We start from the raw sequence: 56881 nt of genomic DNA, 5'->3' as shown, positions 1-56881 counted from the left end.
CCGCGCCGACACCGAGCCCGCCGATGACGCGCCAGAAGATCAGATCGATGACACCGAAGGCGAAGCCGGATCCCAGTGAGGACAACAGAAACAGCACAGCGGCGACGACCATGATCGGGATGCGTCCGAAGCGGTTCGCGAGCGGACCGGCGAACCACGCGCCGACGGCACAGCCGATCAGCGCCGACGAGACGGCGAAGCCCTTGAGTCCCACGCCGAGGTCGAAGCCGGACTGAGTACCGGCCAGAGCGTCGACCGCACCGTTGATCACGGCGGTGTCGAAGCCGAACAGGAAGCCGCCGAGGGCGGCGGCGATACTGACCGCGATGACGCGGCCTCGAACTGCTGATCCGGGTTGTGTGCGCGACATTGTGCCCCTCCTCGACATCGTTGACGCGAGTCTAAGCCTGTCGGCGTGCGGTGGGGCGGATCACCCGCGGCCGTAGCCCTGTTCACCGATTTCCTCGAGAATGCGGTTGAGATCCTGGATTGATGCGAAATCGATCGTGACCTGGCCTTTGCGCGCTCCCAGAGCGATCTTGACGCGCGTGTTCAGGCGGTCACCGAGCTTGCCCGCGACCTCGTCGAGGTATGCGCGGCGCGCCCCCGGCGTCGGCTTGGGCGACTTTCCTGCGCCGGCAGTCTGCGACTTCGCGGCTTCCTCGGTCGCGCGGACCGACAGGTCCTCGTTCACGACCTTGTCGGCAAGGCGCTGCATCGCCTCGGGGGACTCGAGGCTCAGAATCGCGCGGGCGTGACCCGCGGTGAGAACGCCGGCCGCGACCCGCTGCTGCACGGGAACCGGAAGCTTGAGAAGGCGGATGGTGTTGCTGATCTGCGGTCGCGAACGGCCGATCCTCGTCGCGAGTTCCTCCTGCGTGATGCCGAAGTCCTCGAGGAGCTGCTGGTAGGCGGATGCCTCTTCCAGCGGGTTGAGTTCGGAACGGTGGAGGTTCTCCAGCAGCGCGTCGCGGAGGAGGTCCTCGTCCGCGGTCTCGCGGACGATCACCGGGATCGTCTCGAGACCGGCCTCGCGTGCGGCACGCGTGCGCCGCTCTCCCATGATGAGCTCGTACTCGCCGTCGGAGTTCTTCCGCACCACGACCGGCTGCAGGACTCCGAACTCTCGCACGCTGTGAACGAGCTCGGCGAGGTCTTCGGGGTTGAAGTGGGTACGCGGCTGTCGAGGGTTCGGCACGATCAGGTTCGGGTCGACCTGCACCAGATGGATGCCGGGAACGGTGGCGAGCTCCTCCTTCTCCCGCTCGACCGTGCTGAGCTGCGCCTCACTCGGACGCAGGTTCGCGCCGGGGAAGAACACGTCGACGGGACGTTCCGCCTGGTCCCCCGTAGGGATCAGGGCACCGATGCCCCGACCCAATCCAGTGCGCTTCGCCATCATTTCTCCTTGCTCTGCGTCGTCTTGCGCGACGCGATCTCGACAGCGGCCTCGCGGTAGGCGATCGCGCCGGCGGACTGTCCATCGTAAGCGATCACGGTCTGGCCGAAACTCGGTGCCTCGGACACGCGCACCGAGCGGGGAATCACCGTCTCGAGCACTTGGTCCGGGAAATGCGTGCGCACCTCGTCCGCCACTTGCTGAGCCAGACGGGTGCGTCCGTCGAACATCGTGAGCAGGATCGTGGAGAGATGCAGTTCGGGATTCAGGTGCTTCTGGATCATCTGGATGCTGCCGAGCAACTGACTCAGTCCTTCCAGCGCGTAGTACTCGCACTGGATGGGGATGAAGACCTCGGATGCCGCTGTGAAGGCGTTGATAGTCAGCAGACCGAGCGACGGCGGGCAGTCGATGATGACGAAGTCCATCGGAGTGGCCTCGAGATAGACCTCGAGCGCGCGGCGCAGCCGGTGCTCTCGCGCGACCTGCGCGACGAGCTCGATCTCGGCACCCGCGAGGTGAATGGTGCTCGGTGCGCAGAAGAGGTGAGGATTCTCGGGGCTCTGCTGGACGATGTCCGCGAGGGGGAAGTCCTCGATGAGCACGTCGTACACGCTCGGGATCTCGGCGCTGTGCGGCACGCCGAGCGCCGTGGAGGCGTTCCCCTGCGGGTCGAGGTCGATGACCAGCACCTGGGCGCCGAGGGCGGCGAGGGCAGATGCGATGTTCACAGCGGACGTCGTCTTTCCGACTCCACCCTTTTGATTCGACACTGTGAGGACGCGGGTCTCCCCCGAGAACTCGACCTTCGCGCCCTCGAGCGCGCGGCGCCGGACGGAGAGGTCAGCGAGCTCCCGCGCGAGCGGTGTATCCATCCCGAACGACTCGTTCGACGATGCCTTCTCGGATTGTTTCACGTGAAACATCCACTCCTTTCGGGGCCGCGTTCCACTCTAATCGCAGGTAGTGACGTTGGGATGCCGCAGGTCCGGGCTGCGGGGGCCATCCGAGGTTGTGAGGAGGTAGCTACGAGGGTCACGGGCCGGTGGGGGTGGTGTGCTCCGCGGCACTTCGTGACTGAAGGCTGGGGCCGCGATCGCTTCCGTGAGGATCTCGTTTGCAGTGGTTCAGGTCTGGTGGGCGGTTGAATCAGGATCGGCGATGCTGGTGGGGTCGGCAGGGCGTGCCACCACGGACCCCGGGGGCCCGGCCGTTCGATCCACATGAGGCCAGGTGCTTCGAGTTGACGCGTACGGTCGCCGAATCGAGGACTGGCATGTACCTGGCGGGGCACTGAGCGCTATGACACGGTCCAAGCCACACCGAGCCGGTCGCACCTCAGCGTCGGGTGGTGCCCCCCTGCAGGCGGCAAGCGGCGCTCGGAGACGTCAATGTTTCACGTGGAACATCATCTCCGGTTGAGATCAGGCGCAAGCGCGGCACGTCCTGAGTTTCCTGCGACGCGCAGGCGCCGGGTGTATCGCTCCCCATCGCCGCTTCGGCCGAAATGGCTGGATGCGCACAAACGGGTTGCAGTGTTTCACGTGGAACATCACGTTGAGCGCCGGCAGCTCCAGTCGTCACCGAACGTCACTGCATTGCGTCGGTCATCCGCATCTGTCTGCGCGGATCGTTTGCAGCCGCCCTCGGCTACCTGGGGCCCCGGCCGGATTCCCACATTCAACGCCGGGGAGCGGCATCCGTGACCAGGCATGAACATCGGAACACCCTCGGCGCCGGTGCTCATCGCGCGGATCGGCACGCGCCCCCGGCATCTGGATGTGCCGCGCCTCACTCGAGGGCCACCCGACCTCGCCGAAAGAGCTCGCACCACGATGCAATCACGGGCATGTGCCGCCCCACTTCGTCAGCGCAGCCCCAGCAGGGAGGCGCTCTACACAAACCCCGGGGAAAGCCGCCGCCGGGGCGAATCCGCCAAGGGCGCCGTCGGCGACGGCTGAACTCCTGGCTACGACCTCCCTCGCTCCCCTCTCTTGCGACCGATTGGGCATGTTTCACGTGAAACATGCCCGCCTTCCTGACGAGGCGACTAGGACAGGACCCATACTTCCGGGACATCTGATCGCCCGACCCGTCTGTCCCCGACCGCCACGAACCGGAGGAGACAGAGCAGCACCCTCTACAGCCCCTCCCAATGGGGTGCAACCGGCAGTGCTGATTGGCCCCGGCGTGATCGACCGCGGGTTCTCTCCTTCGACGCGTACGCCAACAAGGTGACCCATTCGGCGAGCACGACCGCCAAACACCTTGGAACCGAGATGTTTCACGTGAAACAGTCGCCGGAATGCGGCACCTTCAGTAGGGATTCGCCTGCCCAGCTTCCTACCGGCCTGACGCCCAGCACGCGACAACGCCTCAGTGTCTATTCGTCGGAGCGCATCGGCCCGGGACATCTGTCTTCATCACCGAGCCGCCCCCTCCCCGCCCCCGCCGCCTCAAGGATGTCGACGACAAACGACGCGGCGTCCGCCTACTTGTCGCTGGCGGCCGCCGCTCATCTGTTGATGCACTGCACCCTCGGGAACGCATCGTCGACGTTGGCCAGCCAGCACCAAATACCCCGACATGTCGCGATGGGCCACTACTCCCACCTGAATGTGACACTGGGTTCGAGACGAGCCAACCGACAGAACCGTCTTCAGAGGTTCTTGCCCGCACCCATATCGTCTCCACTGCGCTTGAAGGAGAGTGTCTAAAAGGCGCCTCGAAACCTGGCGGGGCGGGATCACTCCCGGCGTGAGCATCGGGAGCGGCCCCGCTTGCGGGGAGGGTGCCCGCTCTGTGAACGAAAGGAGTGATCCCACCCCGCCCCAGGGAGACACCGAGCAGAAACAACAGATGTTTCACGTGAAACATCGAGCCTCGCGTCCTACCGAACAACCGCTCTCACGACTCGCGTGGTCTCCGGGAGTATTCCCTCACCGAGAACCTCGACCCGCACAGCGGAGAGACGGAACTTCTTCACCTGCTTCTGCGCGGCCTCGATCTCGTTGGCCGCATTCGTGCCCTTGAGCAGCGCAAGCTCTCCCCCGTCGCGCACCAGCGGCGCGGTCAGAGGAATAAGAGTGCGCAGCGCACTGACCGCCCGAGCCGTGACGACGTCGAATCCCTGAGCCGGACGCACATCTTCTGCGCGGGACCGTACGACCTCGACGTTGGCGAGTTCCAGAGCCGCCACCTGCTCACTGAGCCAGGTGACCCGGCGCTCCATGGGCTCGACCAGGGTCCACTGCACGTCGGGACGAGCGATCGCCAGCACCAGACCGGGAAGCCCTGCACCAGAACCGATGTCGGCGACTCGACCGTGGAAGAGCGGCGCGGCGATGACGCTGTTCAGAATGTGCCGCGTCCACAGGCGCGGAAGCTCGAGCGGTCCGATGAGACCGCGCTCTTCGCCCTGCTCTGCGAGAGTGCTCGTAAACGAACGGGCGACATCGATCTGGTCGCCGAACAACGCAGCGGCAGCCTCCGGCTCGACCTCGAGACCGGCGCGCTTCGCACTCGTCGTCATGCGGCTACCGGTCGATGTTTCACGTGAAACATCAACGGCGGCGGAGAACCGTGTGTCGGTCCGTGCCCTCACCGTACGACTCGGATACGAGCCCACGGTCGGCCGCGATGTCATGCACGAGCTTGCGCTCGTAGCTCGACATCGACGGGAGCGACGCCTGCGATGATCCCTCGTCGAGCTTGACCGCGGCCGCCTCCACCAGCGTCTCGAGCTGGCGACGGCGAGTGTCTCGCGACCCGCCGATGTCGAGGATCAGGCGCGAGAATGAACCGGTGCGGTTCTGCACGGCGAGGCGGGTGAGCTCCTGCAGCGCCTGAACGGTGTCTGGCGCGGACAACAGCGCGAGGCCATCCCCCTCAGCCTCGACGGACACGTAAGCACGTCCCTGCCGCACATCGAGATTCAGGTCTCCGTCGATGTCCGCGATGTCGAGCAGCTCCTCGAGGTAGTCCGCCGCGACATCTCCCTCGTTCTCGAGCTCAGCCACCGTGGGTTCGGTGGTCTCGGTCACGACTTCACTCATGAACCGCTCCCCTTCTTCTTCGCACGCTTCTTGCCGACAGGCTGCTGGCGCTTCGGAGCCTCGGCCTTGGCCTTCTCCGCCTCTTCGAGCAGACGCTGCTGCTGCGCCTCATAAACCGACATCGGGATGACCTTGCCCGACGAATCGATCGCCTTGCCCTTCTTCGCGAGTCGCTCTTCGCGCGCCTTGGCTGCTTCCGAACCGGGGGTCGGCATCTCACGGATGACGAGAAACTGCTGGCCCATGGTCCACATGTTCGAGACGAACCAGTAGACGACCACGCCGAGGGGGAAGAAGATGCCCGAGAAGATGAAACCGAGCGGCAGCACGTAGAGCATGATCTTCTGCATCTGGTACGCCTGGCCGGTCTTGGCCTCGGGAGACAGGTTCTTCGAGATGATCTGGAGCTGCGTGAAGAACTGCGAGCCGATCATGAGGACGACCAGCGTGACGAGGATGATGATCGCCGTCGTGTTGCTGGCATCTACCGCGTCGCCGAGCGTCTCGTGAAGCGAGGCGACGCCGAAGAGCTTCGCGTCATAGAACTCCTTCGTCAGCTCAGCGTTCAGCAGGCCCACACCACCGATACCGTCGATGGCGTTCTTCTTCACATCGCTGAGCACGCTGAAGAGCGAGAAGAAGATCGGCATCTGCACCAGCAGCGGAAGACAGCTCGACATCGGTGTGGTGCCGTGCTTCTTATACAGGGCCATGGTCTCGCGGCTCATCGCCTCGCGAGACAGCTGATCCTTCTTGCCGCGGTACTTCTCCTGAACTTTCCGCAGTTCAGGAGCGATTTCCATCATCTTTCGCTGACTCTTGATCTGCTTCACGAACAGCGGGATGAGAGCAGCACGGACGACGATGACGAGCCCGACGATGGAGAGCACCCAGGTGAGACCGGATGCCGCGGGCATGCCGACCGCGGTGAGCAGCCAGTGCCAGGCGACGAGGATCATCTCGACGACCCACTTGAGCGGCCACAGGATCGTGCCGATCAGGTCGAACCCGCCCGATGCCGGAGCATCGCTGGGGGTGTTGCTGGCGAGCAGAAGGTCAAGACCCACCGTTCAGTCCTTTCGGGCAGGGACGACGAAACCGTGAGCAGTCAGGTCGTAGCGGAAGTGTTGGTGCGGACGGACGTCGTCGACGCCTCCGCGAGTCCAGGGATTGCAGCGGAGGATGCGCCACGCGGAGAACAGGGTCCCCCGCACGGCGCCGTGCTGCTGCACCGCACCTACAGCGTAAGCGGAACAGCTGGGGTAATACGCACAGACATCTCCATACAGAGGAGAGATCGTCTTGCGGTACGCCGTGAGGAATCCGAGCACCATGTTGCGGGGGATCAGATGGATGCTGCGAAGGACGTCGCCCGACTGCATCCGCGCCGAACCTATGGACGATGCCGGCAGCGCCGTCACGACGCACCCGCCGTCGAAACCGGTATCAGTCGCAGCAGGCAGCGGTTCACATCTGCGCTGAGTTCGGCGAACGATGCCGTCGCAGACGCAGGAAGGGCACGGATGACGACATCCGTGCCCTCGGGAACGCGGGGAAGCGCCTCCGCACAGACGGCTTTGAGACGCCGACGCACGGTGTTGCGCACCACTGCGGTGCCCACCTGCTTGCTGATGATGAATCCGAACCGTGCAGCTCTGCTCTCGCCCGTCGACATCAACGACGTGATGACGCGCGACCCGCCACAACGTGATCCGCGGCGAACGACCAGTCGATAGTCGCTCCCGCGGGTCAGCCGACACGGGCGGGCGAGCACAGCAGACTACGCGGAGAGCTCGGTGCGGCCCTTCGCACGGCGAGCAGCGAGGATGCCGCGGCCGGCGCGCGTGCGCATGCGAGCACGGAAGCCGTGCTTCTTGGCGCGACGACGGTTGTTGGGCTGGAAAGTGCGCTTAGTCATGGAATCACTCCGGGAATACTGCCACCGGGTTCACTGCGACCGGAGACATGGGGAACTGCCAAAAAATGGCATAAGTCAACCAAGTAAGGGTACGTCTTGCCGGCGCGCAGAGCAAATCTGCACGCTGAGGCCGCGGACACCCGGCACGAACCGCACAGCCATTATCCACACCCACGTCACCCGCGGGCGGCATGACACGCGCGCGGGTTCTCAGGGGCAGGTTGCCGTTCCCAGGCTTGGTGACTACCGTGGCAACCGAAGTTATCCACAGGGGCACGGCACGTCGGAGCCCTCATCGATCCCCCTCCGGAGCGTCATGTCCTCACCAGCTCAGCCCGACGTTCCGATCTGGACCACGGTGCAGGAACTCCTGGCGGACGACGATCGGGTGACTCCCCAGCTGCAGGGGTTCCTCAGCCTCGCCGTTCCGGCCGGGGTGATGTCGGCGACGCTCTATCTCGAAGTTCCCAACGACCTCACCGCCGCTCAGATCAACAAACGGCTGCGGCTCCCCATCATGGAGGCCCTGTCGCACATCGGCGAAGAGGTCACCTCGTACCGCGTGGTCGTCAACCACGAGCTGGCTGAGCAGCCGACTGCACCCATCGCCGTCGGCGACTTCGGTCGCCACGAGCAGATCCGGGTCGAATCTCCCATGGAACAGCCGACCCAACTGCGCCACGAGTCGCGCCTGAACCCCAAGTACACCTTCGACAACTTCGTCATCGGGCAGTCCAACCGCTTCGCCCATGCCGCAGCAGTCGCTGTCGCCGAGGCACCTGCCAAGGCATACAACCCGCTCTTCATCTACGGCGACTCCGGGCTCGGCAAGACGCACCTCCTGCACGCGATCGGCGACTACGCGCAGTCGCTCTACCCCGGCGTCAAGGTCAGGTACGTCTCGAGCGAGGAGTTCACGAACGACTTCATCAACTCGATCGCGAACAACCGCGGCGCCGCGTTCCAGGCGCGGTATCGCGACGTCGACATCCTTCTCATCGATGACATCCAGTTCCTGCAGGGTCGCGCAGAGACTCAGGAGGCCTTCTTCCACACCTTCAACACCCTGCATGACCACAACAAGCAGGTCGTGATCACCAGTGATGTCGCTCCGAAGCACTTGACCGGGTTCGAAGATCGGATGCGCAGCCGCTTCGAGTGGGGTCTCATCACCGATGTGCAGGCCCCCGACCTGGAGACGCGCATCGCGATCCTCCGGAAGAAGGCGCAGAGCGAGGCCCTCCATATCCCGGACGAGGTCCTCGAGTACATCGCCACCGTCGTGTCATCGAACATCCGCGAGCTCGAGGGCGCCCTCATCCGGGTCTCCGCCTTCGCGAGCCTGAACCGCTCGTCGCTCGACATCTCCCTCGCCCAGACTGTGCTGCGCGACATCATCGACACGGCCGAGGACAACATCATCTCGCCGACCGACATCATCACGGCGACGGCCGGCTATTTCAAGCTCACAGTGGACGACCTGTACGGCTCCAGCCGTTCGCAGCAGATCGCCACTGCCCGGCAGATCGCGATGTATCTCTGCCGCGAGCGGACGAGCCTGTCGCTGCCCAAGATCGGACAGCTGTTCGGCAACCGCGATCACACGACGGTCATGTACGCATACAAGAAGATCAGTGAGCTCATGAAAGAGCGCCGCTCGATCTACAACCAGGTCACCGAGATCACCACGCAGCTCGGTCGTCGCTGAGGCGACGCACTCCGGCAGAGGGGGACACGGCGCCGATCCGGGCGCCGTGTCCCCCTTTCCGTCGTCGTGGCGGCGTCAACGGCATCCGATAGATGCCTCTATGCACATGTGGATAACTTGTGGATGGATGTGAAATCCATCGGGAGGAATCGGCCTGCAACCGTGACACATGTGGATAACTACGGAAGGCCGGTAAGGGGGCTGGATGCCGATAACCCGCGGTTTCCTCAGGGATTCCACAAGTGACAGCGGTGTAGTTCCCTACTCGCGTCTGCTTTCCACCGAGTTATCCACAGAATCCACAGCGGTTAACACCGTTAAGGAGTTAACACTTCTAGAGGGCGATCCGATCACCAGACGATGGGGAGAACCCGGGGCGGATGACAAACCCTCCGTCGTAGGGATACGCCGGACTGTGGGGCTAGCATGGGAAGCCCTGCACCGGCAGGACCGACGACGACATGTCACAGATCGATGACAAGGGAGCACCCGTGAGGTTTCAGGTCAACCGCGATGTCTTCAGCGAGGCTGTGTCGTTCGTCGTCAAGCTTCTCCCGCAGCGCAACCCGCAGCCGATCCTCGCCGGAGTCCTGATCGAGGCCGACGGTTCCGGACTCACACTCTCCGCGTTCGACTACGAAGCCTCCGCTCGCACGACCATCGAAGCCACGGTCGAGACCCCGGGCACGATCCTCGTCCACGGTCGTCTGCTCTCCGACATCGCCAGCCGCCTGCCCAATGCACCGATCGAGATCGCCGTCGAGGACGACGGTGGGATCACGGTCACCTGCGGCTCGGCCCGCTTCACTCTCGCCGCCATGCCCGTCGAGGAATATCCGTCGATCCCCGAGGTGTCCGGCTCTTCGGGCGTGGTTCCGGCCGATGACTTCGGCACCGCCATCGCGCAGGTCGGTTTCGCGGCATCCCGCGATGACGTCACGCCGGTTCTCACGGGTGTGCAGCTCGCCGTGTCGGGTCAGACCCTCAGCCTCGTCGCCACCGACCGCTATCGCGTCTCGATCAGGGACGTGCCGTGGGACGGTGAAGCCGTCGAGGCAACCGCACTCGTGCCCGCTCGCACCCTGGTGGAGGTCGGAAAGACCTTCGGGCACGCCGGCAACATCCAGATCGCCTTCTCCGGAGCGGGTGAGCGCGAGATCATCGCCTTCACCGCCGGCAACAAGACCGTGACGTCGTTGCTCATCAAGGGCAACTTCCCGCCGGTCCGTCGCCTTTTCCCCGAGCAGACGGATCACTATGCGGTCGTCAACACCGCAGATCTCGTCGAAGCCGTGCGACGCGTGTCGCTTGTGCTGGATCGCGCTGCTCCCCTGCGGTTCACGTTCTCGAAGGACAGCGTGACCATGGATGCGTCCGGTGGCGACCACGCCCGTGCGTCCGAGTCGGTCGACGCGATCCTGTCGGGCGGCGAGGAAGTTACTCTGGGGCTCAACCCGCAGTACCTGATCGAGGCGCTCGGCGCGGTGAAGAGCGAGTTCGTGCGCGTGACGTTCACGTCGAGTGACAACGCGAACAAGCTCAGCCCGGTGCTCATCACCAGCCAGACGTCTGTCGACAAGGCCGGTCTCGACTCGTTCAAGTACCTTCTGCAGCCCAACCTCCTCCTTCGCTGACCCGGAGCCGTCCTCGCTCGGCCCTTCGACAGGCTCAGGGACCCAGGTCTTCGCGTCGATCGACGTTTCGTCTCGCTCCGCTCGCTCAACGACCGGGGTTGCATCGATCTCTCAGGCAGTCGGCGAGCGAAGCGAGCCGCTGCCACCCCGTACCCCGAACGTTCCCGGTACCTCAGCCGGCCGCAACGATGCGTGGAGACGCGAGGGAGGCGGGGTGTTCCCGGCGTGAGCATCGGGAGGGGCCCGCGAAGCGGGAAGGAGCCCGCTCTGCGAACGAAGGGAACACCCCGCCTCCCGACCCACAGAAACCAAGACCCAGACACTGTCCGACCCCGAAGGTAGGCTGGCCCCCGTGATCGTGGAACATCTGAGCTTGGTGGACTTCCGCAATTACGCGACCGCCGAACTCACCCTTCACAGCGGTCCGAATGTGCTCGTGGGCCGCAACGGTCAGGGCAAGACCAATCTCGCCGAGGCTGTGGTTTTCCTTGCGACGCTCGGGTCGCACCGCGTCTCGTCGGACGCCCCGATGGTGCGTGACGGCCAGGAGTACGCGATCATCCGCGCCCGGCTCTCGCATGGGGAGCGCAAGGTCCTCGTCGAGGTGCAGCTGAATCGGCAGGGCTCCAACAAAGCGCGCATCAACGGGTCGCCGTCGAAGGCGAACGAGCTCCCCCGGTATGCGCATGTCGTCCTGTTCGCGCCGGAAGATCTGCAGATCGTCCGGGGTGATCCTTCTGCGCGTCGGCGGTTCGCCGACCAGCTTCTCATCCAGCGCACACCACGCATGGCTGCGGTTCTGGCGGACTACGACCGGGTGCTCAAGCAACGCAACGCCCTGCTGAAGTCGGCCCGGGCGCGCGGCATCCGCGGCGAAGGTCTCAGCACGCTGGATGTATGGGACGACAAGCTCGTGTCGCTGGGCTCCGAGATCATCACCGCCCGTCAGCGTCTGGCCGCCGATCTCCAGCAGCCCGTCGCCGACGCCTACGCGGCCATCGCCGGTGAGGATCACCGTCCGCAGCTCGAGTGGGCGCTGTCGGTGGGGGGTGCCGATCCGGAGGAAGACGGCCCGGAACCGACGGATGCCGACACCCCCGCCGCGTACGACAAGCTCGCAGAGACCCGCCTCATCGCCGACATGTTCCGTGCCTCCCTGGCGGCGAAGCGCGCGAACGAGATCGATCGCGGTCTCACCCTCACCGGTCCGCATCGCGATGATCTGATCCTCCGGGTGCGCGATCTGCCGGTGAAGGGCTACGCCTCGCACGGCGAGTCGTGGTCGGTGGCCCTCTCGCTGCGCCTCGCCTCCGCCGAGCTGCTGCGGAGCGAGTCTCCGGCGGGCGATCCGGTGCTCATCCTCGACGACGTCTTCGCCGAGCTCGATGCCGATCGCCGTCAGCGCCTGGCATCCCTCACGTCGGAGTACGAGCAGGTGGTGGTCACCGCCGCCGTGGAGGAGGATATCCCCGCCGTGCTGCACGCCCATGTGGTACGGATCAACGCCGGCACGATCAGTGACGAGCGGACCTCTGGACAGGCCCAGGCACCCAGCGGAGAGGGGGAGACCGATGACTGACGTCGCCCCGACCCCCGCGGCATCCGAAGTTCCCGAGACGGTCTCGACCTATCTGCGCCTGCGCGGTCTCAAGCCGAGCTCGGCGTCATGGAAGCGCAAGCGCAGGATCGTCGACGACGACGAGAACGCGCCCTTCACCCCCGGGCGCGACCCTGGATCGCTGGGCGCCGTGCTCGACCGGCTGAGCCGCGACTCCGGCTGGCAGACGACTCTGGCTCGCGAGGATCTCGTGCGGCAATGGGCGGATCTCGCCGGCGCCGACACCGCGAAGCACTCCGAGCCGGTCTCGCTCGAGCGCGGACTGCTCACCGTCAAGTGCGATTCGACGGCGTGGGCGAAGAACCTGCAGTTCATGCGCGCGACGATCCTCACCGAGATCGGCCGACGATATCCGGATGCCGGTGTGGAGAACCTGCGCTTCATCGGACCGGACGTTCCCTCCTGGAAATGGGGTCCCAGAACGGTTCCAGGGCGGGGCCCGCGCGATACCTACGGGTAGGGCACCGTGCGAGGGGTCTGAAACGCTCAGAGGGCCACACGCGGCCGCTGAGCCGCATATTGCGACGAAAACCCGATAGAATGGGAGTTCGTGATATCGATGTGGAGAATGCCCTCTGATGACGCCTGAATCCCCCGCAGACGAGACGGAATCGACCAACGGAGGAACCCCCGAGAACGGCTCCAGCAATGGGCACTCGCCGATCTCCCCCACCTCGAAGCAGCCCGGCGAGTACGGCGCAGACGAGATCCAGATCCTCGAAGGACTCGAGGCCGTCCGCAAGCGCCCCGGTATGTACATCGGCTCGACGGGTCCGCGCGGTCTGCACCACCTCGTGTACGAGATCGTCGACAACTCGGTCGATGAGGCCCTCGCCGGCTACTGCGACGCGATCATCGTCTCGCTTCTCGAAGACGGCGGCGTCCGTGTCATCGACAACGGTCGAGGCATCCCGGTCGACCCGCACTCCTCCGACCCCAACAAGTCGACCGTCGAGGTCGTGCTGACGATTCTCCACGCCGGTGGAAAGTTCGGCGGCGGCGGATACGCGGTGTCCGGCGGTCTGCATGGCGTCGGCTCCTCGGTCGTGAACGCGCTCTCCACCCGGTTCGAGATCGACATCAAGCGTCAGGGATACACCTGGCACCACAGCTTCGCCGACGGCGGGCACCCGCAGCAGGCGCTGAAGCGCGGCGCGGAAACCGACGAGACCGGCACCGACATCACGTTCTGGCCGGATCCTGCGATCTTCACCGAGGGCGTCGAGTTCGACTACGAGACCCTGCGCACCCGCTTCCAACAGATGGCGTTCCTCAACAAGGGGCTGCGCATCGAGCTGCACGACGAGCGCGCCGGCCACACCGAGGTCATCGAAGACGAGGGCACCAGCATCGAGCGGCAGCGCGGCGATGTCTTCCTCTACGAGCGCGGTTTGGTCGACTACGTCGAGTACCTGAACAAGGTGCGTCACGCCGAGGTCGTCAACGACGAGATCATCGCCTTCGAGTCCGAGGACTCGGAGCGCAAGATCTCGCTCGAGGTCGCGATGCAGTGGACGACGTCGTACACCGAGAACGTCTTCACGTACGCGAACACGATCAACACGCACGAGGGCGGCACCCACGAAGAGGGCTTCCGCGCGGCACTCACCACTCTGGTCAACAAGTACGCCCGCGCGAACAACCTCCTCAAGGAGAAAGACGACAACCTCTCCGGCGACGACGTGCGCGAGGGACTGACCGCGGTCATCTCCATCAAGCTCGGGGAGCCGCAGTTCGAGGGTCAGACCAAAACCAAACTCGGCAACACCGAGGCGAAGGCGTTCGTGCAGAAGGTCGTCGGCGATCAGCTCGGCGACTGGCTCGACCGCAACCCGACGCAGGCGAAGAACGTGATCCGCAAGGCGATCGACGCCGCGACCGCTCGTCTCGCCGCCCGCAAGGCGCGCGAGACCGCTCGACGCAAGAGCGTGTTCGAGTCGGCCGCGATGCCCGACAAGCTCAAGGACTGCACGAGCAAGGACCCATCGATCAGCGAGATCTTCCTCGTCGAGGGTGACTCGGCCGGCGGCTCGGCGGTGCAGGGTCGCGACCCGCACACGCAGGCCATCCTGGCGCTGCGAGGAAAGATCCTCAACGTCGAGCGCGCGCGTCTTGACAAGGCCCTCGGCAACCGCGAGGTCCAGGCGATGATCCAGGCCTTCGGCACGGGGATCGGCGAGGACTTCGACATCGAGAAGGCCCGGTATCACAAGATCGTGCTGATGGCGGATGCCGACGTCGACGGTCAGCACATCACGACGCTGCTGCTCACGCTCCTGTTCCGCTACATGCGCGGGCTCATCGAGGCCGGCTTCGTCTACCTGGCGATGCCGCCGCTGTACCGCCTGAAGTGGTCGAACTCCGCACATGAGTACGTGTTCAGCGACGCCGAGCGTGACGCTCTGCTGAAGTTCGGTCTCGACAACGGCAAGCGCATCCCGAAGGACGCCGGCATCCAGCGGTACAAGGGTCTCGGCGAGATGAACGCCAAGGAGCTGTGGGAGACGACGATGGATCACTCGACCCGGACGCTCCGGCAGGTGACCATCGAGGATGCCGCGGCCGCCGATGAGATCTTCAGCGTGCTGATGGGTGAAGACGTCGAATCCCGGCGCAGCTTCATCCAGCGCAATGCCAAGGACGTCCGCTTCCTCGACATTTAAACCGGCGAGCGAAGCGAGCTGCCCCGGTCGTTGAGCGAGCGCAGCGAGTCGAAACGCCGTATGACGATCTCGAAACGCAACCGAAGAATCGAAGAAACCACATGACTGACGAAGAACGCCCCGTTCCCGAACACGATCACGGCAAGATCGACCAGGTCGACCTGCAGTCCGAGATGCAGCGCAGCTATCTCGACTACGCGATGGCCGTGATCGTCGGTCGTGCGCTGCCGGATGTGCGCGACGGCCTCAAGCCCGTGCACCGCCGCGTGATCTACGGCATGTACGACGGCGGGTTCCGCCCGGACAAGTCGTTCTCGAAGTGCGCCCGCGTGGTCGGCGAGGTCATGGGGCAGTACCACCCGCACGGTGACACCGCCATCTACGACGCGCTCGTGCGTCTGGTGCAGCCGTGGGCGCTGCGCTATCCGCTGGCTCTCGGCCAGGGCAACTTCGGTTCCCCGGGAAACATGGGTGCGGCCGCCCCTCGGTACACCGAGACGAAGATGGCTCCGCTCGCACTCGAGATGGTGCGCGACATCGAAGAAGACACCGTCGACTTCCAGGACAACTACGACGGGCAGACGCAGGAGCCGACGGTGCTCCCGGCGCGCTTCCCGAACCTGCTGGTCAACGGCTCGGTCGGCATCGCTGTCGGAATGGCGACCAACATCCCGCCGCACAACCTGCGCGAGGTGTCGGATGCCGCGCTCTGGGCCCTCGACAACCCCGGCATCAGCCGCGAGGAGTTGCTCGACGGACTGATCCAGCGCATCCCGGGACCGGACTTCCCGACCGGCGCGCAGATCCTCGGCACCAAGGGCATCCACGAGGCGTACCGCACCGGACGCGGCTCGATCACGATGCGCGCGGTCGTCAACGTCGAGGAGATCCAGGGTCGCAACTGCCTCGTGATCACCGAGCTGCCGTACCAGGTCAACCCCGACAACGTCGCGGTGAAGATCGGCGACCTGGCGCGTGACGGCAAGATCACCGGCATCGCCGACATCCGCGACGAGTCGTCCGACCGCACCGGTCAGCGTCTCGTCGTCGTGCTCAAGCGCGACGCGGTCGCGAAGGTCGTGCTGAACAACCTGTACAAGCACACGCAGCTGCAGGAGAACTTCGGCGCGAACATGCTCGCGATCGTCGACGGCGTGCCGCGCACGCTCGCGATCGACGGCTTCGTCTCGTACTGGATCACGCATCAGATCGAGGTGATCGTCCGCCGCACGCAGTACCGGCTCACCGAGGCCGAGAAGCGGATGCACATCCTGCGCGCGTACCTGAAGGCGCTCGACGCGCTCGATGAGGTCATCGCGCTGATCCGCCGGTCGCAGACGACGCAGGAGGCGAACGAGGGATTGCAGAAGCTCCTCGACATCGACGACATCCAGGCCGACGCGATCCTGCAGATGCAGCTGCGTCGTCTCGCCGCCCTCGAGCGTCAGAAGATCATCGAGCAGGCGGAGGAGCTCGAAGCACTCATCACGGACTACAAGGCGATCCTCGCCGACGAGGGTCGTCAGCGCACGATCATCCGCGAAGAGCTCACGGCGATCGTCGATCGCTTCGGCGACGAGCGTCGCACGCACATCCTGCACGGGTTCGACGGCGACGTCTCGATGGAAGACCTCATCGCCGAGGAGGAGATGGTCGTCACCGTCACGCGTGAGGGCTACATCAAGCGCACGCGCAGCGACAACTACCGTTCGCAGCACCGCGGTGGCAAGGGCATCAAGGGTGCGCAGCTGCGGGCCGACGACATCGTCGAGCATTTCTTCGTGACCACGACGCATCACTGGCTGCTGTTCTTCACAGACAAGGGCCGCGTCTACCGCGCGAAGACGTACGAGGTGCCCGAGGCCGGCCGCGACGCGAAGGGCACGCACGTCGCGAACCTCCTCGCGCTGCAGCCGGATGAGAGCATCGCGCAGGTGCTCGACATCCGCGACTACACCGTCGCCGAGTACCTGGTGCTGGCGACCCGCGAGGGTCTGGTGAAGAAGACGCGTCTCGACGCCTACGACACCAACCGTCAGGGTGGCGTCATCGCGATCCGTCTGAACGATGAGGACGAACTGGTCAGCGCGCTGCTGGTCGATGCCTCGGACGACATCCTCCTCATCAGCCGTCGCGGCATGTCCGTGCGGTTCGAGGCGACCGATGAGGCGCTTCGTCCGATGGGCCGCGCGACTGCGGGTGTGCGGGGAATGAAGTTCAAGCTCGACGGCGACAGCCTGCTGTCGGCATCCTTCGCCGCCCCCGGCGAATTCGTGTTCGTGGTCACCGACGGCGGCTACGCGAAGCGCACTGCCGTCGAGGAATATCGCGTGCAGGGACGCGGCGGAACCGGCATCAAGGTCGCCAAGCTGAACGACGATCGCGGCACCCTTGCGGGCGGTCTGATCGTCTCGGAGGACGACGAGGTCTTGGTGGTTCTGTCCAGCGGCAAGGTGGTACGCTCTGCCGTGGCCGAGGTGCCCGCCAAGGGCAGGGACACCATGGGAGTCGTATTCGCACGGACGACGGATGCTGATCGCATCCTCGCCATCGCCCGCAACGGTGAGCGAGGCCTCGCAGATGACGAAGCGGAGGCGGACTCCGACACCGCGGCCCCCGAGACACAGACACCTGAGGAAAGCACGGACGAATGAGTACGGTAGCCGACAAGCTGGCGAAGAAATCCACACGCAAGACCGGCGGCAAGCAGGTCCGGCTGCGGCTGGTGTACGTCGACTTCTGGTCGGCCGTGAAGCTGTCGTTCCTCGGAGCGGTCGCCCTCGCGGTCGTCACGATGGTGTCGTTCTTCCTCATCTTCCTGGTGCTGCAGGCGACCGGCATCATGGCCACGGCCGATGAGTTCGTGCGCAGCTTCACTGACGGGGCGATCCCGCTGTCCGAGGTCGTGGGTCTGCCGCAGGTGATGGCCTTCGCCGCGGTCGTGGCGATCCTGAACCTCATCGTCTTCACCGTGCTCGGCGCCGTGATCGCCGGTATCTACAACCTCGCCGTGAAGGTGACCGGCGGACTGCTCGTCGGCTTCATGTCGAACTGACCTGAGTTCTCGAGAGGCGGATGCTTCGGCATCCGCCTCTTCTGCGTTCTGGACCCCTCCGCTCCGCTTTCGAATCGCGCAACTGGTCGATCCGCGGCCCTCAAATCGACCAGTTGCGCGATTCGAAAACCACTCCGGTCTACGGAAAACCCGAACGCAGGAGTCCGGATGCCTCGGTGTCGGCGCGAACGACGCGCGCCTACCTTGGAACCATGACGACACACACTGCGCCTCCGCCGCAGGCGACGGCTGTGAAGCCGCCGCGGCGCATCTTCCTCACGATCCTCCACCTGGCGGCCGTCGGGGTCATCGGCGGCGTCATCTTCACGATGCTCGCCGGCGTCCTCGGCACCGGCCTCGGCCTGCTCTTCGCCTTCGGCATCGGTCTGGTGCTGCTGGTCGGACTCGTCTACGCGCTGTTCGGCCTCGGCTGGTTCGAGATCGCCCGCGTCGGCGCGCTCTACGACTCGCCGATCGCACCGCTCCGTCTGCGTCAGCGCGACCGTCCCGGCTTCGGCGGGTGGCTGCGCTCAGTCGGCCGACAGGCCGTCGACGGACGCATGTGGCGCGCTGTGGCGAACTTCGCCATCGCGGCGATCCTCGGATTCATCGTGCTCCGCCTCTTCTGGGCCCTGGTCTGGTCGATCTTCATCTCCTTCGCTCCCCTCACGGATGCCGGATCGGTCATCGGGCCGTTCGGCGGAGGTGGGATCGCGGTCGAGTGGGCGCCGCTGGTCGGCATCCTCGGCATCGTGGCATCCGCAGCCGGCATCCTCGGACTCGCGCTGCTGCACCGCACACTCTCTCTCGCCATCGTGATCCGCAGTCGCGAGACGGAGCTCACCGAGCGCGTCCGCACGACGACCGCGCAGCGGGAAGGCGCCGTGCGTGCGGCCGACGTCGAGCGCACTCGCATCGAACGCGATCTTCACGACGGCGTCCAGCCGCGACTGGTCTCGGTCGGGATGACGCTGGGCCTCGCGCAGCAGAAGATCGACAACGATCCGGATGCCGCGAAAGAGCTGATCGCCGAGGCGCACACCTCCACCAAGGCAGCGATCACCGAACTGCGGCAGCTCGCCCGCGGCATCCACGCCTCGGTGCTCGATGACCGCGGACTGGATGCGGCGCTCTCCGCCCTGGCGGGACGGTCGCACATCCCCGTGGTTCTCGACGTGCGGATGGACGGACGGTGCAGCCGTGAAGCCGAAGCCGCCGTGTACTTCTCGATCGCCGAGTCGCTCACCAACGCGGCGAAGCACTCGAGGGCCAGCGAAGCGCGGGTCACCGTGCGACTGCGCGAGGGCAACACTCTCTGGGCACGCGTCGAAGACAACGGCATGGGCGGCGCGCAGGTGCAGCCCGGCGGCGGTCTCGACGGCATCGCGAACCGGATCCTCGCTGCGGGAGGGACGTTCCGCCTCGAGAGTCCGCACGGCGGCCCGACCTCGCTCGAGGTGAACGTGCCATGCGCATCCTGATCTGCGAGGACTCCGTCCTGCTGCGCGAAGGTCTCGTGCGGCTGCTGGAGGATGCCGGCCACAGCGTGGTCGCCGCCCTGCCCGACACCTCCGGGCTCGATGAGGCCGTCGCGACGACGGATCCGGAGCTCTGCATCCTCGACGTCCGGCTCCCGCCGACATTCACCGACGAGGGGATCCGCGCGGCGCTCGGACTGCGCAAGACGCATCCGTCCCTCGCGATCCTCGTGCTCTCGCAGTACGTCGAGGAACGCTACGCGTCCGATCTCATCGCGGCTCAGGGCGGACCACTCGGCTACCTGCTCAAAGACCGTGTGGCCGATGTGGCCGAGTTCCTGCAATCGGTGCAGCGCATCTCGGAGGGAGCCACCGTGCTCGATCCGGAGGTCGTGGCCCAGCTGCTCACGCGGCGGAACCGCGACGATCGGATGCTTCGGCTCACCGAGCGCGAGCGCACCGTGCTCGCACTGATCGCGGAGGGGAAGTCCAACCAGGCGATCGCCGGACTCCTCTTCCTCTCGGAGGCGAGTGTCGAGAAGCACATCACCTCCATCTTCCAGAAGCTGGGCTTCGAGCAAGGCGAATCGGGAAACCGTCGCGTACTCGCCGCCCTCGCGCACATCGAGAACACCGGCGGCCCCGTGCCCCCGGCCGGCCCGACAGGAATGGCACGATGACGAACGAACAGAACGACCTCACGGGCGGGCACACCCCGCTCACTCCCCAGCCGGCATCCGCGCCACAGGGACCGACTCCCCCGCCCTCGGATCTCGGCTCCGCGCCGCAGGCCGAGGCACCCCGCCCGGAGGCCGCGTCCAACGGGTCCGGTCGGACAGCGATCACCGTCGGGATCGCGATCTTCGGCGGGCTGGCCCTCCTGGGCTCGGGCGGAACCGCCGCCGTCGCCGCATCCGGCGACCTGTGGAGCTCGAGCCTCCCCGACTCCGTGCAGACGGTGGGGGTCGAGGGGATCGACGGTCTCGACCTCGATGTGGACGGCAGCAACATGCAGATCGAGTTCGGCGACGTCGACGAGGCGGAGCTCTCGATCACGAACGGCCGAGGCCCGTCGTGGACCTTCGAGCGCGACGGCGGCGAGCTGATCGTCCGCAGCCCGGAGTCCCGCTGGGGCTGGTGGTTCAGCAACTGGTTCGGAGATGACGAGCTCGCGGTGCTGACGCTCCCGGAGAGCCTCGACGACGGCGGGCTCGAGGGAGACCTGACGCTCGACGCCGGAAGCCTCGATGTGGAGGGAACGTTCTCGCACCTCGGCATCGATGTCAGCGCTGGAGAGGTGAATGTCGAGGGTTCGGCCACGAGCCTCGACGTCGACATGAGCGCCGGGCGCGCCGACATCCTGCTCGACGGGGTGGAGGACGCGGTCCTCGGGGTCTCCGCCGGCAACCTCGACGTGGAACTGACCGGAACTCCGCCTTCGCAGACGACCATCGACGTGAGCGCAGGATCGGTCGATCTGACCGTGCCCGACGTGTCGTACGCGATCACGCAGGACGTCAGCGCCGGATCTCTGGACGCGAAGATCGAGCAGTCCGGGAGCGGGCAGCGGGCGATCGACGTGACGCTGTCGGCCGGAAGCGTGACGATCCGCCCCGGCAACTGATCGCCGTCGAGCGCGGGGCCTCGCGAGGGCCTCGCGCTCGATTCGGATTTTCCGCCGTTCTCCGGTAAAGTCTTGGAGGTTGACGGGGCCATAGCTCAGGTGGTTAGAGCGCTTCACTGATAATGAAGAGGTCCCAGGTTCAAGTCCTGGTGGCCCCACACTTTCAATTCAAAATATCCCTTCACGGGGCCTTAGCTCAGTTGGTAGAGCGCCTGCTTTGCAAGCAGGATGTCAGGAGTTCGAATCTCCTAGGCTCCACAGTTTCACAGCGCGGGACCGCGGATGATCCGCACCGGCCCGCGCGCGTCTTCGATCCGCACCGGCTCGCCCTTCTGTGTCACCACGATCTCGCGCTTCTCGGCGAGTTCGGCGGCTACCCGCCGGACGTCGTCCATGCGCGAGCGCCACGAGTCGCCTCCGATCGTCCGGGCGACGTCACTCGGACAGATCGACGACGGGTCCCGCTTCCGGGTGAGTGCGCGCATCGTCGCCGCGGCGCGGTCTGCGAACCCGGCATCCGTCGACTCGTCCCACCACGGCTCTCCGCGCTCGCCGAGGGCGGTCTTCGCGTCATGCACACGGCGCCGAGCGTCAGTCTCGGCAGTCTTCACGGCCCTGCGCGCGGCCATGAGCTCGTCGACGAGTTCCTGACGGAACGTGTCGGGGATCGATGGATCCGTCGCGCGCCAGCGTCGTCCGTCGACGACGATGTGGTGGCCGCCGGGCGTGTGCTCCGTCATGGGATCAGTCTGCGCGGTGGCTCTCGGCCCAGCGAGGGCCTTGACGAGCGTCTGCCGCGGGATCAGTCCTCGACCGCGATCACGTCGACGACGTGCTCCTCGTCGTACGCGGGGAAGCTGATCCGCGCCACCTCGGGAACGGCCGAGCCGACGCTCGACGCCGTGAACGAGTGCGTCGTGGGCGCCATGTCCGCCGTGCACGCGCCCTGTGCATCATGCTCGAACGACACGACGAACTCCGTGCCCTCCTTGGCCGCCGATGTCGCTCTGGGCGGACAGCTCCCGCTCCCCCAGGTGATCACGTCGACGCCGCCGTCCGCATACGCGAGGACGATGGGCCCCTCGAGGAATCCGGGTTCGTCGTTCCCGGCGGTGGCGGATTCGAAGCTCTCGGGAACGCCGCCGGTCCGCTCATCGGCGACGCCGATCGAGGGCACTCCGGCGCATCCGGACAGGACGATCGACAGGGAGATCGCCCCCACGATCGCTCGCATCCGTGCGTTCATCAGTTCTCCGCCGCGTCAGCCGAGGGGTATCTGGTAGTGGATCATGCCGGACCGTGCCGCGACTCGATCGTAGAGTGCTCGAGCCGTGGCGTTGCTCTCCGCGGTGAGCCAGTAGACCTTGGCGCACCCGCGAGATGACGCCCAGGCGCGGACGTGCTCGATCAAGGTCCTGCCGGCTCCGCGGCCACGGCCTGCCGGGGCGACGAAGAGGTCTTCGAGGTAGCAGTCGTCGTCGGTGGACCAGGTCGCGGGGTGGGTCAACCAGTGGACCAGACCGAGGGCGACACCCGCGTCGTCGCGGAGAAGGGCGCCGTGAAGGTCTTCGTCGTCGAGGAGTCGCTCGAAGGTCGCCGACGTCGTGGCCGCATCGAGACGCGCTTCGTAGAACTCGAGATAACCGTGCCAGAGGGCGAGCCACTCGTCGTGATCGTCGCCAGTCAATGGTGTGATCTGCGGCATTCCGTCAGCCTATTCGGCCATCTGGGCATGCGGCGTCGTCACTCGCGGCGTCGGGAGAATCGCGCACGGGCCGCGGCATCAGCCGGCGTGTACACGACGAGCTGGATGTCGGTCTGGTCGGACGGTCGCAGCTGATGGTGCTCGAAGACGAGACGCCCGAGCGTCGGATGCTGGAACACGCGCTCGCGCGACTCGAACCCGCGAACGTCGTGGCTCTCCCACCGCTCGCGGAACTCAGGGCTCGCATCCATCAGCCGCCCGACGAGGTCGCGATACCGCGGATCGCCGAGCCGCGGACCGGCCTCGGCCCGGAACTCGGCGAGGAAGCGGCGGCTGGTGTCGTCCCAGTCGTCGAGCAGCTCGCGCACGGCCGGATCGGTGAAGATGAGCCACAGCAGGTTGCGCTTCTCGGGCGGGGTGGTCGCGACGTTCGGATACAGCGCTTCATAGGCGTTGTTCCAGCCGGCGACTCCCCAGTCGGGCGCGAGCGCATACGCCGGATGCTCTTCGAGGGCATCGAGGAACCGCTGCACGTGCGCGGGTGCGGTCTCGACAGCCTCGCCGGAACCCGGTCTCGTCGGGGTGAAGCCGGCCAATCGCAGCACGTAGTCGTGCTCGGCCACGCTCAGGTGCAGCGCCGTGGCGACGGCGTCGAGCACCTGGCGCGAGGGGTTGATGTCGCGGCCCTGCTCGAGCCACGTGTACCAGGTGACGCTCACACCCGAGAGGTACGAGATCTCCTCGCGGCGCAGGCCGACCGTGCGGCCTCGGCCCGCGGACGGAAGACCGTAGGCGCCGCGGTCGAGCTGTTCACGCCGAGCGCGCAGGAAGGCGCCGAGCTCCTTGCGCTGCTCCTCATCGATGGCCATGCGACAAACCTAGTGCTCTCACTACTAGTGTCAGCGCCGTCTTCCCGGCGCGGGCGCCGGCATCCAGAGTGGAATCATGCCCACCCCTCTTCGCTCCCGCACCGTCACGCATGGCCGCAACGCCGCCGGAGCCCGCGCCCTCTTCCGCGCCGCCGGCGTGAACGCCGCTGACTTCGGCAAGCCGATGATCGCCGTGGCGAACAGCTTCACCGAGTTCGTGCCCGGCCACACGCACCTGCAGCCGGTCGGCCGCATCGTCTCCGATGCAATCTCGGCTGCCGGCGGCATCCCCCGCGAGTTCAACACGATCGCGGTCGACGACGGCATCGCGATGGGCCATGGCGGGATGCTGTACTCGCTGCCGTCGCGCGACCTGATCGCCGACTCGGTCGAGTACATGGCAGGCGCGCATCAGGCCGACGCGCTCGTGTGCATCTCGAACTGCGACAAGATCACGCCCGGGATGCTGATGGCAGCCCTCCGCCTGAACATCCCCACCGTGTTCGTCTCCGGCGGACCGATGGAGGCCGGCCGCGCCACGCTGGTCGACGGGTCCGTGCGCACGCTCGACCTGGTCGACGCGATCTCCGAGGCGGCGAACGACACGGTCTCGGATGCCGATCTGAAGCGCATCGAAGAGAACGCGTGCCCGACCTGCGGCTCGTGCTCGGGCATGTTCACGGCGAACTCGATGAACTGCCTCGTCGAGGCCCTCGGGCTCGCGCTCCCCGGCAACGGCTCGGTGCTCGCGACGCACACCGCACGCCGCACGCTGTACGAGAGAGCCGGTGAGGTCGCGGTCGAGATCACGCGCCGCTTCTACGACGAGGACGACGCGACGGTCCTCCCCCGCGAGGTTGCGAGCTTCGCTGCGTTCGAGAACGCCATGGCCCTCGACATCGCGATGGGCGGCTCGACCAACACGATCCTGCACCTGCTCGCCGCAGCGCACGAGGCCGGCATCGATTTCGGACTCGACGAGATCGACGCGGTCTCCCGTCGCGTGCCGTGTCTCGCGAAGATCGCGCCGAACCCGGCCCACGGCCGGATGTACTACATGGAGGACGTGCACCGCGCCGGCGGCATCCCCGCCGTGCTCGGAGAGCTGCGCCGCGGTGGTCTGCTCAACGAGAACGTCAGCACGATCCATTCCGCGTCGTTCGCCGCGTGGCTCGACGACTGGGACATCCGTGGCGGCTCGGCGACGGATGCCGCGCAGGACCTCTGGTACGCGGCCCCGGGCGGGGTGCGCTCCTCAAGCGCGTTCTCGCAGTCCGAGCGCTGGGCCGCACTCGACGAGGATGCCGCGACCGGCTGCATCCGCGATGTCGAGCACGCGTACTCGGTCGACGGCGGTCTCGCGGTGCTCCGCGGCAACCTCGCGGTCGACGGGGCCGTCGTGAAGACGGCCGGCGTCGATCCGTCGATCCTGGTCTTCTCCGGTCCGGCGGTGGTCTGCGAGTCGCAGGAGGAGGCGGTAGCGAAGATCCTCGGCAAGAAGGTGCAGCCGGGCGACGTGGTCGTCATCCGCTACGAGGGTCCGAAGGGCGGACCAGGGATGCAGGAGATGCTGCATCCGACCTCGTTCCTGAAGGGACGCGGACTCGGCAAGGTCTGCGCACTGATCACAGACGGCCGCTTCTCGGGGGGCACCTCCGGACTCTCGATCGGTCACGTCTCCCCGGAGGCGGCTGCGGGCGGAGTGATCGCGCTGGTGGAGGACGGCGACATCATCGACATCGACATCCCCTCGCGCGCGATGAGCCTGCGAGTGAGCGAGACGGAGCTTGACGAACGTCGTGCCCGCCTGGTCGACGGCACCGGGTACCGTCCGGTCGACCGCACCCGCCCTGTGTCTCTCGCACTTCGGTCCTACGCGGCGATGGCGACCTCCGCCGATCGCGGTGCGGTGCGCGATGTCGAGCGTGTGGAGCGCGCGCTGCGTGAGCAGGAGCTGCGGAGCGCGGCCGCGCTGGTCTGAGTCGCGGTGCCGTTTCTGTTTTCGAATCGCGCAACTTGCCGGTGGTCGGCCGAATCATCGACCATTCACGCGATTCGAAAGGGGCGGATCGTCAGACCGATATTCAGACGGCGGTGAGTCCGTGCGGCGCGACGTTCAGGCGCTCGCAGCCGTCGGCAGTCACGACGACGATGTCCTCGATGCGCGCACCCCACTCCGCCGTGAAGTAGATCCCGGGTTCGATGCTGAAGGCCATGCCCTCGCGCAGCACGAGGTCGTTGCCGGGAGCGATGTACGGCTCTTCGTGCACCGACACCCCGATGCCGTGGCCGGTGCGATGCAGGAAAGCCTCGCCCAGCCCCGCGCCCGACAACACGCCGCGGGCCGCGGCGTCCACGTCGGATGCCGATGCTCCCGGCCGCACGGCGTCGACAGCTGCCTGCTGTGCCCGCACGAGCACCTCGATCCGCTCGGCAGCGATGGGCTCAGGCGTGCCGACGACATACGTGCGAGTGCTGTCGGAGTTGTATCCGCTGGGCACGGCGCCGCCGATGTCGACGACCACGACGTCGCCCTCCGCGATCACGCGGTCGGACACCTCGTGATGAGGATCTGCCCCGTTCGGGCCCGAGCCCACGATGACGAACTCGACCGTACGATGGCCCTCCGCGACGATCGCTTCCGCGATGTCGTCGGCCACCTCGCGCTCGGTGCGTCCGGCACGCAGCCACCCGGGCACCCGACGGTGCACGCGATCGATCGCTTCGCCCGCGCGACGGAGTTCGGCGATCTCCGTGGCGTCCTTGATCATGCGCCCCTCGCGCAGGACCGGCGTCGCGAGCTCGAGCGTCACACCCAGGCGGTCACCGATCGGTATGACATGCAGGGCGGGGAGAGCGTCCGAGACGCCGACACGGGCGACCGTTCCGACCGCGCCGGACACCAGTGCGTAGGGGGCGTCACCGTCGACCCAGTCGGCCACCGCGAGCCCCAGCTCACCGACCGCGGTGGACCGCACCTTCGCGAGCTCCATGCGCGGCACCACGACCGTCGTCGCGAGGCCGGGTCCGAGCACCAGCGCGGTGAGCCGCTCGATCGTGTCGCCCTCCACGCCCACGAGGTACTGCAGATCGGGCCCGGGACCGACGATGATCGCGTCGAGACCGGCATCCGCGGCGAGGGCGACAGCGCGGTCGAGGCGGGCGGCGTACACGGCGGCGGGGAACGGCAGAGTGCTCACGGCGTCCACGCTACTGCGCAGCGCCGACGGCGTCTCGGCCTTTCCAGCGCGACCGGCCGCCGTCAGCTCACCGCGAGACGAATCCGCTCGGTGAGCACCTTCCTGTTCGCAGATGTCAACTCGAGGAGCGCATACGCCGTCGGCCACATCGTGCCGTCGTCGAGGTTCGAGATCGGCTCGAAACCGAACGTGCCGTAGCGAACCTTGAACTTGCTCGCCGGCTGGAAGAAGCAGAGGACTTTGCCGTCCTTGCCCCACGCCGGCATGCCGTAGTATGTGCGTGGCACGAGCTCCGGCGCCACCTCGGCGACCAGTTCGTGCAGTCCCATCGCGAGCTTCTTGTCGCTCTCATCCGACAGCTTGGCGATGGCCTCCTTCAGGTCGGCCTCGCCCTCGGCCCGCACCTCCTCCGGGGTCTTCTTCGCCCGCGATCGCGCCTTGCGCTTGTCAGCCGCAGCCGCTTTCATCGCCTCGCGTTCTTCAGCGCTGAAGCTCGTGTCGTCGTCAGCCATGATCGGCTCCCTTCGTCGTGTTCCGTTGGTATGACCTCAGAGTACGGATACCGGGGTCAGGGGGCTTCTCGATTCCTGATCGATCACGCGGGGGCATCGAGAAGGAAGGCCAGCTCGGTCGTCCACCTGGTCTTGCGGGGTTCGAGACGCGGATCCGTGCGGAGGATCTCGAATCGACCCGACCAGGAACCGGATGCCGCATCGGCGTCGAAGCACCGCTCCGATTCGGCGAAGGAAGAACGGGCCCTCGGTCTCCAGACATGCGCGTCGAGCCACGAGAAGCTCCTCCAGCAACCGGTCCTGGGTGCCGAGCATGCCGCGGAAGGGAATGACGAGACAAATGCCCACCGTCGGGATCGCTTCGCGGTGCTCGATGCGGGGTGCGTCGCTGATATCCACGGCCATCGCCCATGATCCCGCTCCGTCACGGTGCCGTCCAGCGTCAGGGTGTGTGCCACCGCCCGGATAGGGTGAGGACATGGACACGCGCGTCGCGGCATACGCGGTCGTCACCGATGACGACGGCCGTCTGCTGCTCGCGCGCTGGACCGAGGGCCGCCGTGTCGCGTGGACCATGCCGGGCGGCGGACTCGAGCCAGGCGAAGCGCCGGAGGATGCCGTGCGGCGCGAACTCCGCGAAGAGACGGGTTATTCGGTCAAGGTCGGCGAACTCCTCGGCATCCACTCCCGGGTGATCCCGGCGAGTCGCCGCGTGCACAAGGCGGCGGAGCCGCTGCACACGCTGCGCATCGTCTACCGCGCCGAGGTGACCGGCGGAAAGCTCCGCTTCGAGACCGACGGCTCGACCGACATGGCCGGGTGGTTCACGCTCGCCGCGGTCGCGGACCTTCAACGCGTGAAGCTCGTCGACATCTCGCTCCGGATGGCCGGCATTCTCTGACCCTGCGTTTCGTCTCGCTTCGCTCGCTCAACGACCGACGTGTCAGGCGCGCGGTGTCTCCGGCACGGAGATGTCGTCGACAGTCGCGCCGTACGCCGCGATCAGGTCATCGGCGTCGACGAACAGGCTGAATCCGTGCGCGCCGGCTCCCATCGCGATGCGCTGACCGACGATCGTCTCGTCTGCGTAGATCGGCCAGTCGGTCGTGCTGCCGATCGGCACGATCGTGCCGCGCTCGTACCCGGTCGCCGCGAGCGCCAGCTCGGGTTCGGGCAGGCGCAGCTTGTTGACGCCGACCAGGGCACGCAGCTTCGGCCACGAGATCGAGCGCCCGCCCGGGATCAGCGCGAAGAGATAAGTGTCGTCGGACCGCTTCACGACGAGCGTCTTCACGATTCCCGACGGATGGATGCCGAGCAGCTCGGCGGCCTCGAAGAGACTGTTCGCGGCCGGCCGCTCCCGGATGTCGATGCTCAGGCCGCGCTCCGCAGCGGCATCCCGCACCCGGGCATGCCGATCCCCTCCGGCACCCGAGGCGACGGAGGGGATATCAGACGAGGTCACGCGTCGGGCGCGGAGAGCGGGTCGTCCGCGACCCACAGCTCGTCGTCCGCGCGCAGGGCCTGCCACGCGGCGTAGAGCACGCCGACCGCAGCCGCGGCACCGAGGACGATCGCGATGATCGACCCGAGACCGGGGCCCGTCTTCCGCTTCTTGCCGAATGCGCCGCGAGGCGGCGGGACGGCGACGCCGTGACGCTTCGCGTTGGCGAAATCCCAGGCGGTGAGGGCGCTGCCCACGACTCCGCCGACGATCGGGACGACCTTGTCATCGACGACGTGCTTTCCGATCCTCACGCCCTGATCGACCACGGGGGCGAGACGACGGTTGTAGGTGTCCTGCACGACAGGGAGCACCTGCTCACGACCGAGGCTGCCCAGCTGACGGCTCGCCTCGCGCGCGACGTCTGCGGCGTGGCCGACGACCTCCTGCTGCGACTCCCAGAGCTGGGTGGCATCCTTCTGCAGTCGACGCAGTTGCTTCTTCCGCTTGCGGGTGAGGCTCACGATGTTCTCCTGTCCATTGCAGTGCGGGTTCCCCATCTTGCCAGACGAGACTGGGTGAGAGTCGGGAAATTGCGCACCCTTGCCAAGTCGGATGCTGCGCGCTAGCGTACGTGCGCCTTCGCGCATGCGCCAGGGAAGGGCGAACTCACCGGAAGCTCTGCGAGAATGGGGACATGGCTCACGCTTCCCACGTCGCAACCCTGCACACCAACCACGGTGACATCGTCATCAACCTCTACGGCGATCACGCTCCGAAGACGGTCAAGAACTTCGTCGGCCTCGCCGACGGCACCCAGGAGTGGACGCACCCCGCCACCGGCAAGCCGGGCGACGGTCCGCTCTACAAGGACGTCGTCTTCCACCGCATCATCCCGAACTTCATGATCCAGGGCGGCGACCCGCTCGGTCAGGGCGTCGGTGGACCCGGCTACAACTTCGACGACGAGATCAACATGGAGCTCAACTTCAACGAGCCCTACATCCTCGCGATGGCCAACGCCGGCCTCCGCCGCAACGCCATCACCGGCAAGCCCGAGGGCACGAACGGTTCGCAGTTCTTCATCACGACCGACCCGACGCCGTGGCTGCAGGGCAAGCACACGATCTTCGGCGAGGTTGCGGATGACGCCTCCAAGGCCGTCGTCGACGCGATCGCCGCTGTTCCGACCGCCGCGGGCGACCGCCCCATCGAGCCGGTCGTGCTGCAGTCGATCGACATCGTCGCGGCCTGACGGCAGCTTCGGCCGATCCGGATGACCACGCCTGAGTTCGCGGACAACCGCGACAACTTCTGCTACCGGCATCCGGATCGGCAGAGCTTCGTGCTCTGCCAGCGCTGCCTCCGTACGATCTGCCCGGAGTGCCAGACGCAGGCGCCCGTCGGCGTGATCTGCCCCGAGTGCATGAACGCCGAGCGCAAGAACCGCACGCCCGCTCAGAAGCGCGCCGAACGGCGCTGGGGCGGGCGCCGCTCCGGCGGCACGATGACGGCCGTCCGCAGCGGCAGGCCCGTGGTCACCTACGTGCTGCTGGCGGTGACCTCATTCATCGGGCTGGTGCAGCTCATCCCCGGGCTCAACGACCCGATAAAGCAAGCGCTGGCGTTCTACGCCCCGTATCTCTATCCCGCTCTCTTCCCGTTCCCGTTCGAGCCGTGGCGGCTGCTCAGTGTCCTCTTCGTGCACGGCGGGTTCTTCCACCTCGCGCTGAACATGCTCGCCCTGTGGATGCTGGGGCAGAGCCTCGAACCCATGCTCGGCCGCGCGCGCTTCCTCGCGCTCTACCTCATCAGCGGATTCGGCGGATCGGTGATGGTGGCGCTCCTCGCTCCCGGCAGCCCCACGGTCGGCGCATCCGGGGCGATCTTCGGGCTCATGGCGGCGCTGTTGATCATCGGACGGCACATCGGCGCGAACGTCACCGGGCTGCTCGTGATCCTCGGCATCAACTTCGCTCTCGGCTTCTTCATCGGCAACATCGCCTGGCAGGCGCACCTCGGCGGGGCGATCGTCGGCGCTCTCGTGGCCCTGATCCTCACCCGCACGCGGCGCCGCGAACGGCGGGTCTGGCAGATCGTGCTGCTCGCCGGGCTCGTGGTCGTGCTCGGCGTCGTCGTCGCCTTCGTACCGCCGCTGATCCTCTTGAGTTGAGTTGTTAACAGGGTTGTCAACCCCTGTGAATAACACCCGTGTAATTCTCCCCAGGCTGTGGACAAGTCTGTGGATAAGTCTCTAGCGGGGCCGGCCGCGGGCGGACTCCCTCGTTCGCAGAGCGGGCTCCTTCCCGCTGCGCGGGCCCCTCCCGATGCTCACTCCAGGAGTCCGCCCGCGACCTTTGGACGCGACCACGTGGCCGACGAACTTGCGACAGAACCGGCTCGGGCAAGCAGGGGGCACGAAGAAGGCCCCTCGCAATGCGAGGGGCGCTCCCGAGAGTGTGAGGCTGTCTCAGCGCCAGCGGGTGGTCATGAGGAAGCCGATCAGGGCGATGCCGAGGCCGATGGCCAGGTTCCAGTTGTCGAGACCCGGAATCGGGAACTGCATGCCGGAGATGTAGAACACGAGGATCCACACGAGGCCCAGCAGCATGAACCCGATCATCACCGGCTTGAACCACACGGCGTTGGGAGCAGCGTCGCCTTCGGCACGCTCGACGACGGGTTCTTCGGTCTTACGCTCACGGGCCATTCCGCCATTGTACCCATGACGTCTGTCGCTCACCCAGAGCTTCGCCCCCGGGACAGCTGCGGGCGATAAGATCGCGCCATGACTGCATCCGTCGTGCCTGGGAGGCGACGCCTGCGACGCGAGCGCCCGCGCTCCCGCGCGACGTTCGCGAGCGCCCTCGGCGAGCTGCTGCTCACCGCGGGCGTCATCGTGCTGCTGTTCGTCGCCTGGCAGATGTGGATCGGCGACATCATCATCAGCGCGCAGAAGAACGACGAAGGTGCGGCCCGGTCGGAGCAGCTCGCGCAGGCGGAGCCGCCGGAGCCGCCACCGCTGATCGAGACCGAAGACGGCACCGTCGTCTACGAGGCACCTGTTCCAGCGGCGCCCGCAGACACCGCCTGGTTCGGGCAGATGCGCATTCCCCGCTTCGGAGCCGAATACAACTACGGGATCTACGGCGGAACCAGCCGCGCCCGCACTCTGGACCAGAAGGGCATCGGCGTCTACAAGGACTCGAAGATGCCCGGCGAGGCCGGCAACTTCTCGATGGCCGGGCACCGCACGACCTGGGGAAAGCCCTTCAACCAACTCGACAAGCTCCAACTCGACGATGCGATCGTCGTCGAGACGCCCGACGGCTGGTACACCTACCGCTTCCGCACCCTCGAGTACGTCACGCCGACACAGACCGATGTGCTCGCCGACGTACCGCAGATGCCCGACCAGCAGACCGGCGAGCAGTACATCACCCTGACCGCGTGCTCTCCGCTCTATTCGCTTGCCGAGCGCATCATCGCGTACGGGGTGTTCGAAAGCTTCCAACCGAGGGCCGAAGGCCCGCCGCCCGCCCTCACCGAACCGCCGCCGCCCCCGGCCGCGCCGTCGATCTGACCATGTCAGCCTCCGAGGGAGAAGACTGATGTACTCCGCACTCTGGCGTCTGCTGCCCGGCCCGTGGTGGCTGCGCGTGATCATCCTCGTCATCCTCATCGCGGCGGTGCTCTATGGGCTGTTCTGGTACGTGTTCCCCTGGGTGAGCCCGCTCATCACCCCGGGCGAGGTCGACGTCGAATGACGCGCGTCCTCGTCATCGACAATCACGACAGCTTCGTTCACACTCTGGTCGGCTATCTCCACGAGCTCGGTGCCGACACGACGATGATCGAGTCGGATGCGACGGATACCGCGCACCTCGAGCAGCTGCTTCCCGACTTCGACGCTCTGCTGCTCTCCCCCGGCCCCGGAGCGCCCTCCGACGCCGGCGCTTCCCTCGACGCCGTGCGCATCGCGACCCGAAGGCGGATGCCGCTCCTCGGGGTGTGCCTCGGCCACCAGGTGATCGGCGAGGCCTTCGGCATCCCGGTGACCGAGGCTCCGGAGCTCATGCACGGCATGGTGTCGGAGGTGACCCACGACGGATCCGCGCTCTTCGCCGGCATCCCCTCGCCCTTCGCAGCCGGTCGCTACCATTCGCTGGCGGCCGCGGCATCCACTCCTCCGGAGGATGTCGCCGTGACGGCATGGACGGACACCGGCACCGTGATGGGCCTCGCGCATCGCGAGCTCCCGATCCTCGGGGTGCAGTTCCACCCGGAGAGTGTGCTCACCGAAGGCGGGTACCGACTGCTCGCGAACTGGCTCGGAATGTGCGGGGACCCGGATGCCGTCGCGCGCTCGGAGCGCCTGCATCCGCTGAGCCGCTGAATCGGCCGGCCCTTCGACAGGCTCAGGGACCCCGCTGAAGGCTCAGGGACCCTGGTTGCGCGATGCGCTACGGCGCCGTGCAGAACCGCAGCTCGACGGTGGAACCGATCGGGACGTCGCCCGGCGCGACAGACATGGAGTTCACGGTCGCAGGGTCCGTCGCCGGGCAGTCCGCTGTCTCCACGGGCGTCGCGACCAGACCCAGATCGGTGAGGTTGGTCGTGGCGGCATCCACTGTCCAGCCGGTGAGGTCGGTCAGCGTCACCTTTCCGCTGGCGACGACCAGATTGATCACGGTCCCCGGGGCGACTTCGGTGTCTGCCTTCTCGCTGGCAGTCATCACAGTGTCGGCCCTGAGCGCCTTGTCATTGCGTTGGATCACGGTGCCGAGTTCGAGCCCCGCAGCCAGCAGCGCTCTCTTGGCGTCGCCGAGAGCCATGCCTTCGAGCGTCGGGACGACCACGACGTCCTCTCCGGAGGAGACGTAGAGCGTGACCGCCGAGCCCTCTTCGAGCGCGGCCCCGGCCACCGGATCCGTACGGATCACGTTGCCTTCGGCGATATCGGTGCTCGACTCGATGACGATGGTCGAGGTGAGATCGAGCTTCGCGAGGTCGTCCTGCGCGCGCTCCGAGGAGACGTTCACGAGGTTCGGGACGACGCGCGACGTGCTGGGGACCTCGGGTGGGCGCATGCTGATCGTCACGACCCAGAACAGGACCGACGCGAGCAGCACCGCGAGAAGGGCGACACCCGCCCAGATCCAGGCGACCGGCGGACCGGACTGCGTACGGGCCATCGTCGTGTCGGTGCTGAGCTGACGGAGCGACCGCGCGGTCTCCTGAGCCTGACGCGGGCTCGGACCGTAGAGTTCGCTGGTCAGGGCCCCGAGCTGCTTGCGAGTCGGAGCGGCGCCCGTCACGGCCGAGTCGAGTGCCTCGCGGAAGTGCGCGGCATCCGGGAACCGCTGGTACGGATCCTTGGCGAGAGCCCGGAGGACGATCGGGTCGAGTGCTCCCGGTGCGTCCTCGTTGACCTCGGTCGGGGGGACCGGGGTCTCGCTCACGTGCTGGTACGCGACGGCCACGGGAGACTCGCCGCGGAACGGCTGGCGGCCGGTGAGCAGCTCGTAGAGCACGACACCGGTGGAGTACAGGTCGGCGCGGGCGTCGACCGGCTCACCCTTCGCCTGCTCGGGGGAGAAGTAGGCGGCGGTGCCGATGATCTGCGTGGTCTCGGCGACCGTTGACGAGGAGTCGGAGACGGCGCGGGCGATGCCGAAGTCCATCACCTTGACCTGGCCCTTGTCGGTGACCATGACGTTGCCGGGCTTGATGTCGCGGTGCACCACGCCGGCACGGTGCGAGTAGTCGAGAGCCTCGAGGATGCCGTCGACGTACCGGACGGCGTCTTCGACGGGGACCGGCCCCTTCGCGATGATCTCCTTCAACAGCGTGCCGCTGATGAGCTCCATCACGATGTAGGGCGGGTCGTCCGACGAGGGGTCGCTCGCGGACGGGTCACCCGCGTCGAACACCCGCACGATCGAAGGGTGCGCCATACGAGAGGCGGCCTGAGCCTCGAGGCGGAACCGCGTGCGGAAGGCCGTGTCGCGGGCGAGGTCGGGGTCGAGGATCTTGATCGCGACCGCCCGCCCGAGCGTCAGGTCGAATCCGCGATAGACCTTCGCCATGCCGCCGTGCCCGATGAGCTCGTCGACGCGGTACCTACCCGCGATAACGCGCGGCTCTGTGGACACGGATGACCCCCCTTGGAACGACAGTGACTGAGCTGGAACTAGGCTACCCGGCGGCTCCGCCGTCGCCGTCCCCCTCGCCGTCCTCGGCCGGTGCCGTGATCGTGACGGAGAGCGGGGGTGACGGGTTGGAGGTGCGCTGGTCGCCGCCGGAGCACATGCCCTGGTAGGTCACGATGAGCTGCTGGTCCGGGGCATCCGCCACCTTCACCTGCGCATTGCGCTGCGTCGGCTGGAAGGTGGGTCCGCCGCCTTCGAACGTGCCGTTCTGAAGCGACACGACATAGCCCGACAGCGTGGAACCGCTCGGGCAGGTGAAGCCGGTGCCCCAGGCGATGGTGACCGTGCCACCGGCGACCGGGTCACCCGTGATCGTGGGCGCGTCGGTCGGGGTCGGCAGAGCGGCGCGGGCGGCGTAGACCGTGAGTGCGATCGGTGTGGTCGTGACGACGTTTCCGGAAGGCGTGACGTTGTAGACCAGGCCGACCTGGTCGTCGGCGGGCGCCGGGTCGCCGTCGGCGCAGGTGATGTCGCTCTCGAAACCGGCGTTCGTCAGCGTGGCCGTCGCGCCGGCGCAGTCCATGCCCCGGAGATTGAGCGCGGTCACGTCGACCCGCGTCTCCTCGGGCGTCGGTTCCGGTGTCGGAGTCTTGCTCGGCGGGGACGAGGTCGTGTTCGACGAAGCCGACGGTTCGGGATCACCGCCGTCCTGCTGCGACAGTGCCCAGATGGTGCCGCCCAGCACGATCACGAGCAGCGCGATCAGGGCGATGAGCGGCCACGTCCAGGGGCTGCGCTTCTTCTTCTCCTTCTCCTCAACGGCATCCTCGGTGGGGAGCTGCGCGGTGGTGGGAAGGATGCGCGTGGCGCCTTCGGTGCCGGTTGCCGACAGCATCCGGGTCGCGTCGTCATCTCCGGCGATGCCGCCGGTGGCGATGGCGGGAACCGCGATGGCGGCCGAGTTCAGGTCGCCGCGGCGCAGGGCCTGCGCCGCGCGCGCCACGGTCGCCGACGACGACGGGCGATCCGACGGCTTCTTGGCGATCATGGCCATGACCAGGTTCTGCACCGGGATCGGAACGGTCGGCGGCAACGGGGGAGGCTGCTCGTTGATCTGCGCCATCGCGATCGCGACCTGCGACTCGCCCGTGAACGGACGCTTGCCCGCCAGGGACTCGTACGCGACGATGCCGAGCGAGTAGGTGTCGGTCGCCGGGGATGCCGGGTGACCTGACGCCTGCTCGGGGGAGAGGTACTGCACCGTGCCCATGACCTGACCGGTCGCCGTGAGCGGCACCTGGTCGGCGATGCGGGCGATGCCGAAGTCGGTGATCTTGACGCGGCCGTCGGGCGTGATCAGCAGGTTTCCCGGCTTGATGTCGCGGTGCACGAGGCCCGCGGCGTGCGCCGCCTGCAGAGCGGATGCCGTCTGGGCGACGATGTCGAGTGTCTTGTCGGCGCTCAGGGCACCGTCGCGCTCGAGCACGGTCGACAGCGCCTCACCGGGCACCAACTCCATGACGAGGTACGCGCTGCCGTTCTCCTCGCCGTAGTCGAAGACACTGGCGATGCCCTCATGGTTCACGAGCGCAGCGTGCCGCGCCTCAGCACGGAACCGCTCGAGGAACCCGGGGTCCCCCATGTACTCGTCCTTGAGGATCTTGATCGCGACGGTACGCCCGATGACGTGATCCGTCGCCTCCCACACCTCGCCCATGCCGCCGATCGCAATCCGCGACAACAGCTCGTAGCGACCACCGAACGACACACCCTGCGTCGGTCTCATCTGCCCAGCACCGCCTCTATGACCTTCTTCGCAATCGGAGCGGCGATGGTATCGCCACTTCCGGACCGCCCTTGTCCGCCGCCGTCTTCGACGACGACCGCTACTGCGACCGCGGGGTCGTCCGCCGGTGCGAAACCGGTGAACCACAACGTGTGCGGCCTGTTTCCGTTCTCTGCCGTCCCGGTCTTACCCGCCACGTCGATCCCGTCTATTCTTGCACCCTGCGCGGCGCCGTTTGAGACGCTCGCGACCATGGCTGCCGTGATCTGGTCGGCCGTCCCCGCTTCCATCGCGCGGCCGAACTCGCTCTGCTCGAAGGATCGGACCACCGAGAGGTCGTTGCCGATCACCGCGTCGACCAGCTGCGGGTTCATGACGACCCCGTCGTTGGCGATGCCCGCGGCCACCATGGCGATCTGCAGCGGCGTCGCAGTGACCTGTCCCTGGCCGAAACCGGTGAGCGCGGTCTGTGCGTCGTCGAGCCCACGCGGGTAGCTGGATGCCGTCGACTCGAGGGGCGTCGAGAAGCTGTTGTTGAAGCCGAACTTCTCCGCCATCTCCCGGATGCGGTCATCGCCGAGCTCCACGGCGAGCTCCGCCATCGGGATGTTGCAGCTCAGGCGGATCGCCTCGGCGATGGTGACCGTGTCGCCCGAGCCGCACGTGCCGCCCCAGGCGTTGGATACCTGGTTGGACGAGCCGGGGAGCGTATACCTGGCCGGGTTCGGGAGCGTCGAGTCCGGCGTCCAATCCCCGCTTGCGAACGCGGCCGCGGCGACGACGACCTTGAACGTGGAACCGGGAGGGTTGAGGTCGCCGGCGATGGCCCGATTGGAGAGGGGCTTGGCCGGATCGTCCGCGAGCTGGTCATAGGTCGCGTTCGCGGCATCCGCATCGTGCGAGGCGAGGAGGTTCGTGTCGAAACCCGGCGTCGAGACCAGGGCGAGGATGCGTCCGGTCGCGGGATCGATCGCGACGACGGCGCCCTCGAGACCTTGGAGGGCGTCGTAGGCGGCTTTCTGCGCGGCGGTGTTCAGCGACAGCTCCACGCTGAAGCCGCGCTGCGGCTGCCCGGAGAGGATGCGCTCGACCTCGGCGAGGAACGCGTTGGACCCCGTGCCGGAGAGATCGGCGTTCATGGCCCTCTCGATGCCCGTCGCGGAGCCGAGTGCGGGGTTGAAGTACCCGGTGACCGGCTCCCACATGGGGGCGTCGGTGTACACGCGCTGGAACTGGTAGGTGTCGTCGCTCGGAATCGAGGTGGCGATCGCGGCGCCGTCGACGATGATCGATCCGCGCTGGATCTCGTAGCTGTCGAGACGCGTGCGCTTGTTGTGGGTGTTCTGCGCGAGGCTGTCGGCCTCGACCACCTGGATCCAGCTGCTCGCCGCGAACAGGGCGATGAACATGAACAGCATCACGATGCTGAGTCTGCGGAGTTCTTTCGTCATGTCAGCCGATCACCACCCTGGGCTGGCGGCGCACGCCGTCGGAGATGCGCAGCAGCAGCGCCACGATGAGCCAGTTGGCGACGAGGGACGAACCTCCGGCCGCGAGGAACGGCGTGGTCAGGCCGGTCAGAGGGATGATGCGCGTCACGCCGCCGACCATGATGAACACCTGCAGCGCGATCGTGAACGAGAGACCGGTCGCGAGCAGCTTGCCGAAGTCGTCCTGACCGGCGAGTCCGATGCGCATGCCGCGACTGACGAACACCATGTAGAGGCAGAGGATCGCGAACAGGCCGATCAGGCCGAGCTCCTCGCCGAGGCTCGTGATGATGTAGTCGCTGTGCGCCAGCGGAGTGATCTCGGGTCGCCCTTGACCCCAGCCCGTGCCGATGAGGCCGCCGCGAGCGAGGCCGAACAGGCCCTGCATGGGCTGATAGCCGGCGCCGTCCGGATCGACCTGCTCCGAGTCGAACAGGAACAGCCAGTTGATGAAGCGTCCCTGCACGTAGCTGAGGATCTGGGTGGCCAGGGCGACACCCGCCACCACGAGGGTGAGACCGATGAGCACCCAGCTCGTCTTGCCGGTCGCGACGTACAGCATCGCGACGAACATGCCGAAGATGAGGGTTCCGGTGCCGAGGTCGCGCTGGAACACGATGATGCCGAGCGAGATGACCCAGACGACGAGCACGGGGCCGAGCTCGCGCATCCGCGGCCAGGTGATGCCGAGCACGCGTTTGCCGACCGACGTGAGGCTCTCGCGGGTGCGCACGAGGTAGCCGGCGAAGAAGATCGCCAGGCAGATCTTGGCGAGCTCGCCGGGCTGGAACGCGAACGCACCGCCGAGCGAGACCCAGACGGCCGCGTTGGCGTCGTCGATGCGGAGGCCGGGCACGAAGGGCAGGAGCAGCAGCAGGATGCCGGCGAGACCGAAGATGTAGGTGTACCGGAACAGGATCCGGTAGTTGCGCAGCAGGATGACCACGGTGATGGCGCCGGCGAGCGAGATGGCGGTCCAGGCCAGCTGCTTGGTGGAGTACGCGTCCCAGCCGGTGTTCGCCTTGGCGATGTCGATGCGGTAGATCATCGCGATGCCGAGTCCGGTCAGCAGCGTCGCGATCGGCACCACGAACGGGTCGGCGTCGGATGCCACGACCCGCAGCACGAAGTGCAGGGCGAAGGCGAGGACCGCGAGTCCACCGCCGATCCCCAGCACGACCGGGTCGATGACGCCGAGCGCGCCGAGCTGCACGAGCGTGAGGGAGGCGCCGCTGACGGCGCAGGCGAAGAGCAGCAGCCAGAACTCGCGGTTGCGCTGCGTCTGCGGCATCCGGAGGCGCTTGAGGGCCTTGATGACGCTGGTGTCGGCGGTCACGTCGGTGCTCATCCTTCACCACCTCCGGCCGCGCGCAGGCGGTCGACGATGGCCATCGCGTCCGCGAGGGAGCGCGCCGTGATCGTGCGTTCGACGGATGCCCGCTGATACGGCGGCAGGTCTGCCAGGAGGATGTCGGTGTCTTCGAGCGGAGTCGACAGCGTGACCGGTCCGATGTTCTGCTGCACGCCCTGGAAGATCACCACGCTGTCATCGTCGGCGCCGATGAAGTAGCGCGTCTGCGTCCAGCTGTAGGCGGCGAACGCGGCGACGCCCAGCATCGCAAGGACGAGGAGGACTCCGGCGGTCCAGCCGAGGCGACGGCGCTTCGCACGGCGGCGATCCTCTTCGATGAGCTCTTCGAGGTACTCGGGGGCCGGCTCGAAGTGGCTGGGCTCGTTGGCGGCCTGGCGCACCGGGTGGAGCCAGTTTCCGCGGGTTGGGCGCGCGGGCGGCACGTACACACCGGACGGGTTGGATGCCGAACCGACGACCGTCGCCGTGCCGGAGTGGATCGGATGCTGACCGCCGACGTCGACCAGCACGATCGTGACGTTGTCGGGGGCACCGCCGTCGAGTGCGCGCTTGAGCAGGTTGTCGGCCGTGCGTCCGGGGGCTAGGCCCAGCTGCATCGCCTTGAGGATCTGCGGGTCCTCGACGACGCCGGAGAGACCGTCGGAGCAGAGCAGCCAGCGGTCGCCGGGCTGCGTGTGCATCACGAACATGTCGAGCTCGGGGTCGGAGTCCATGTCGCTGAGCACGCGCATGAGCACGGAGCGCCGGGGATGGTAGCGCGCCTCTTCTGGCGTGATGCGGCCGGAGTCGACGAGTCGCTGCACGAAGGTGTGGTCGGCGGTGATCTGGGTCAGCGCGTCGTCGCGGTACAGGTAGATCCGCGAGTCGCCGATGTGGCCGATCACCGCGTATTCGTCGACCATGATGATGGCGCTGAGCGTGGTGCCGAGGCCGGCGAGTTCCGGTCGATCCTTCGCGGCGCGGATGAGGTCGCCGGCAGCCGTGGTCGCGGCGGCCTGGAGAGATGCCTGCGCGTCTTCGGTCGAAGCGTAGGCCTGGTCGAGGGGCTCGAGGCGCTGGATCGCGATGCTCGAGGCGACGTCGCCGCCGGCGTGGCCGCCCATGCCGTCGGCGACGACGAACAGGTTCGCTCCGGAGTACCCGGAGTCCTGATTGTTGGAGCGGACCTTCCCGGTGTGGGAGATCGCGACGCTCGAGCCTTCGAAGACCATGCCGGGGTCAGGCTCGCAGCTCGAAGGTCGTGGCGCCCACCTTGATCGGGGTGCCGAGGGAGAGGTTGACGGGGGAGCCGGTCACGCGCTGGCCGGCGACGAACGTGCCGTTCGTGGAGTCGAGGTCCTGAACGGCCCAGTTCTCGCCGCGCAGCATGAGGCGGGCGTGGTGGCTCGACGTGTAGTCGTCGCGGATGACGAGCGCCGACTCGCTGGAGCGGCCGATCGTCATGGAGTCGGCGCCGAGGGGGAGCTCGAGGCCGGTCTTCGGGCCCGACGTGATGACCAGGCGCTTCGCGGTGGCGATGGTCGCAGGTCCCGTGGAGGGCTTGGCGGATGCCGGGCGGACGGATGCCGGCTTCGCGGCGGGCGCTGCGGGGGAGGGGGTCGCGGTTCCGGCGGCGGCCTCCGCGGGGAGCTTGCGCACCTTCACGCCGAACAGGTCGGCACGGAGCGAGTAGACGACGCCGAAGACGAAGAACCAGAGGACGAGGAGGAACCCGACGCGGAGCAGGAGGAGGATCAGTTCGCTCATCCGAATCCTCCGAACGCGCGAGTGGAGTCGTCGGGGGTCGGGCGAGACGGCGTCGACACCGGGACGATGTGGAAGACCAGGTCGGTGCGGCCGATCGTGATCGTGGTGTCGGAGGGGAGGGCGGCTTCGCGAAGCTTCTGGCCGTTGACCTTCGTGCCGTTGGTCGAGCCGAGGTCGCGCATCATGGCGCGCTCGCCGTCCCAGAGGATCTCGACGTGCTTGCGGCTCGATCCGGCATCCGCGATCGTGATGTCGGCATCCGATCCGCGCCCGATGACGGTGCGCGCGCGGGTGAGCGGGTGACGGCGTCCGTCGACGTCGATGACGGCCTGCCAGTTGACGCGTCCTTCGACCGTGCCCGAGTCGACCCGCACGGTCCCGGTGGCGACCTTCTCGTCGACCTCGAGGCTGATCGAGAGGGGACCGGAGAAGCTGTAGCCCTGCGACTTGGCGTGCTTCGTCAGCAAAGAGTGGAGTTCTTCCGTGAGGGCGTTGCCGAGGCTGCGCATGCGCTCGGAGTCGTCGGTGCTGAGGCGCACCACGAAGCTGTTCGGCGCGATGATGCGATCGCGGCTGACGACGGCCGCCTTTGTGTCGGCTTCACGACGGACCGCCGAAGCGATCTCCACGGGCTGGATGCCGCTGCGGAAGGTCTTCGCGAAGGCGCTGTTCACAGCGCGCTCGAGACCCTTCTCAAAGCTGTCAAGTAGTCCCACTGGGCTCCTCTGGCATGCCGACCGGTAGGGACATCGTAGCCAGGTGACCTGGGGGAACGCCGCCGCCGACCCGTTTCCGCTGTGCGAAGTGGCCGAAATCGCGTGATATCCTCGGGAAGTTGAGTTCTTCGGAACGAGACCACTCGCGCGAGTGGCGGAATGGTAGACGCGCTGGCTTCAGGTGCCAGTATTCGCAAGGATGTGGGGGTTCGAGTCCCCCCTCGCGCACAGAAGGCCCTGTTCTTAAATACAGGGCAATTTGTTCGTAAATCAGAAGAGCTGGTCGGATATCGCTTCCGACCAGCTCTTTTTGTGTCCTGCCGCTCGGAGGTGGGGTCCCGCACGAAGAGTCAACTTCTCTCACTGTTGGAAGAACGCATGCACGTCCGCCTGCAGCGCAGATCGCTTCGGTGCCGACATCGCGTGGCTCAGCGCGGACACCACTCGCGCCACCAGGAAGAAGCCAGGCTCGGGGTTTCGACCCGCTTCCAGCTTCGCTACGGATCCGATGGAGACGCCCGCTTGCTCAGCCAGGCGCTGCTGACTGATCCCGACCGAACGACGGGCAGCCCCGAGCAAGCCGCCGAGGCGCGCCGCCTTCTGGGCGCTCTGAGGGTCCGTGATGGAGGCTGGTGGACGCGGCATGATGTCCCTACAATAGTAGGGACATAATAATAATGCATTCGCCGTAGGGTAAAGATCGAGTATGGTCGCGAGTGAGGAGGTGTCGGAGATGGTATGGCAGGCTATGCAGCTCATGCGAGACGCCGAGCGCACAAGGCTTTGGTATGTGAGCAACGATTCGCACCTTGCTCCTCGCGCCTTCGATGACAAGGTGCATGGGAACTTCGTCCCGAGATGGGGTTCTACTGCTTTATTGCACCTCGCCATCCAAGCCCGAGCCGTGCACCTCGACCCTAAGCGGGTTGAACTTCGAGACGTGGCGCTCATGCCGATGGACCCCGAGGTCGCAGAGCAAGCGAGCAAGAACATCGTCGAAGCATTGCGCTCGGACGATCTCGATGCTGCCGAGGAACTCCTTGACGGACCTGGTGGTCCATACGTCGTGATGTCTGTCGAGCTCGAGTCGGAGGACGGAGCGCGAGTCGTCGTTGAGCGCTACGGAGGGTTCGAGGTGACCGAGGACGACCCGATTCCGGCCCTCGTTTCTGCCGCGGCAACGCTCCTCAGCATCAGCTGATGCCAGAGGACTATAAGGGTGCGTTTTTCGACGCGCTCAAGATCGCCGGAGTGGGCGCACTGACGTTTCTCTTTGCTCCCTGGGTGGACGCAACGTTCCCGGATGTATGGCCATGGGTGCGATTTGCCGTGCCCGCGTTCGCCGGTGTTCTCTTTCTACTGTTGCTCTACGTGTTCGCAACCGGGAAAGCGCACCTTGAGGTGGTGTGGCGGATCATCGGTGAGCCCGAGGTTGATGTCGAGAAGGTCATCGCGAAGTTCTTGACAGCCAACTCGGGCGACGGCGGCGACCTCTTCGAAGTATCCGTCCGGCACAAGTCCGGACGTGGTCTCGGAAGGCTCGCGTTGAGATGGGCAGTGAAGTCGGGTTGCGATCTCAAAGTGAGTGTCCCTCATTCCGACCTCAGCGTGGTGTCGGAGGGCGAGCAGGCGAGGGTCAACTCCGGCGAGATCGTCATAGGTACGAGTTTTTCCATCACCTTCGCCCTCAAGCCAAGTATCCCCTTGCCTGGGCACACGTGGACTCATCTACCGTTCCGGCTCAACGCGGGCGTGATTCCACGCTCTCAGACACACTGGACGGTGCAATACGAGTTGGAACCCCGCGGTCGGTTGGCGGGGGTCTATGCCAAGCTCATCAAGGTGGACGCGACAGTCGTGTCCCTCGTTGAAACATGGAGGTGAGCGGATGCCTACGTTCGCCAACACACAGGTGCATATGACACCGCAGACGTTGACCACGACCCTCCAACTCAACGAGATTCTCGACCTACTCGTGGCATCGTCACCTGATGGATCGACACGCACACGCGGGTGGCGCGGGATCACTGACGATCTTGAACGCCCTGTCATCAGCGACGATGAGGGTAGTGCAGTGCCCGAGTTGTGGGCGGCGGATCCTGCGTATCAAGTCCCGGAGCGTGTCGCGGCCCGCTTGGTCTGGTGGGAGAAGCGCGCCGTCGAGAACCTCACGTCCGGATCGACCGAGGCATGGTTCAAAGACGGTGTCGACGTCCTCATCAGTAAGACGTCGGCCGGCTACCTGTTGCTCTGGTCCACGAACGACCCGCGACTCATCAAAGATCCGACACGCCAGACCGTCGGGTCCGCGCTCGATGCGCTGCTTACGGCCCTCCGGCGACGCGACAGTGGAGCGAACATCTCCTCCTCATCCGTTCTGTCCTTCAACCGTGAGGCTTACCTCTGGCTGACGAACGCGGCGGAAACGAAGAAGGACATCGGTCACTCCGTGACGGTCACGAAGATCGCCAGCATGGGAACCAATGAACTGAACGGGCGGCAGCACCTCACGAACAGACTCAACGGGGAAGTGAACCTTGTTCGGACGTCGTTCCTGAGTGCGCTCGGGTCAGGAGCGGAGCTTGGTCCCGCCGACGTGGAGTTCACCGAGCGGGGGCCTAACGGCCGAATCGAGCACACGACTGCTCGCATCATCGTTTCGGGCGGCGCGAAGCTTTTGGCCGGAGACTCCAAGTATGAAGCTCTTCTCACCGGTGTCTTCAAGAGGCTTCGAGTCGCCGAACGGCTGGCGTACCGCTATCTCCCTCTGGTTCGCGATGGTCACATCAACGACGCGAACTGGGGCATCGCCGAACGGGATCTGCTGATCCTCGAGAAGCAGGTACTGCTCGTGAAGGAGTTCCGTCGACGAGCCAAGCAGAACGCTCAGTATGCCGCGTGGGTGGCCGCGGGTGGAGACATCGACTCGGACTGAGGTGAGCGCGAGGGTTCGCCCGCGCGCCAAGACCTAGGGCGTCCTGATGGCGGGCGCTTTTCGGAAGACTACGTCCGCCACCTCAGCTCTGTGGTCACATCTCCGTCCGGTGACGGAAGGTCGACGAGCAGTTCATTCGAGCAGAAGACGTCCACGAAGTCTTTCAGCATCTCGCTCGTACGGATCGTCTCGAGGTCGTTGCTCGTGTGCTGAATGATCTCGCGGCTCGCCATAACGATGAGCTTTGCGCGGGCGCGCGTCGCGAGGACGTTGAAGCGGTTGAGGTTGTGGAGGAAGTCCTCCTCTTCGGCGACTGTGTCGGGGTCGCCCACCGCGTAAGTGGCGAGGATGATGTCCCTCTCTTGACCTTGGAAGCGTTCAACCGTGTCGACAGCGCTCTCGATCCATCCGGGGAGCTGCGGGTCAGAGGTCGCGGTGACGAACGCCGCCCTGAGCAATTCGATGATGCGGGAGCGCTGAGCGCGGTGAAGGCTCACCACCCCGATTGCTTCCGTCCAGAAGTACTCGTCCGTAATGGGATTTGTGTCTGCGGTATTCAGGCCGCGGACGAGGGTGCGATGGTACCAACGGACGAGGTCCGCGATGGTCAGCGCTTCGAAGTCGTTCCACTGCCCGGAGACGCCTTCGAGGTAGGTGACGGCGACGGCCACACGGTCTGGATCTGCGACGGCTATGAGGTCCTCGCTGAGCGCGAGCTCGATGCGAACGTCCTCGAGGGACACATCGTCTCGATACTGGATGCGGAGGGCTGGACGCTCCGCGCGCAGCGCATCCGGGTAGCCGGCGAGTTTGCCTAGCTCCACCAGTGTGGTGTTGGACCGGTAGTTGACGAGGAGCTGCTCCTGCGGGACGCCCTGGTCGTGAAGCAAATAGTTGTAGATCGAGCCGACCTTGTTCTCCAGGCCCAGGGGAGGTTCGGCCGCATGGATGGGCGCCAACTGCAGGTGGTCGCCGGCCACGATGAGCTGGGTCCCATCGTTGGCGCCGGAGAGCAGCAAGGTCGCGTGGGCGACGTCGAGCTGGCCGGCTTCATCGAAGATGATGACGTCGAAGGTTCCACGCATCCCGCGGGCATCGCGCGTCTCGATGGCGGCATGGAGCTGCTCGGTGGTTCCGAAAACGAACACTGGTTGACCGGATCCGAGGTCATCTATGAGCTCATCGAACTCGGGGGTCCGACGCCTCACATCCATCTGTGGCGGGAGCCAGTCAGGGGTCGCTCGTGCGCCCGAGCTCAGTCGCCTGACCAGCACGTTCGGCGGGAGCGCAGGAAGAAGTCCCTGCAGCACCGTGTCGATGGCCGTGTAGGTGAAGGCGGCGATTGCCACGCGCAGTGGCTGCCCAGTGGCGGCGAAGCCCTGGAGGATCGACCGGACGGTCGCGGTCTTACCAGTTCCCGGAGGTCCCCAGATGAGGGTCACTCGGCGGGACAGGGCGCTCTCCCACGCACTCTTCTGGGATGCATTGAGGCCCGTAAAGGTGGCCGGCATCGCGGCTCGCAGGGCCTGCATGTCACGGGCCACAGTTGTCGCGTTCAACGCCGCCGAGTTCCAGAGCAGGTCGCCCGCGGGGTGAGCTGGCCCCGTGCGAGGGCGCACCGCTCGACCCAGTGCCGAATCGACGAGAGGATCTCGGCCCGATGCAGGAGGATTGCCGATGGCTTTGGTCGCCTCTTCCAGCCGCTTGACGAAGAAGTCTCGGTTCACGGCCTCGAGGGTGAGTGGCCCATGTCCACCGAAGGCTCGAGCCTGCCCCAGGCGGCGTCGGATCTCCGTGCGGATGCCCCAGGTGTCCATGTCAGCGACGAGCGTTGCCTCGTGCCTGTCGATGTTGACGATGGTGGCGCCGAGGACATCTCCGAGAGTGGTGCGGAAGTCATCGATCCCATCCCACCAGGCGGACAGTTGCGCGTTATTGACCCGGCGCACGAAGCTGTTGATGGTGGTGTCGAGATCCATCGCGAGCATTTCGGGAACGACCGCCCAGAGGAACTCTCCGGGCTTGACCTTCACATCGACGCTCCCCGGACGGAGCCTGAACACCATGCGGTTCGGCAGCGGAGGGAGACCCAGCCTTGTCAACTCCGCGTCGCGGTCCGGTCCTTGCAGCGCCGTCATGACTGCCGTCTCGAACTTCGCTTCCTTCTCATCGGTGGGCAGTGCACGTACCTGTGCTTGGTCCAGTTTCGCCACTGCACGATCCAGTTTTGAGTATGCAACGAGGAGAACCCCGAGAGGACTCGTCGCGTTCTGCAGCGTCGGTGCCGACAACTGGCGCAGCAGCGGTGCCTTCCGCGAAATACGGTCACCGAACGCAGTGGTCAGGGCATCGGTCACATCACTGAGTGCGCGCAGCTTCGTCTTGACCGTCTGCAATAGCCGGCTAGAGAGTTCCGCGGGCGTCGGTGCGGAGGGCACTCGCCGGGGGTTCCACAGCTGATGGGCACGCTCAGGAGGTATCTGGTCAGTAAACGGATCCTCCCAGAACATGGGCACGTTGTACGGGTACGGACTGTTCGGGTCCTGCAATTTCCGAGCTACTCCGAGCAATGTGTACGTATGGGCGAGGTCCACGGCGAGCGTGGCTTTCGCCGCGTTCCGGACGATACTGACCGCGGGAGCCTCTGTCAGAGCAGGGCTGTCGAGTACCTCCTCCGGAGGGAACAGCCATACCAGCCGCTGCAGGCGACCGCTGGCGAGGATGCGGGCGAGGTGGCGTCCGACGACTCGCGTCATGTGTTCGAACGTGACGGTGTCCCACACATAGACCTGCATCGACTGCGTACGGTCGTGAGTGGTGCACTCGTCGATGAGGGCCGCGAGGTCGTCGAGCAGGCCGGACAATGCGTCCCACTCTGCATCGGCGGACTTCTGGTCGGTGTGGTGCACTCGAGTCCGCGAGATGCTGGAAGGTTGCCAGCCTCTCTGCATCCATGCCCAGGAGAGGCCGAAGGAGAGACTGAGGGCGCTGCCCGGATCGAAGTCTGCGGTGATGTAGATGCGAAGGCGCGCCCAGGAGGGGATCGCTGCGGTCGTGTACAGAGAAGAGTCGAGGGGTACGACGCTCGTCCCGGCGAGGGCCTGTGCACGTCGGCTGACGATTTGTCGCTGCCCCCGCAACCGGTGGTGAAGGTCGAAGGTCTCGTCAGTGGTGTCGAGGCCTGCGAGGTCGGTGACGGTGGACGTCCCGTGGGTGCGGAGGACCTGGAATGCGCCTCTCGTGAGGAATGGGATTCGGGAGAGGTGCTGCTCCGTCTCAGCCTGCGGCAGGCAGTGCCGGGCGTCCCACGCAGAACCACTGGTGCCGGGGGTAGTTGAGAACTTCTGGCCGAGGTTCTCACAGCCCTGGCAAGCGGGAGTCACCGACCATGGAAGATCGGCGAGACGTTCGCCAAGTACATGCGGAATGTCGACGTGGAGGACCCTACGGACCTGTGCGAGGAACGTCCGCATCGGAACCGTCTCGAGGTCCTCGTGAAATCCGGCGTAGCGGTCCGCAGCCGTCGCGCCTGCAGCTGTCGCCGCGTGCAGTGCCGATTCTGATTCACTACCCGGCCAGATCGCTGGGTAGGCGCTCACAAAGTAGCGGTCGTCCAGGCCGACGTCTTCGAGAAAAGCCGCGAGCGTCAGCGCGTAATAGGCGAGCTCGGCAAAGTATCGCGGCCCCGGCTCACTGGTGAGTTTGACGTCGATGATCCTGAGGCCCAGACGTGGATCCGCTGCGTCAATCGGGACGATATCGCCGCTGACGGCGACACCCTTGTCTCCGAGGACGCGGTCGCCGGATTCGAGTACCTCGATGACGTCGGGGCGAACGCGCGTGAACTGCAGGGGCCCGCTCGTCTCGGCGAACGTGATGGTGTCGAGTCCATGGGCGAGACGGAACGTGGGGGTGTCTGCGCGGAACTCCGTCTCGATGAGGAACTGCCCAGGGGTCAAGCCAGCGACGAGGAACGGCTCCAGCGGTGTGGTGGCGTAGTTCAGTCCAGGCTGCGTTGTGCTCCCGGTGACGGTGAACGACCCACCCAAGAGGTTGGCGGCGCCGAAGGCTTCCCGCAGGTCATAGACCTTCGCCTGGCCCCACTCGTCACCGGCGTCCTGAATACCGCGGAGAGCGGGGCGGACCTGCCGATGCGGGAGGTTCAGCGCTTGACGCTCCTGGACGAACGTCCCACTGTCAGGGTGCATCGACAGTCGAAGCTGTCGTTCACAGCCGGAACCGACGAACTGAGTAATGGTCGTCTTCTCAACGCGAGGCATAGTCGTACCTTGTGGCCGGCGCAGGGCTCGTCCCCCGCGAGTGGCTCCACTCTATGCGCGTGCTATGACACGTCGGCGACAGCGTGCTCGAGGGTTATCACTTCGTCATCTGTCGGTTCGTCGTCATCCAGGAACGCGGCGACGGCCAGCGCCCGCCGCAAGTTTGCCGTGTCCGGATCAGCGAGCTGGAGAGTTTTCGCCCAACGGCTGGCTTCAGCGCGAACCGTGTCGAGCACAGATGAGGAGCGGATGGCGTCACGACGAACGGGCTCTGCGTCGTCCTTCGCCAGCACGAACACGGCGTCCCAGACGCTGGAGCCCTGGTGGCGGTGAAGGCTCATCTCGCTATCCCCACGAAGGGGGAACACCGTGACGTAGCGCAGGCCGGTTTCTCTCAGGGCTCCGCCTAATGCAGACCAGGCGCCGGGGGCCTTGTGCTGGAAGGTGAAGATCAGGCGTCCGCCGGGCTTGAGGATGCGTGCGGCTTCGCGGAAACAGTCACGCAACCCGGCTTGGAAGAGCGGGGCATGGTCTGCGCCGCGGCCCTTAGTTGCCAAGCTGGCCGCCGAGGGGCCTCCAGGGTCGGTGATAGCGCCGGCCGCAGCGAGCCAGGGAACGAAGAAGTCCGCGAGTTCCGAGTAGTCGATGTTGTCGAGGTATGGCGGGTCGGTGAGCACGATGTCGACGCTCGCGTCGGGGATCTGTATGAGAGCGCGGCTGTCGTCGTTGTAGATGTGGACTGTTCGGTCGCCGTCCGGAAGCGGCGAATCGACGAAGCCGGTCTTTGAGTACTCGCGGGGAGCCTTGGCGTAAGAGATCGCGTTCGCGACCTTTCGGAGGGCGTTCGGAAACGTGCCGCGCCCCGTGCCGCGCAGCCAAGGGTTGAGCTCCACGGGCCTGGTCGAATGAGCGAAAGCCCGGAGTGAGAACAGGGGCGTCACCTGACGCCACCGTTCGGTGTAGCGGGTGAGGGTGCAGTTCGACGTGAGGTGATTGGAGAACGCCAGCGCATACGGCAGCCGATGCTCCTCAGGGAGGGAACCAATGACAGCGAGGAGCCGGTTGGCGTGCAGCAGCTGACGGTTGTTGAACAGTTGCGTGTAGGACGTGTACCCGTAGGCGGTCAGCCGGTTGTCGCTGCGTCCGAGGTGGGGAATGGCGCGCATCGGGAGGAGGGCTCGTTCGTCGGCAAGGTCCGCTTGCGCCGTGGCGAGGTTCTTGAAGTCGAGGTCGCTCGGGCGGTGGATAACACGGTCACGAATCGGAACCGCCCGGGTGGACGAGGAGCCTGCGGCGATGGACTCGATGGCGAACAGGCGGAACGTGGGGCGTTCGCCGGTGCGCCGGGCGTGCTCGATGAGCGCCTCGGAATGCTGGCATGCAGGGCAAGTCGCGACGCCCCGCTGAACGGTGCCCTCCGCAAGAGCCGTGCGTTCGCCGCACGCACAGTCGAGAGTCGTGACATCCCCGCCGACTCTGTGGATGTCACCGCAGGCCCGGCAGAAGACGACCTGGCCGTCCCCGTCGAGAGCAACTCGATGGTGCGGGTGGGCGTCGAACGTGAGGTCACATCTCGCACAGGTCACTTCCTGCACCCAGAAGTAGTGCAATCCGATGCGGGCGTCACCATCGGGTCCAACGGTCGAGTACAGAGACTGCTGGTCGTTGAGCGCGTTGTTGACCTCATCGAACGCGTCCCAGGGGTTGGGGTAGCGGTGTGCTGTCAGTTCGAACTCGGTGACGGCGCATGCCACTGGGTCGATGTCCGCTCCCACGACGTGAGCGCCCAGGCGAGATGCCTCGTAGAGACTGGTGCCGCCCCCGATGAAGAGGTCGGCGACGGTTGCTCCGGTCAGTGGGCCGCCCTTTTCGAACGTCGCCCAGAACTCTTTCTCCGTGGACGTCTGTGACCCGACGAGGAGCGCCCGCATCGCGGTGCCGAACCGCCTGGCGAACCACTTGTGTGCGAGGTACACCGGCCGCGGACGGTGCGCTTCGCGGCGAGCGAGCTCAGCGAGCGCGACCAGTGGCAGCGCAGCCTCGTCGAGGAGGCTCGTCGCAGAGTCGGGGGGAACGGAATTCATGGGCTACTCCATTGTGGGGGGTCTGCTCCTCCATGCGCGGCTCGCCGCATCTCTTCGGACACCTCAGGGGCGGACCGACCCAGCTGAACTCGACGAAGCCGACAATGTCACCCACCTCGTGGCGTGGCGTTGCGGTGAATGGTCTTCAGGGTGGTTCTTCTTTCCGGCTCTATGCGGGCGACGACGTCAGGCGGCGACAGCGTCACGGCGCTCGAGGGGCTTGCCGTCGATGTCCACGCGTCGACGCGCACGCAGCGTGGGGCGGTCGACGACCGTGTGGGCTTCAGCCTCCAGGTGACTGACGATGCGCCGCATGTTTGACACGGCGGCGGCCATGCCCGCGGTGAGGAAGTGGTACGCGTAGCCGCGGGCGCGCCTCTTCTCCGGGTTGCCAATGTCGGTGGCCGCATCGCTCTTGAACCACAGGTTGTTCTCCTCCGCTCGGTTGCGGAGTCCGAACCAGGCGTGCCATTCCTCGGTGTAGTACTGCACGGCGGAGAGATTCTTGAGGACGCGAAGAGACTCGGCGCTGTCGGGGCCCACGGTCAGCGACTTGGCAACGAGCTTTGGGGCGCGCTTCAGCCGAATCCCTGTTGCGGGGTCGAAGAGCATCAGACCTGCGAGAGACGGGTAGGTGAACCGGTGATACCCGTCTTTATCGGGCCGGCCGTGCGGCACCAGCGCATACCGCCTTCGCGCCTCGATGTGAGCCTTGTGCTGGTCCTTCGAGATGCGTCCGTTGGCGAAGTCGCCCGTCGAGGTGATGAGGTTTCGCGGCATCCACTTCACGAACAGAAACCCGTCGACGAGAATCGCGTCCCCGATGGTGGCGTCCTTGCCCGGCTTCTTCTTTCCGCTGTGATTGAAGACACCGCGGAACCCGAGCTTGTGAAGTTCGACCTGGAAACGGTGCGGCTTGAAGTTGTTGTACTCCTGGTCCGCCATCAGTCGGTTGCGCTCGTCCTCCCCGAACTCCTTACAGTGCTGCCTCACGGCACGCAGCGGACCGTACTTGTTGCGGCCGGGGTGCTGGAACGACGCGCCAGACATGAGGACGGGGAAGCTGAGGTTATCGCCAGGCTTGTTGGCGACGGTGACGACCGTCTCCATCTCCCACGCCGGCTCGTCGTCCTCGTGGCCCTTGCCCTCGTGGTTGCCGGCCCGGGTGTAGCGAGTGCTCATCGCGTTGAGGTTCCGTCGGTCCGCTCCCTCAGCGCCCCACATGTAGTTCGGTTCTCCGACGAGGAAGATAGGCGTCGCGTCGATGGCGATGTTGCCCTTATAGCGGGCACGAATCTCTGCCGGCAGACGCCGGATGGTGGTGTGCAGCAGCATGTTCACCACGTCCTCGACGCGGTCGCGTTTTTCTTGCGAGTACGACTCTTTCGCCTGAATGAACTCGGCGGCGGTGATGTGGTGCTTCTTAGAGACTTCCCACGGCTCAAGAAGGTCAAGGATGCGGTTGAGGGACCGGTGGAAACGCAGATACCACTGACGTGGGCTGCTGAGGTATGGCGACAGTCCGAGGTACTCGCGCGTCTCCGACGTGGTCCGTGCGAACAGCGTCTTGGCGATGGTGCCGTAGCGGGCGTCTCCGCCGTCGATGTGCATCATCAGCAGGATGAGCACGGCACGGAAAGTCATCTGAGGCTTGCGGCCGGCCGCGGACTTCCGGTCTTCCCCCTGGCACCGCTCGAGGAACTCGACGGCACCGGACTCGTCGACGAGGCGGCCGTACAGCTTCATGTGTGCCAGTGAGGTGGGCTCGGCGGCACGGACATAGGCGTACTCGTGGAAGGTATAGCCGGTCGCCTCAATCATGTGACGGTCGAACTGTGCGAGGGCGGCGTCGACCTGAGCCTGACGCTTCATCGCTGCCCCTCGCCACGGAGGATGCGGCGATAGTCAGCGTGGTCACGGGGCTGGACGTGCTCGAGGAGGAGGTGCAGGTGCTGCAGCTTGGTGATGCCAGCCGCTCGCATCAGTTCCTTCATCGGGGTGGCCATGGTGAAGTGATGGGTGAGCCAGGTGTGACGAAGGCGGTCAGCACGAGGCGGTTTGCCGAATGAGCGCTCAGTGAACGTGGATGCGAGGCGCGACGTGTTGTGGACGTTGACCGCACCCCACAGAAGCTCGCCCTTGGGGCGTCGCTTCAACAGAACGAGCATCCACTCTTCCCACTCCGCCTGCAGCGGCACCTCGCGCCCATCGACCATGATGAGGATGCCCTCGTCATCGACGATGACGTCGTCGTAGTGCACGAACGGCAGCTCGCCCGGGCGAAGGCCGGCGCCAGCACACAAGGTGAGCATGAGCATCGCCCGGTCGCGCTTGAGGTCGGTGTTCTGCGCACCCGCCCAGTCACGGAACGACTCCATCTCCCGTTCCGTGTACGGTGCGACCGTCGTCCTCGTGGACAGCGGGGTCTGACGCTCCGGGTGCTCTTCGGGCATCAGCACCTCGCTGATGCGGAGGAGGAACGTGCGGTAGTTCCGTCGGGTGACTTCTTGGAGTTCCAGGTTTGCGGTGGTGGAGTACAGGTCGATGCCGCGCACGGACCAGATGACGTTGGCCTCGAGCGGCCAGCCCTGACCGTCACACCAGAGAACGTAGCGGGCGGTGTGAGTGAGCAGGAGCTTCGCGGCGTAGGGGGTGAGAGGTGCGGCGAGCGTGACCGAATCGCGGATGAAGTCGTCCATCGGCGAACCGGGCACGACACCGGGCAGCTCTCGCTCGGTCACGAGCGCGCCCACTTCCCTGCTGAGGCGAGCGTACGTGTGCTGGTCCAGGATGCGTGCTGTGCGCTTGGGGTGGCCCTCGCCGCGGAAGCGCCCGAGGAACTGCGCGAGCAGCTCCGAATGCGTCGCCGCGGTGGTGGTGTCGTCGAACTTGGTGATGCGGTTGAGGTAGGTAGGTGTCTGCACTCCCTTCCCATTAACGGCGCGGCCCAAGCCCCGGTCGTTTTGCGTAGAATATTCAGCATTGGTCGACTGAAGCGAACAATTTGGTACCTGAACAGGCATGTGCAGACTTTTCGCGCAGTATCGAGGAGCGACATCATGGGCACGAGAGCACCCGGAATGACCTTCGAGCCCCGCACTGCAGTCGGGGTCCCGTCAGCGTTCGGGCGGGTGAGCGCTCCGTTGCCCCCGGCGCAGGGGTTCGACAAGCTTGACCACCGGTACCGCGCAGCGATGATCCAGCACAAGTTGGCGGACATGATTCACGACGCGCTGCGACTCAGAGGGCAGACGTTGCCGCAGTTCCTGGCGGCCGCGCCCCCTATCCCTGGCCTGAGCCCGGATCGCCAACGCCGCATGCTCCGTGGCGAGACAGCGGCACAATTCGCAGACCTCGCGTTCTGGGCCTCCGTCTTCCCGAAGATCGCGACCGACATTGCGGAGTACATCGGCTCGTGGCCCATGGAGCAGATCGCCCGGCGGGAGGAGGGGGCGGGCAGATGAGCACACGCGTCATCTCGCCAAGACACGGGGCCTCCCTTCGGCGAACGTCGTCTGAGCGGAAATACTAGGCCATATACAGCAGGCCGTATATACCAGATCTCTGGCAAGCACCTAACGGCGCGCCGCACGGTCCGCGTTGAACGTGTGCAATAGGCATGTATAACAGGCCTTGTGCATAGGGTGTGGTTTTGCAGGTCCGCTCCACATGCTGGATAGCGATGTGGAACGAGAAGACGGCCGAGCAGCTGGGTGCGGCGTTGCGACGCCTGCGCAATGACAGCGGGCTGTCTCAGGAGTCCCTGGCCTATCAGGCAGGCATCACGAAGAACCAGTTGCAGCTCATCGAAGCAGGACGCTCTACCGGGCGCAAGGAGGGGGCAGGCCCCTCCAACCCTCGAATGGCAACGCTCGTCGGCCTGTCCGGAGTCCTTGGGATCTCGGTCGCGCAGTTGATGACTGAGTCGGGACTCTAGCTCTCGCGCCACGCGTTCGAACTCGTCGTCGAGGCCAGAATCGTATTTATTTTATTCATTTCGGCAGCCCCAAGCGTCCAGTGCCAGCGCCCTCCGCTCCGTCCAGGCGTCGCCTTGAGTCGCGCGGCGCTCCTCCCTGGTCCCACCGCGCATGGGTCAAGGTATGGAAGACTATCCCGCCTCATTCCTCGCACTCATCGACCGCGAACCAGCTGATCTGACGCCCTACGACCGCGAGTCGCTCGAGTACATCTACGCGTCCATCAACCTGGCTGAGGGGCTACCCGCGGATTCGCCGCCGCGGGTCTGGTGCCTGATGGCTCAGAGCGTCGGACGGATCGCCCACATGCTGGGGCGACTGCCCCAGGCGGGCGACCCCGGCGCGACCGCAGAGATCCTCGCCTGGGTCGCTGCGCAGGATCCTGAGTCGCTGAACGGGTACCAGCGAGCGCGGCTGAGTTGCCTGCCCGGGATGTGGGCCGTGATCCGACCATGTCGCCCGACGTTATCCGGAGAGCATCCCTCGGAGGACCAGGTCGGGCCCCTGTCGGGGTCAGGTCTACCTCCGGCGGACCGTGAAGCTTGACCGTGAACTCGCCGCCACGGCCACCTGCGGCGCCGCGTGGACGTCGGCCCTGCGGGAGCGGCACGAACTGCCGCGGCGCACTACTCCGGAGGGTCGGCCGGTTCTCGGTTCGCTGACGCGGTGGCGTCACGTTCGGCGTTGCCGAACTCGGTGGCTACGAGCTTCCAGACCAGCCACCAGGCGTGGAACGGGAACGGCGTGTACGCGTCGAGATCGGCGAGCAGACCGTGGGCGGACGTGTTTCGAAGGTTCACTCCGCCGTTGCTGCTGAAAAGCGCGCGGATCTCGAATGCTTCGTTGGCTCCGAACACCGCGTCCATCTTGTCGGACTCGACCAACGTCGACAATCCGTTCTCGTGTTCTACGGAGTTCTCGATGCGGCTCGTCCGCTCGTCCGCGTTCGCCAGATGGTAGCGGAGCAGATTTTCGACTTGAGGAGCGAGTAGTTGTGCGGCGGAGAGGAAGTCTCCGTGGAAGCCGTAGTAGAGCGCGCGGCCCACCATACGCTCGCGCCCTGGTGGAATCAGGCCGCTGTGGTTCGCCATCTGGATGAAGTCCGTCAGGGTTATCGCATGTCGGTTTCGAAGCTCTATCCACGCTGGCAGGAGCACCTGCTCGACCGCTGACGTCACCATGAGGCGGTACGTGTTCATCATCTGCTGCCATACCGTTGCCGGCACACCGTAGACATCGGCGTCGTTGGCCGGATCCGATGCCGCGGACGTGCGACCGTCGCGCTCGAGGTTCGCACGTGGAAGTCTTCGGAGGAACCCGTGCTTTTCTGTTGACTGCTCGGCTGCTGCTCGGAGGAGGACCACGTCCGCGAGGGGCATGAGGTGCAAGAACAGGGACACAGCGGTGTTCGGGTCGGCTTCGCTGATGTTCTCGGTGAGCGCCTCGCGGATTGCCTGCAGG

54 protein-coding genes and 3 tRNA genes (2 of these 57 cut by a window edge) are annotated in these 56881 nt (G+C 66.1%); 26 read left to right on the top strand and 31 right to left on the bottom strand.

Annotation, left to right across the window (positions count from 1 at the left end; translation table 11 throughout):
* The 9 genes from RS85_RS17175 to rpmH all read right to left on the bottom strand — a co-directional run.
* Positions 1–370, bottom strand: partial view of a sugar porter family MFS transporter gene (locus RS85_RS17175; RefSeq protein WP_046014685.1) — the 5' end (the start) only. Its footprint begins 1079 nt before the window's first position; 370 of the gene's 1449 nt are visible here — the first part of the coding sequence; it begins with the start codon at positions 368–370; its stop codon lies off the left edge, out of view.
* A 60-nt stretch (positions 371–430) separates the two neighbouring features.
* On the bottom strand, positions 431–1399 hold the full coding sequence (locus RS85_RS17170; protein ID WP_200894861.1) for a ParB/RepB/Spo0J family partition protein: 969 nt from the start codon (positions 1397–1399) through the stop codon (positions 431–433).
* Entirely contained in the window at positions 1399–2325 is a 927-nt protein-coding gene (locus RS85_RS17165; protein ID WP_046014683.1) for a ParA family protein, read from the bottom strand. The genes RS85_RS17170 and RS85_RS17165 overlap by 1 nt, the downstream gene beginning before the upstream one ends.
* 1964 nt (positions 2326–4289) lie before the next feature.
* On the bottom strand, positions 4290–4931 hold the full coding sequence (rsmG, locus tag RS85_RS17160) for a 16S rRNA (guanine(527)-N(7))-methyltransferase RsmG (protein ID WP_046014682.1): 642 nt from the start codon (positions 4929–4931) through the stop codon (positions 4290–4292).
* Positions 4932–4962: 31 nt separating this feature from the next.
* A complete protein-coding gene (locus RS85_RS17155; RefSeq protein ID WP_046014681.1) occupies positions 4963–5454 on the bottom strand; it encodes a Jag family protein in 492 nt (163 codons plus the stop codon).
* Positions 5451–6521, bottom strand: coding sequence for a membrane protein insertase YidC (gene yidC / locus RS85_RS17150; protein ID WP_046014680.1), 1071 nt, complete (start codon positions 6519–6521; stop codon positions 5451–5453). Before yidC ends, RS85_RS17155 begins: the two co-directional genes overlap by 4 nt.
* Before the next feature lie 3 nt (positions 6522–6524).
* Positions 6525–6875 (bottom strand): membrane protein insertion efficiency factor YidD, encoded by a 351-nt coding sequence (gene yidD, locus RS85_RS17145; protein ID WP_046014679.1) that lies wholly within the window; start codon positions 6873–6875, stop codon positions 6525–6527.
* On the bottom strand, positions 6872–7228 hold the full coding sequence (gene rnpA / locus RS85_RS17140) for a ribonuclease P protein component (protein ID WP_082087686.1): 357 nt from the start codon (positions 7226–7228) through the stop codon (positions 6872–6874). The genes yidD and rnpA overlap by 4 nt, the downstream gene beginning before the upstream one ends.
* A 6-nt stretch (positions 7229–7234) precedes the next feature.
* Positions 7235–7372: a 50S ribosomal protein L34 gene (rpmH, locus tag RS85_RS17135; protein ID WP_045278552.1), complete on the bottom strand. Its 138-nt coding sequence runs from the start codon at positions 7370–7372 to the stop codon at positions 7235–7237.
* Between rpmH and dnaA the strand changes: the two genes are divergently transcribed.
* The 12 genes from dnaA to RS85_RS17075 all read left to right on the top strand — a co-directional run bounded on the left by dnaA (position 7371) and on the right by RS85_RS17075 (position 21410).
* On the top strand, positions 7371–9080 hold the full coding sequence (gene dnaA / locus RS85_RS17130; RefSeq protein ID WP_442921989.1) for a chromosomal replication initiator protein DnaA: 1710 nt from the start codon (positions 7371–7373) through the stop codon (positions 9078–9080). The genes rpmH and dnaA overlap by 2 nt on opposite strands.
* Positions 9081–9571: 491 nt before the next feature.
* A complete protein-coding gene (dnaN, locus tag RS85_RS17125; protein WP_046014964.1) occupies positions 9572–10714 on the top strand; it encodes a DNA polymerase III subunit beta in 1143 nt (380 codons plus the stop codon).
* A 352-nt stretch (positions 10715–11066) separates the two neighbouring features.
* Entirely contained in the window at positions 11067–12293 is a 1227-nt protein-coding gene (recF, locus tag RS85_RS17120) for a DNA replication/repair protein RecF (protein WP_046014676.1), read from the top strand.
* Complete coding sequence (locus tag RS85_RS17115; protein WP_046014675.1) at positions 12286–12792, top strand: DUF721 domain-containing protein; 507 nt, start codon at positions 12286–12288, stop codon at positions 12790–12792. Before recF ends, RS85_RS17115 begins: the two co-directional genes overlap by 8 nt.
* 118 nt (positions 12793–12910) lie before the next feature.
* Positions 12911–14995 (top strand): DNA topoisomerase (ATP-hydrolyzing) subunit B, encoded by a 2085-nt coding sequence (gene gyrB, locus RS85_RS17110; RefSeq protein WP_082087685.1) that lies wholly within the window; start codon positions 12911–12913, stop codon positions 14993–14995.
* A 101-nt stretch (positions 14996–15096) separates the two neighbouring features.
* Positions 15097–17649: a DNA gyrase subunit A gene (gene gyrA, locus RS85_RS17105; RefSeq protein ID WP_046014674.1), complete on the top strand. Its 2553-nt coding sequence runs from the start codon at positions 15097–15099 to the stop codon at positions 17647–17649.
* The gene (locus RS85_RS17100) at positions 17646–18050 is read left to right on the top strand and encodes a DUF3566 domain-containing protein (protein ID WP_046014673.1); all 405 of its coding nucleotides are present in this window, start codon (positions 17646–17648) and stop codon (positions 18048–18050) included. Before gyrA ends, RS85_RS17100 begins: the two co-directional genes overlap by 4 nt.
* Before the next feature lie 212 nt (positions 18051–18262).
* Positions 18263–19531, top strand: a complete 1269-nt coding sequence (locus RS85_RS17095; protein ID WP_046014672.1) for a sensor histidine kinase — start codon at positions 18263–18265, stop codon at positions 19529–19531.
* On the top strand, positions 19519–20208 hold the full coding sequence (locus tag RS85_RS17090; RefSeq protein WP_046014671.1) for a LuxR C-terminal-related transcriptional regulator: 690 nt from the start codon (positions 19519–19521) through the stop codon (positions 20206–20208). Before RS85_RS17095 ends, RS85_RS17090 begins: the two co-directional genes overlap by 13 nt.
* Positions 20205–21152 carry a DUF4097 family beta strand repeat-containing protein gene (locus RS85_RS17085; protein WP_046014670.1) on the top strand — a complete coding sequence of 316 codons (948 nt, stop codon included), beginning with the start codon at positions 20205–20207 and terminating at the stop codon, positions 21150–21152. The genes RS85_RS17090 and RS85_RS17085 overlap by 4 nt, the downstream gene beginning before the upstream one ends.
* 84 nt (positions 21153–21236) lie before the next feature.
* Positions 21237–21310: transfer RNA gene (locus RS85_RS17080), tRNA-Ile, on the top strand.
* A 27-nt stretch (positions 21311–21337) separates the two neighbouring features.
* Positions 21338–21410: transfer RNA gene (locus tag RS85_RS17075), tRNA-Ala, on the top strand.
* A gap of 5 nt (positions 21411–21415) precedes the next feature.
* On the opposite strand, the gene RS85_RS17070 is transcribed toward RS85_RS17075, so the two are convergent.
* The 4 genes from RS85_RS17070 to RS85_RS17055 all read right to left on the bottom strand — a co-directional run bounded on the left by RS85_RS17070 (position 21416) and on the right by RS85_RS17055 (position 23726).
* Positions 21416–21892, bottom strand: a complete 477-nt coding sequence (locus RS85_RS17070) for a DUF3253 domain-containing protein (protein WP_046014669.1) — start codon at positions 21890–21892, stop codon at positions 21416–21418.
* 62 nt (positions 21893–21954) lie between these two features.
* Positions 21955–22398, bottom strand: coding sequence for a hypothetical protein (locus RS85_RS17065; RefSeq protein WP_046014668.1), 444 nt, complete (start codon positions 22396–22398; stop codon positions 21955–21957).
* Positions 22399–22413: 15 nt separating this feature from the next.
* Entirely contained in the window at positions 22414–22857 is a 444-nt protein-coding gene (locus RS85_RS17060) for a GNAT family N-acetyltransferase (RefSeq protein ID WP_046014667.1), read from the bottom strand.
* A 38-nt stretch (positions 22858–22895) separates the two neighbouring features.
* Positions 22896–23726 carry a helix-turn-helix transcriptional regulator gene (locus RS85_RS17055; protein ID WP_046014666.1) on the bottom strand — a complete coding sequence of 277 codons (831 nt, stop codon included), beginning with the start codon at positions 23724–23726 and terminating at the stop codon, positions 22896–22898.
* Between the two features lie 76 nt (positions 23727–23802).
* Between RS85_RS17055 and ilvD the strand changes: the two genes are divergently transcribed.
* Positions 23803–25707: a dihydroxy-acid dehydratase gene (gene ilvD, locus RS85_RS17050; protein ID WP_046014665.1), complete on the top strand. Its 1905-nt coding sequence runs from the start codon at positions 23803–23805 to the stop codon at positions 25705–25707.
* A 103-nt stretch (positions 25708–25810) separates the two neighbouring features.
* On the opposite strand, the gene RS85_RS17045 is transcribed toward ilvD, so the two are convergent.
* Positions 25811–26926: a M24 family metallopeptidase gene (locus RS85_RS17045; RefSeq protein ID WP_082087726.1), complete on the bottom strand. Its 1116-nt coding sequence runs from the start codon at positions 26924–26926 to the stop codon at positions 25811–25813.
* A gap of 62 nt (positions 26927–26988) precedes the next feature.
* A complete protein-coding gene (locus tag RS85_RS17040; protein WP_046014961.1) occupies positions 26989–27438 on the bottom strand; it encodes a DUF1801 domain-containing protein in 450 nt (149 codons plus the stop codon).
* A gap of 478 nt (positions 27439–27916) precedes the next feature.
* Here RS85_RS17040 and RS85_RS17030 point away from each other — a divergent pair, with 478 nt between their 5' ends.
* Positions 27917–28339, top strand: a complete 423-nt coding sequence (locus RS85_RS17030) for an NUDIX hydrolase (RefSeq protein WP_046014663.1) — start codon at positions 27917–27919, stop codon at positions 28337–28339.
* Positions 28340–28381: 42 nt separating this feature from the next.
* Here RS85_RS17030 and RS85_RS17025 read toward each other — a convergent pair whose 3' ends face one another.
* Positions 28382–28843 (bottom strand): aminoacyl-tRNA deacylase, encoded by a 462-nt coding sequence (locus RS85_RS17025; protein ID WP_046014662.1) that lies wholly within the window; start codon positions 28841–28843, stop codon positions 28382–28384.
* Between the two features lie 56 nt (positions 28844–28899).
* Positions 28900–29406: a hypothetical protein gene (locus RS85_RS17020; protein ID WP_046014661.1), complete on the bottom strand. Its 507-nt coding sequence runs from the start codon at positions 29404–29406 to the stop codon at positions 28900–28902.
* Between the two features lie 173 nt (positions 29407–29579).
* Between RS85_RS17020 and RS85_RS17015 the strand changes: the two genes are divergently transcribed.
* Both RS85_RS17015 and RS85_RS17010 read left to right on the top strand, forming a co-directional pair.
* Positions 29580–30137 carry a peptidylprolyl isomerase gene (locus tag RS85_RS17015; RefSeq protein ID WP_046014660.1) on the top strand — a complete coding sequence of 186 codons (558 nt, stop codon included), beginning with the start codon at positions 29580–29582 and terminating at the stop codon, positions 30135–30137.
* 21 nt (positions 30138–30158) lie between these two features.
* On the top strand, positions 30159–31055 hold the full coding sequence (locus tag RS85_RS17010; RefSeq protein WP_046014659.1) for a rhomboid family intramembrane serine protease: 897 nt from the start codon (positions 30159–30161) through the stop codon (positions 31053–31055).
* A gap of 297 nt (positions 31056–31352) precedes the next feature.
* On the opposite strand, the gene RS85_RS17005 is transcribed toward RS85_RS17010, so the two are convergent.
* The gene (locus RS85_RS17005) at positions 31353–31592 is read right to left on the bottom strand and encodes a cell division protein CrgA (protein ID WP_046014658.1); all 240 of its coding nucleotides are present in this window, start codon (positions 31590–31592) and stop codon (positions 31353–31355) included.
* Positions 31593–31670: 78 nt separating this feature from the next.
* On the opposite strand from RS85_RS17005, the gene RS85_RS17000 reads away from it, so the two are divergent.
* The 3 genes from RS85_RS17000 to RS85_RS16990 are packed head-to-tail and all read left to right on the top strand — an operon-like array spanning position 31671 to position 33278.
* Complete coding sequence (locus tag RS85_RS17000) at positions 31671–32465, top strand: class E sortase (RefSeq protein ID WP_046014657.1); 795 nt, start codon at positions 31671–31673, stop codon at positions 32463–32465.
* Between the two features lie 28 nt (positions 32466–32493).
* Positions 32494–32649 (top strand): membrane protein, encoded by a 156-nt coding sequence (locus RS85_RS19785; RefSeq protein ID WP_046014656.1) that lies wholly within the window; start codon positions 32494–32496, stop codon positions 32647–32649.
* Complete coding sequence (locus tag RS85_RS16990; protein WP_046014655.1) at positions 32646–33278, top strand: anthranilate synthase component II; 633 nt, start codon at positions 32646–32648, stop codon at positions 33276–33278. The genes RS85_RS19785 and RS85_RS16990 overlap by 4 nt, the downstream gene beginning before the upstream one ends.
* A gap of 67 nt (positions 33279–33345) precedes the next feature.
* Here the strand turns inward: RS85_RS16990 and pknB are convergent, their stop codons facing one another.
* From pknB to RS85_RS16955, 7 genes are read right to left on the bottom strand one after another with little or no spacing between them, the layout of a single operon-like run.
* Positions 33346–35037, bottom strand: a complete 1692-nt coding sequence (gene pknB / locus RS85_RS16985) for a Stk1 family PASTA domain-containing Ser/Thr kinase (RefSeq protein ID WP_046014654.1) — start codon at positions 35035–35037, stop codon at positions 33346–33348.
* Positions 35038–35080: 43 nt separating this feature from the next.
* The gene (locus RS85_RS16980; RefSeq protein ID WP_046014653.1) at positions 35081–36820 is read right to left on the bottom strand and encodes a protein kinase domain-containing protein; all 1740 of its coding nucleotides are present in this window, start codon (positions 36818–36820) and stop codon (positions 35081–35083) included.
* Complete coding sequence (locus RS85_RS16975) at positions 36817–38271, bottom strand: penicillin-binding transpeptidase domain-containing protein (protein ID WP_046014652.1); 1455 nt, start codon at positions 38269–38271, stop codon at positions 36817–36819. The genes RS85_RS16980 and RS85_RS16975 overlap by 4 nt, the downstream gene beginning before the upstream one ends.
* 1 nt (position 38272) lies before the next feature.
* Complete coding sequence (locus RS85_RS16970; RefSeq protein WP_046014651.1) at positions 38273–39658, bottom strand: FtsW/RodA/SpoVE family cell cycle protein; 1386 nt, start codon at positions 39656–39658, stop codon at positions 38273–38275.
* On the bottom strand, positions 39655–40893 hold the full coding sequence (locus RS85_RS16965) for a PP2C family protein-serine/threonine phosphatase (protein ID WP_046014650.1): 1239 nt from the start codon (positions 40891–40893) through the stop codon (positions 39655–39657). Before RS85_RS16965 ends, RS85_RS16970 begins: the two co-directional genes overlap by 4 nt.
* Positions 40894–40900: 7 nt before the next feature.
* Entirely contained in the window at positions 40901–41428 is a 528-nt protein-coding gene (locus RS85_RS16960) for an FHA domain-containing protein FhaB/FipA (RefSeq protein ID WP_046014649.1), read from the bottom strand.
* A complete protein-coding gene (locus tag RS85_RS16955) occupies positions 41425–42144 on the bottom strand; it encodes an FhaA domain-containing protein (protein ID WP_046014648.1) in 720 nt (239 codons plus the stop codon). Before RS85_RS16955 ends, RS85_RS16960 begins: the two co-directional genes overlap by 4 nt.
* Before the next feature lie 145 nt (positions 42145–42289).
* Here RS85_RS16955 and RS85_RS16950 point away from each other — a divergent pair.
* Positions 42290–42372 (top strand) — tRNA-Leu (locus tag RS85_RS16950).
* Positions 42373–42504: 132 nt separating this feature from the next.
* Here the strand turns inward: RS85_RS16950 and RS85_RS19780 are convergent.
* Positions 42505–42789 carry a helix-turn-helix domain-containing protein gene (locus RS85_RS19780; RefSeq protein ID WP_046014647.1) on the bottom strand — a complete coding sequence of 95 codons (285 nt, stop codon included), beginning with the start codon at positions 42787–42789 and terminating at the stop codon, positions 42505–42507.
* A 61-nt stretch (positions 42790–42850) separates the two neighbouring features.
* On the opposite strand from RS85_RS19780, the gene RS85_RS19775 reads away from it, so the two are divergent.
* The 3 genes from RS85_RS19775 to RS85_RS16930 are packed head-to-tail and all read left to right on the top strand — an operon-like array spanning position 42851 to position 45079.
* Positions 42851–43345 (top strand): hypothetical protein, encoded by a 495-nt coding sequence (locus tag RS85_RS19775; protein ID WP_046014646.1) that lies wholly within the window; start codon positions 42851–42853, stop codon positions 43343–43345.
* A complete protein-coding gene (locus RS85_RS16935) occupies positions 43345–44028 on the top strand; it encodes a hypothetical protein (protein ID WP_046014645.1) in 684 nt (227 codons plus the stop codon). The genes RS85_RS19775 and RS85_RS16935 overlap by 1 nt, the downstream gene beginning before the upstream one ends.
* A 4-nt stretch (positions 44029–44032) precedes the next feature.
* Positions 44033–45079, top strand: coding sequence for a hypothetical protein (locus tag RS85_RS16930; protein ID WP_152642456.1), 1047 nt, complete (start codon positions 44033–44035; stop codon positions 45077–45079).
* A 68-nt stretch (positions 45080–45147) separates the two neighbouring features.
* On the opposite strand, the gene RS85_RS16925 is transcribed toward RS85_RS16930, so the two are convergent.
* The 4 genes from RS85_RS16925 to RS85_RS16910 all read right to left on the bottom strand — a co-directional run bounded on the left by RS85_RS16925 (position 45148) and on the right by RS85_RS16910 (position 54367).
* Positions 45148–49359 carry a DEAD/DEAH box helicase gene (locus tag RS85_RS16925; protein ID WP_082087682.1) on the bottom strand — a complete coding sequence of 1404 codons (4212 nt, stop codon included), beginning with the start codon at positions 49357–49359 and terminating at the stop codon, positions 45148–45150.
* A gap of 62 nt (positions 49360–49421) precedes the next feature.
* The gene (locus tag RS85_RS16920; protein WP_152642455.1) at positions 49422–51290 is read right to left on the bottom strand and encodes a hypothetical protein; all 1869 of its coding nucleotides are present in this window, start codon (positions 51288–51290) and stop codon (positions 49422–49424) included.
* Positions 51291–51629: 339 nt separating this feature from the next.
* Positions 51630–53315 carry a hypothetical protein gene (locus RS85_RS16915; protein WP_046014641.1) on the bottom strand — a complete coding sequence of 562 codons (1686 nt, stop codon included), beginning with the start codon at positions 53313–53315 and terminating at the stop codon, positions 51630–51632.
* Positions 53312–54367 carry a site-specific integrase gene (locus tag RS85_RS16910; RefSeq protein ID WP_046014640.1) on the bottom strand — a complete coding sequence of 352 codons (1056 nt, stop codon included), beginning with the start codon at positions 54365–54367 and terminating at the stop codon, positions 53312–53314. Before RS85_RS16910 ends, RS85_RS16915 begins: the two co-directional genes overlap by 4 nt.
* A gap of 270 nt (positions 54368–54637) precedes the next feature.
* Here RS85_RS16910 and RS85_RS16905 point away from each other — a divergent pair, with 270 nt between their 5' ends.
* From RS85_RS16905 to RS85_RS16895, 3 genes are all read left to right on the top strand, one after another.
* Positions 54638–54907, top strand: a complete 270-nt coding sequence (locus tag RS85_RS16905; protein WP_152642454.1) for a hypothetical protein — start codon at positions 54638–54640, stop codon at positions 54905–54907.
* A 218-nt stretch (positions 54908–55125) separates the two neighbouring features.
* Positions 55126–55380, top strand: a complete 255-nt coding sequence (locus RS85_RS16900; protein ID WP_046014638.1) for a helix-turn-helix domain-containing protein — start codon at positions 55126–55128, stop codon at positions 55378–55380.
* A gap of 163 nt (positions 55381–55543) precedes the next feature.
* Positions 55544–55966 (top strand): hypothetical protein, encoded by a 423-nt coding sequence (locus tag RS85_RS16895; protein ID WP_152642453.1) that lies wholly within the window; start codon positions 55544–55546, stop codon positions 55964–55966.
* A gap of 80 nt (positions 55967–56046) precedes the next feature.
* Here the strand turns inward: RS85_RS16895 and RS85_RS16890 are convergent, their stop codons facing one another.
* Positions 56047–56881: the final stretch of a DUF4209 domain-containing protein gene (locus RS85_RS16890; RefSeq protein WP_082087681.1), read on the bottom strand. The gene runs 965 nt beyond the window's last position; the window shows 835 of its 1800 coding nt (coding positions 966–1800); its start codon lies off the right edge, out of view — the gene reads right to left on this strand; it ends in the stop codon at positions 56047–56049.

The organism is Microbacterium sp. SA39, from assembly GCF_000967865.1.
Lineage (GTDB): Bacteria > Actinomycetota > Actinomycetes > Actinomycetales > Microbacteriaceae > Microbacterium.
This window is presented reverse-complemented; position numbering and strand designations above follow the sequence as displayed.

Excerpts from the sequence above, each read along its gene's own strand:
- RS85_RS17010 (WP_046014659.1), top strand. The coding sequence starts at position 30,159 with ATGACCACGCCTGAGTTCGCGGACAACCGCGACAACTTCTGCTACCGG.
- RS85_RS17015 (WP_046014660.1), top strand. The coding sequence starts at position 29,580 with ATGGCTCACGCTTCCCACGTCGCAACCCTGCACACCAACCACGGTGAC.
- RS85_RS17055 (WP_046014666.1), bottom strand. The coding sequence starts at position 23,726 with ATGGCCATCGATGAGGAGCAGCGCAAGGAGCTCGGCGCCTTCCTGCGC.
- RS85_RS17065 (WP_046014668.1), bottom strand. The coding sequence starts at position 22,398 with ATGAACGCACGGATGCGAGCGATCGTGGGGGCGATCTCCCTGTCGATC.
- RS85_RS17005 (WP_046014658.1), bottom strand. The coding sequence starts at position 31,592 with ATGGCCCGTGAGCGTAAGACCGAAGAACCCGTCGTCGAGCGTGCCGAA.
- RS85_RS16920 (WP_152642455.1), bottom strand. The coding sequence starts at position 51,290 with ATGCGGGCGCTCCTCGTCGGGTCACAGACGTCCACGGAGAAAGAGTTC.
- RS85_RS17100 (WP_046014673.1), top strand. The coding sequence starts at position 17,646 with ATGAGTACGGTAGCCGACAAGCTGGCGAAGAAATCCACACGCAAGACC.
- RS85_RS17040 (WP_046014961.1), bottom strand. The coding sequence starts at position 27,438 with ATGGCTGACGACGACACGAGCTTCAGCGCTGAAGAACGCGAGGCGATG.
- RS85_RS17165 (WP_046014683.1), bottom strand. The coding sequence starts at position 2,325 with ATGTTTCACGTGAAACAATCCGAGAAGGCATCGTCGAACGAGTCGTTC.
- RS85_RS16930 (WP_152642456.1), top strand. The coding sequence starts at position 44,033 with ATGCCTACGTTCGCCAACACACAGGTGCATATGACACCGCAGACGTTG.
- gyrA (WP_046014674.1), top strand. The coding sequence starts at position 15,097 with ATGACTGACGAAGAACGCCCCGTTCCCGAACACGATCACGGCAAGATC.
- RS85_RS17090 (WP_046014671.1), top strand. The coding sequence starts at position 19,519 with ATGCGCATCCTGATCTGCGAGGACTCCGTCCTGCTGCGCGAAGGTCTC.
- RS85_RS16915 (WP_046014641.1), bottom strand. The coding sequence starts at position 53,315 with ATGAAGCGTCAGGCTCAGGTCGACGCCGCCCTCGCACAGTTCGACCGT.
- RS85_RS17170 (WP_200894861.1), bottom strand. The coding sequence starts at position 1,399 with ATGGCGAAGCGCACTGGATTGGGTCGGGGCATCGGTGCCCTGATCCCT.
- RS85_RS16925 (WP_082087682.1), bottom strand. The coding sequence starts at position 49,359 with ATGCCTCGCGTTGAGAAGACGACCATTACTCAGTTCGTCGGTTCCGGC.
- RS85_RS16905 (WP_152642454.1), top strand. The coding sequence starts at position 54,638 with ATGATCCAGCACAAGTTGGCGGACATGATTCACGACGCGCTGCGACTC.
- rsmG (WP_046014682.1), bottom strand. The coding sequence starts at position 4,931 with ATGACGACGAGTGCGAAGCGCGCCGGTCTCGAGGTCGAGCCGGAGGCT.
- ilvD (WP_046014665.1), top strand. The coding sequence starts at position 23,803 with ATGCCCACCCCTCTTCGCTCCCGCACCGTCACGCATGGCCGCAACGCC.
- rpmH (WP_045278552.1), bottom strand. The coding sequence starts at position 7,372 with ATGACTAAGCGCACTTTCCAGCCCAACAACCGTCGTCGCGCCAAGAAG.
- RS85_RS19780 (WP_046014647.1), bottom strand. The coding sequence starts at position 42,789 with ATGCCGCGTCCACCAGCCTCCATCACGGACCCTCAGAGCGCCCAGAAG.
- RS85_RS16975 (WP_046014652.1), bottom strand. The coding sequence starts at position 38,271 with ATGACGAAAGAACTCCGCAGACTCAGCATCGTGATGCTGTTCATGTTC.
- RS85_RS17085 (WP_046014670.1), top strand. The coding sequence starts at position 20,205 with ATGACGAACGAACAGAACGACCTCACGGGCGGGCACACCCCGCTCACT.
- RS85_RS19785 (WP_046014656.1), top strand. The coding sequence starts at position 32,494 with ATGTACTCCGCACTCTGGCGTCTGCTGCCCGGCCCGTGGTGGCTGCGC.
- RS85_RS17000 (WP_046014657.1), top strand. The coding sequence starts at position 31,671 with ATGACTGCATCCGTCGTGCCTGGGAGGCGACGCCTGCGACGCGAGCGC.
- RS85_RS16980 (WP_046014653.1), bottom strand. The coding sequence starts at position 36,820 with ATGAGACCGACGCAGGGTGTGTCGTTCGGTGGTCGCTACGAGCTGTTG.
- RS85_RS17155 (WP_046014681.1), bottom strand. The coding sequence starts at position 5,454 with ATGAGTGAAGTCGTGACCGAGACCACCGAACCCACGGTGGCTGAGCTC.
- RS85_RS17115 (WP_046014675.1), top strand. The coding sequence starts at position 12,286 with ATGACTGACGTCGCCCCGACCCCCGCGGCATCCGAAGTTCCCGAGACG.
- RS85_RS19775 (WP_046014646.1), top strand. The coding sequence starts at position 42,851 with ATGGTCGCGAGTGAGGAGGTGTCGGAGATGGTATGGCAGGCTATGCAG.
- RS85_RS16965 (WP_046014650.1), bottom strand. The coding sequence starts at position 40,893 with ATGGTCTTCGAAGGCTCGAGCGTCGCGATCTCCCACACCGGGAAGGTC.
- RS85_RS16990 (WP_046014655.1), top strand. The coding sequence starts at position 32,646 with ATGACGCGCGTCCTCGTCATCGACAATCACGACAGCTTCGTTCACACT.
- RS85_RS16935 (WP_046014645.1), top strand. The coding sequence starts at position 43,345 with ATGCCAGAGGACTATAAGGGTGCGTTTTTCGACGCGCTCAAGATCGCC.
- RS85_RS16960 (WP_046014649.1), bottom strand. The coding sequence starts at position 41,428 with ATGAGCGAACTGATCCTCCTCCTGCTCCGCGTCGGGTTCCTCCTCGTC.
- RS85_RS16895 (WP_152642453.1), top strand. The coding sequence starts at position 55,544 with ATGGAAGACTATCCCGCCTCATTCCTCGCACTCATCGACCGCGAACCA.
- gyrB (WP_082087685.1), top strand. The coding sequence starts at position 12,911 with ATGACGCCTGAATCCCCCGCAGACGAGACGGAATCGACCAACGGAGGA.
- RS85_RS17070 (WP_046014669.1), bottom strand. The coding sequence starts at position 21,892 with ATGACGGAGCACACGCCCGGCGGCCACCACATCGTCGTCGACGGACGA.
- RS85_RS17060 (WP_046014667.1), bottom strand. The coding sequence starts at position 22,857 with ATGCCGCAGATCACACCATTGACTGGCGACGATCACGACGAGTGGCTC.
- dnaA (WP_442921989.1), top strand. The coding sequence starts at position 7,371 with ATGGAATCACTCCGGGAATACTGCCACCGGGTTCACTGCGACCGGAGA.
- RS85_RS17030 (WP_046014663.1), top strand. The coding sequence starts at position 27,917 with ATGGACACGCGCGTCGCGGCATACGCGGTCGTCACCGATGACGACGGC.
- RS85_RS16900 (WP_046014638.1), top strand. The coding sequence starts at position 55,126 with ATGTGGAACGAGAAGACGGCCGAGCAGCTGGGTGCGGCGTTGCGACGC.
- RS85_RS17095 (WP_046014672.1), top strand. The coding sequence starts at position 18,263 with ATGACGACACACACTGCGCCTCCGCCGCAGGCGACGGCTGTGAAGCCG.
- RS85_RS16970 (WP_046014651.1), bottom strand. The coding sequence starts at position 39,658 with ATGAGCACCGACGTGACCGCCGACACCAGCGTCATCAAGGCCCTCAAG.